Source organism: Bacteroidota bacterium, assembly GCA_016714535.1.
Classification (GTDB): Bacteria; Bacteroidota; Bacteroidia; order AKYH767-A; family OLB10; genus JADKFV01.
On sequence record JADKDR010000010.1, the window covers coordinates 1 to 57,671 of the forward strand.

Annotated in this window: 33 protein-coding genes and 11 pseudogenes (1 of these 44 running past the window's edge); 16 read left to right on the top strand and 28 right to left on the bottom strand. The window is 37.0% G+C overall.

Annotated features, from left to right (window positions below):
• Positions 1-231: 231 nt before the first annotated feature.
• Positions 232-483 carry a hypothetical protein gene (locus IPO27_13530; protein ID MBK8847504.1) on the bottom strand — a complete coding sequence of 84 codons (252 nt, stop codon included), beginning with the start codon at positions 481-483 and terminating at the stop codon, positions 232-234.
• A gap of 335 nt (positions 484-818) precedes the next feature.
• On the opposite strand from IPO27_13530, the pseudogene IPO27_13535 reads away from it, so the two are divergent.
• Positions 819-2,260: pseudogene (locus IPO27_13535) on the top strand (IS1182 family transposase).
• 578 nt (positions 2,261-2,838) lie between these two features.
• On the opposite strand, the gene IPO27_13540 reads toward IPO27_13535, so the two are convergent.
• Entirely contained in the window at positions 2,839-3,066 is a 228-nt protein-coding gene (locus tag IPO27_13540) for a hypothetical protein (protein MBK8847505.1), read from the bottom strand.
• Positions 3,067-3,421: 355 nt separating this feature from the next.
• On the opposite strand from IPO27_13540, the pseudogene IPO27_13545 reads away from it, so the two are divergent.
• Positions 3,422-4,965: pseudogene (locus IPO27_13545) on the top strand (IS1182 family transposase).
• A 148-nt stretch (positions 4,966-5,113) separates the two neighbouring features.
• Here the strand turns inward: IPO27_13545 and IPO27_13550 are convergent.
• Positions 5,114-5,391 (bottom strand): annotated as a pseudogene (locus IPO27_13550) (PhzF family phenazine biosynthesis protein).
• Between the two features lie 149 nt (positions 5,392-5,540).
• Here IPO27_13550 and IPO27_13555 point away from each other — a divergent pair.
• Positions 5,541-6,985: pseudogene (locus IPO27_13555) on the top strand (IS1182 family transposase).
• A 332-nt stretch (positions 6,986-7,317) separates the two neighbouring features.
• On the opposite strand, the gene IPO27_13560 reads toward IPO27_13555, so the two are convergent.
• From IPO27_13560 to IPO27_13570, 3 genes and pseudogenes are all read right to left on the bottom strand, one after another.
• Positions 7,318-8,301, bottom strand: coding sequence for a hypothetical protein (locus tag IPO27_13560; protein MBK8847506.1), 984 nt, complete (start codon positions 8,299-8,301; stop codon positions 7,318-7,320).
• Positions 8,302-8,469: 168 nt separating this feature from the next.
• A pseudogene (locus IPO27_13565) lies at positions 8,470-9,833 on the bottom strand (hypothetical protein).
• Positions 9,833-13,161: pseudogene (locus IPO27_13570) on the bottom strand (AAA family ATPase). Before IPO27_13570 ends, IPO27_13565 begins: the two co-directional pseudogenes overlap by 1 nt.
• 149 nt (positions 13,162-13,310) lie before the next feature.
• Here IPO27_13570 and IPO27_13575 point away from each other — a divergent pair.
• Positions 13,311-14,853: pseudogene (locus tag IPO27_13575) on the top strand (IS1182 family transposase).
• A 315-nt stretch (positions 14,854-15,168) separates the two neighbouring features.
• Here IPO27_13575 and IPO27_13580 read toward each other — a convergent pair.
• The 3 genes from IPO27_13580 to IPO27_13590 form a co-directional block, all read right to left on the bottom strand.
• On the bottom strand, positions 15,169-16,500 hold the full coding sequence (locus tag IPO27_13580; GenBank protein MBK8847507.1) for a hypothetical protein: 1,332 nt from the start codon (positions 16,498-16,500) through the stop codon (positions 15,169-15,171).
• Between the two features lie 137 nt (positions 16,501-16,637).
• A complete protein-coding gene (locus IPO27_13585; protein MBK8847508.1) occupies positions 16,638-16,898 on the bottom strand; it encodes a hypothetical protein in 261 nt (86 codons plus the stop codon).
• Between the two features lie 60 nt (positions 16,899-16,958).
• Positions 16,959-17,531 carry a hypothetical protein gene (locus tag IPO27_13590; protein ID MBK8847509.1) on the bottom strand — a complete coding sequence of 191 codons (573 nt, stop codon included), beginning with the start codon at positions 17,529-17,531 and terminating at the stop codon, positions 16,959-16,961.
• A 177-nt stretch (positions 17,532-17,708) separates the two neighbouring features.
• On the opposite strand from IPO27_13590, the gene IPO27_13595 reads away from it, so the two are divergent.
• On the top strand, positions 17,709-19,250 hold the full coding sequence (locus tag IPO27_13595; GenBank protein ID MBK8847510.1) for an IS1182 family transposase: 1,542 nt from the start codon (positions 17,709-17,711) through the stop codon (positions 19,248-19,250).
• 20 nt (positions 19,251-19,270) lie between these two features.
• Here the strand turns inward: IPO27_13595 and IPO27_13600 are convergent, their stop codons facing one another.
• The 14 genes and pseudogenes from IPO27_13600 to IPO27_13665 all read right to left on the bottom strand — a co-directional run bounded on the left by IPO27_13600 (position 19,271) and on the right by IPO27_13665 (position 34,387).
• Positions 19,271-19,687 carry a hypothetical protein gene (locus IPO27_13600; GenBank protein MBK8847511.1) on the bottom strand — a complete coding sequence of 139 codons (417 nt, stop codon included), beginning with the start codon at positions 19,685-19,687 and terminating at the stop codon, positions 19,271-19,273.
• Positions 19,688-19,698: 11 nt separating this feature from the next.
• Complete coding sequence (locus IPO27_13605) at positions 19,699-20,799, bottom strand: hypothetical protein (protein MBK8847512.1); 1,101 nt, start codon at positions 20,797-20,799, stop codon at positions 19,699-19,701.
• A 124-nt stretch (positions 20,800-20,923) separates the two neighbouring features.
• Positions 20,924-21,571, bottom strand: a complete 648-nt coding sequence (locus IPO27_13610; protein ID MBK8847513.1) for an AAA family ATPase — start codon at positions 21,569-21,571, stop codon at positions 20,924-20,926.
• A 1,100-nt stretch (positions 21,572-22,671) separates the two neighbouring features.
• Positions 22,672-22,845: a hypothetical protein gene (locus IPO27_13615; GenBank protein ID MBK8847514.1), complete on the bottom strand. Its 174-nt coding sequence runs from the start codon at positions 22,843-22,845 to the stop codon at positions 22,672-22,674.
• Positions 22,846-23,495: 650 nt separating this feature from the next.
• Positions 23,496-23,762, bottom strand: a complete 267-nt coding sequence (locus IPO27_13620) for a hypothetical protein (protein MBK8847515.1) — start codon at positions 23,760-23,762, stop codon at positions 23,496-23,498.
• 5 nt (positions 23,763-23,767) lie between these two features.
• Entirely contained in the window at positions 23,768-24,247 is a 480-nt protein-coding gene (locus IPO27_13625) for an N-6 DNA methylase (protein ID MBK8847516.1), read from the bottom strand.
• A gap of 283 nt (positions 24,248-24,530) precedes the next feature.
• Entirely contained in the window at positions 24,531-25,277 is a 747-nt protein-coding gene (locus tag IPO27_13630) for a hypothetical protein (protein MBK8847517.1), read from the bottom strand.
• A 3-nt stretch (positions 25,278-25,280) separates the two neighbouring features.
• Positions 25,281-28,661 carry a DEAD/DEAH box helicase family protein gene (locus tag IPO27_13635; GenBank protein ID MBK8847518.1) on the bottom strand — a complete coding sequence of 1,127 codons (3,381 nt, stop codon included), beginning with the start codon at positions 28,659-28,661 and terminating at the stop codon, positions 25,281-25,283.
• Positions 28,662-29,412: 751 nt separating this feature from the next.
• On the bottom strand, positions 29,413-30,063 hold the full coding sequence (locus tag IPO27_13640) for a hypothetical protein (GenBank protein MBK8847519.1): 651 nt from the start codon (positions 30,061-30,063) through the stop codon (positions 29,413-29,415).
• Between the two features lie 60 nt (positions 30,064-30,123).
• Positions 30,124-30,414 (bottom strand): zinc ribbon domain-containing protein, encoded by a 291-nt coding sequence (locus IPO27_13645; protein ID MBK8847520.1) that lies wholly within the window; start codon positions 30,412-30,414, stop codon positions 30,124-30,126.
• Positions 30,415-30,701: 287 nt separating this feature from the next.
• Positions 30,702-31,269: pseudogene (locus IPO27_13650) on the bottom strand (cation transporter).
• 33 nt (positions 31,270-31,302) lie between these two features.
• A pseudogene (locus tag IPO27_13655) lies at positions 31,303-33,450 on the bottom strand (TonB-dependent receptor).
• 84 nt (positions 33,451-33,534) lie between these two features.
• A complete protein-coding gene (locus IPO27_13660; protein ID MBK8847521.1) occupies positions 33,535-33,843 on the bottom strand; it encodes a hypothetical protein in 309 nt (102 codons plus the stop codon).
• A gap of 301 nt (positions 33,844-34,144) precedes the next feature.
• The gene (locus IPO27_13665; protein ID MBK8847522.1) at positions 34,145-34,387 is read right to left on the bottom strand and encodes a tyrosine-type recombinase/integrase; all 243 of its coding nucleotides are present in this window, start codon (positions 34,385-34,387) and stop codon (positions 34,145-34,147) included.
• Between IPO27_13665 and IPO27_13670 the strand changes: the two genes are divergently transcribed.
• On the top strand, positions 34,376-34,858 hold the full coding sequence (locus tag IPO27_13670) for a CoA pyrophosphatase (GenBank protein ID MBK8847523.1): 483 nt from the start codon (positions 34,376-34,378) through the stop codon (positions 34,856-34,858). The genes IPO27_13665 and IPO27_13670 overlap by 12 nt on opposite strands.
• Positions 34,859-35,377: 519 nt before the next feature.
• Here the strand turns inward: IPO27_13670 and IPO27_13675 are convergent.
• Both IPO27_13675 and recQ read right to left on the bottom strand, forming a co-directional pair.
• Complete coding sequence (locus IPO27_13675; GenBank protein ID MBK8847524.1) at positions 35,378-35,713, bottom strand: tRNA-binding protein; 336 nt, start codon at positions 35,711-35,713, stop codon at positions 35,378-35,380.
• Between the two features lie 32 nt (positions 35,714-35,745).
• A complete protein-coding gene (gene recQ, locus IPO27_13680) occupies positions 35,746-37,929 on the bottom strand; it encodes a DNA helicase RecQ (protein MBK8847525.1) in 2,184 nt (727 codons plus the stop codon).
• Positions 37,930-38,553: 624 nt separating this feature from the next.
• Here recQ and IPO27_13685 point away from each other — a divergent pair.
• The gene (locus IPO27_13685; protein ID MBK8847526.1) at positions 38,554-39,501 is read left to right on the top strand and encodes a KpsF/GutQ family sugar-phosphate isomerase; all 948 of its coding nucleotides are present in this window, start codon (positions 38,554-38,556) and stop codon (positions 39,499-39,501) included.
• Positions 39,502-39,538: 37 nt separating this feature from the next.
• On the opposite strand, the gene IPO27_13690 is transcribed toward IPO27_13685, so the two are convergent.
• The 3 genes from IPO27_13690 to IPO27_13700 form a co-directional block, all read right to left on the bottom strand.
• On the bottom strand, positions 39,539-41,338 hold the full coding sequence (locus IPO27_13690) for a hypothetical protein (protein ID MBK8847527.1): 1,800 nt from the start codon (positions 41,336-41,338) through the stop codon (positions 39,539-39,541).
• 146 nt (positions 41,339-41,484) lie between these two features.
• Positions 41,485-42,297, bottom strand: a complete 813-nt coding sequence (locus IPO27_13695; GenBank protein MBK8847528.1) for a T9SS type A sorting domain-containing protein — start codon at positions 42,295-42,297, stop codon at positions 41,485-41,487.
• 16 nt (positions 42,298-42,313) lie between these two features.
• The gene (locus IPO27_13700; GenBank protein ID MBK8847529.1) at positions 42,314-42,793 is read right to left on the bottom strand and encodes a hypothetical protein; all 480 of its coding nucleotides are present in this window, start codon (positions 42,791-42,793) and stop codon (positions 42,314-42,316) included.
• Positions 42,794-43,200: 407 nt separating this feature from the next.
• Between IPO27_13700 and accB the strand changes: the two genes are divergently transcribed.
• The 9 genes and pseudogenes from accB to IPO27_13745 form a co-directional block, all read left to right on the top strand.
• A complete protein-coding gene (gene accB / locus IPO27_13705) occupies positions 43,201-43,689 on the top strand; it encodes an acetyl-CoA carboxylase biotin carboxyl carrier protein (protein MBK8847530.1) in 489 nt (162 codons plus the stop codon).
• Between the two features lie 66 nt (positions 43,690-43,755).
• A pseudogene (gene accC, locus IPO27_13710) lies at positions 43,756-45,091 on the top strand (acetyl-CoA carboxylase biotin carboxylase subunit).
• Positions 45,092-45,761: 670 nt separating this feature from the next.
• Positions 45,762-45,989 (top strand): hypothetical protein, encoded by a 228-nt coding sequence (locus IPO27_13715; GenBank protein MBK8847531.1) that lies wholly within the window; start codon positions 45,762-45,764, stop codon positions 45,987-45,989.
• Positions 45,941-47,611, top strand: a complete 1,671-nt coding sequence (locus IPO27_13720) for a fibronectin type III domain-containing protein (GenBank protein MBK8847532.1) — start codon at positions 45,941-45,943, stop codon at positions 47,609-47,611. The genes IPO27_13715 and IPO27_13720 overlap by 49 nt, the downstream gene beginning before the upstream one ends.
• Positions 47,612-48,166: 555 nt before the next feature.
• A complete protein-coding gene (locus tag IPO27_13725; protein ID MBK8847533.1) occupies positions 48,167-51,109 on the top strand; it encodes a serine hydrolase in 2,943 nt (980 codons plus the stop codon).
• A gap of 203 nt (positions 51,110-51,312) precedes the next feature.
• A pseudogene (locus tag IPO27_13730) lies at positions 51,313-51,721 on the top strand (nuclear transport factor 2 family protein).
• 135 nt (positions 51,722-51,856) lie between these two features.
• Positions 51,857-52,327, top strand: coding sequence for a DUF1572 family protein (locus tag IPO27_13735; GenBank protein MBK8847534.1), 471 nt, complete (start codon positions 51,857-51,859; stop codon positions 52,325-52,327).
• A gap of 617 nt (positions 52,328-52,944) precedes the next feature.
• Positions 52,945-53,283, top strand: coding sequence for a hypothetical protein (locus tag IPO27_13740; GenBank protein MBK8847535.1), 339 nt, complete (start codon positions 52,945-52,947; stop codon positions 53,281-53,283).
• Between the two features lie 416 nt (positions 53,284-53,699).
• Positions 53,700-57,671: the 5' portion of a DUF11 domain-containing protein gene (locus tag IPO27_13745; protein ID MBK8847536.1), read on the top strand. The gene runs 7,278 nt beyond the window's last position; only the first 3,972 of its 11,250 coding nucleotides appear in the window; the start codon lies at positions 53,700-53,702; its stop codon lies beyond the right edge, outside the window.

Here is a 57,671-nt window from a genome sequence, read left to right on the forward strand (position 1 = left end):
AAATGAGTTTACAGTTTTACATACTCTGCAAATTCTTTTTCCAGATTTAGGAATGGAATACTCATCACCTTTGAATAGCTCAACGATGTCGGTGTAGTTGTCAAGATTAAAATAATAGTTTTTCTTTTTTCGGGTTTCAACTGGTAAAACATTTTCAAACCCTGCACGATTAACTATTTTTCTGCTGACATCTCGTAAGTATTGAATGTAGTTACGGAGTAAGTCCATTTACTAGTCAAGTTTAATAGTTTCTTTTAGTGCGTTTTCAATTTGGGTAAAACCTTCTTTTGAGAGTGTCTTATGTTCCTTTTCAACGACTTCAAGCTTTTCCAACTGCGTTTTAATGTTTATGAAAACCTCTTTGTTTGAAGTCAGTTTTTCGTTTGTAAGTTTCTGTTCCTTTAAAAGGTTAGAAATAAAAAATATAGTAACGCCAAATCCGATTGCGGTTACTGAAATAAAAGCTATGATAAGATTCTCCATTGTCATTTTGTTTTAGGTTTCAAATAACTTGATTTAAGTTGAATTTTTTTGGTGCGTGCGGTGGGGGAGGGGAAAAGTAAATGTGAAACCTGCTTGGCTTGTGGGTGGCGTTGCTTCTCTTATGCTTTTGCGAAGGATAGCCAAATGGCTTTGCCAAAATTGTTATGTCGTTCATTTTAGTACTGTCATTTAATGTTTGCACTGTCGTCATAGGGTTGCTGATAACGGCAGCCTGTGAAAAAACCATTTCCTCAACAGCCACACGTTAATAACATGTGGTAAAAATAAAAAACATAAGCACTGGTGATTACTATTTTTGAAAAAATATTTTTTGCATGCAGCACATAGCGCAAGCCAATAGACATCAGGTAGATTTTAGTTCGCTTGACTGTCGTATTTCGGCAAACAACCCAGTTCGTTTTATCGATGCATTTGTTGATAAGCTCGATTTACCTCAGTTACAGTTTGAGGTAACTAACATCAACACTGAGGGGCGTCCATCGTTCGATAGAAAATTATTTCTCAAAGTATACATATACGGTTACATCAACGGCATACGCTCATCGCGTAAGCTTGAGCGCGAGTGCATGCGTAATGTTGAAATGCAATGGTTGTGCGGCAACCTTGTTCCCAATTACCATAGTATAGCAGACTTCCGTAAAGACAACTCCCAAGCCTTGCGCAACACCTTTAAGTTGTTTGTGCAGTTTCTTTCAGATTGCGATTTGCTTGGTAAAGAATTAATAGCCATTGATGGTACCAAGTCTCGAGCACACAATAGCAAGAAGAATAATTACAATCCCAAAAAATAGAACGCCATTTGACCTATATCGAAAACAAGGTTAATGAGTATATAACTCAATTAGACGCTTGCGATGCCAACGAACAGGAATTGAAAATAGATGATATAGCACATAAAATTGAAAAATTAAAAGCCAGCAAAATTAACTACGAAGCCTTGCAAAAAGAGTTAGCCCAGAGTGGTCAGCCACAAATAAGCACCACCGATGCCGATGCACGTGCCTTGCTCATACAAGGCCAGGTTGTGGAAGTGAGTTACAATACACAAGCAGCAGTAGATGAAAAACATAAATTAGTAGTAGCCACACATACCATAAATCGCAATGATAGAAATGCGCTTACTGATATTGCCAAAGAAGCAAAACAAAACATGGAGGTAGAAACGTATACAGTAATAGTAGATAAAGGGTATCACAACGGTAGGCAGATACAGCAGACCACACAAGCAGGCATAACCACCATTGTAGCACCACCCGAAATAGTAAACAGCAACGAGCATGGCACCACCCCCGATTACGTAGTAACTAAGTTTGTATACGATGAAAGCACCGATACATATACATGTCCACAAGGCGCAACACTAACAACCACAGGCACATGGCATCGCAAATCGCGCGAGCGCGATACTTACCAATTTAAAAAATACCGTACACCAAAATGTAAAACCTGCCCTGCAAAACACCTGTGCACCGGTCGTGCAAAAGGCGGCCGCGAAATAGAACGCAGCGAATTTGCAGCCGAAGTAGAAGCCAACAATGCCCGCTACCACAACAACAAAGAATTGTACCGAAAGCGACAAGAAATAAATGAGCACATATTTGGAACTATCAAAAGAGTATGGGGATATTACTACACAAATCTGAAAGGATTAATAAAAGTGAACGGAGAATGGAGCCTCATCATGACCGTGTACAACCTCAAGCGCACAATCAACATACTAGGTATACAGCCACTGTTACAAAAATTAAAAAATTGGAAACCAGATTACACAAGGATTTCACGGCTAAAATCAAAAACGACCTCATTACATCAAATTCTACGCATTCAATTTTGCGACTATAGTGTAGCGGCCTAAAAAACTGCCTTGGTTAAAATCACCCTAAATCGTATATAGTCATGGTTAAAGCAGAATTTTGGCTCGTATAATTTTTGAAATGGTGTTTTTTCACATCCTGACGGTTTGCAGCCTTACGATGGGCGGGCTTTTTAGCACAAAGTCACTTCGACTGCTCTGCTACCACAAAACTATCAAATGCTCCACAGGTTAGCAGCAAGCGCCAACAAATGCAAACCGCTGAAAAAAACCGCTTTTATCAAACTCCAGCATATTGTAAGGGTGTTGTTAGCAGTAGTTTATTTTTGTTTAATGTGTCCATCTTTGTCTATAAACCATTTTTCTTCTGTTGTCTGATTATCGAAATTATATTTGTCATCTCCGTGACTTCTTAGAATTTCTGCATTAGTATAATTGTCTAAGTCTTAATTTCATTTCATAGTGTCTCTTGTCGTGTGCCAATGCGTTCCTGCTGATCTACATGGTCAGTCAAGATTGCTTCAATTTTTTTTGTCATAAGTTAATGTTACAAGAAATGCGTAATCACTATGAACTTCCAGAACAACAAACTTTGGTGTCTTTGCAATTAAATTCCACTTTGCTATATAGTTATTGTCGGTAAGATTAAATGTTGTATCATTTTCTTCTGCGTCTATTGAACCAATATCAGGTCCCAGGTATTCTGACAGGAAGTTTGAATAATTTGTCCTTTTAAAGTGGATAGTCAAAAACTTTTGAAAACTAATTTATTGTCGAAAAATTCAAGCCAGGATTGAAAATTTATTTTTGGCATGCTTTCAAGATCAATTAATAAAAAACTTGTCTGTCGGTTGAAAAATTCCAATCTTTGTTGTATCACTAAAATTGTCTCCTTAAATATAAATTTTCTGTCTGTCGCATTAGATAAGAAGTTAAAAGTCCCAAATTTTGATTATCAAATTTTTCACTGTCGTCTTTTTAAATTACTGCTAACGGCAGCCTGTGAAAAAACCATTTCCTCAACAGCCACACGTTAATAACATGTGGTAAAAATAAAAAACATAATCACAGGTGTTTAATATTTTTGAAAAAAATATTTTTTGCATGCAGCACATAACACAAGCCAATAGACATCAGGTAGAATTTAGTTCGCTCGACTGTCGTATTTCGGCAAACAATCCAGTTCGTTTTATCGATGCATTTGTTGATAAGCTCAATTTGGCTCAGTTACAGTTTGAGGTAACCAACATCAATACTGAGGGGCGTCCATCGTTCGATAGAAAATTATTTCTCAAAGTATACATATACGGTTACATCAACGGCATCCGCTCATCGCGTAAGCTTGAGCGCGAGTGCATGCGCAACGTTGAAATGCAATGGTTGTGCGGCAACCTTGTTCCCAATTACCATAGTATAGCAGACTTCCGTAAAGACAACTCCCAAGCCTTGCGCAACACCTTTAAGTTGTTTGTGCAGTTTCTTTCAGATTGCGATTTGCTTGGTAAAGAATTAATAGCCATTGATGGTACCAAGTCTCGAGCACACAATAGCAAGAAGAATAATTACAATCCCAAAAAAATAGAACGCCATTTGACCTATATCGAAAACAAGGTTAATGAGTATATAACTCAATTAGACGCTTGCGATGCCAACGAACAGGAATTGAAAATAGATGATATAGCACATAAAATTGAAAAATTAAAAGCCAGCAAAATTAACTACGAAGCCTTGCAGAAAGAGTTAGCCCAGAGTGGTCAGCCACAAATAAGCACCACCGATGCCGATGCACGTGCCTTGCTCATACAAGGCCAGGTTGTGGAAGTGAGTTACAATACACAAGCAGCAGTAGATGAAAAACATAAATTAGTAGTAGCCACACATACCATCAATCGCAATGATAGAAATGCGCTTACTGATATTGCCACCGAAGCAAAGCAAAACATGGAGGTAGAAACGTATACAGTAATAGTAGATAAAGGGATATCACAACGGTAGGCAGATACAGCAGACCACACAATGCAGGCATAACCACCATAGTAGCACCACCCGAAATAGTAAACAGCAACGAGCATGGCACCACCCCCGATTACGTAGTAACTAAGTTTGTATACGATGAAAGCACCGATACATATACATGTCCACAAGGCGCAACACTAACAACCACAGGCACATGGCATCGCAAATCGCGCGAGCGCGATACTTACCAATTTAAAAAATACCGTACACCAAAATGTAAAACCTGCCCTGCAAAACACCTGTGCACAGGGCGCGCCAAAGGAGGCCGCGAAATAGAACGCAGCGAATTTGCAGCCGAAGTAGAAGCCAACAATGCCCGCTACCACAACAACAAAGAATTGTACCGAAAGCGACAAGAAATTAATGAGCATATATTTGGAACTATCAAAAGAGTATGGGGATATTACTACACAAATCTAAAAGGATTAATAAAAGTGAACGGAGAATGGAGCCTCATCATGACAGTTTACAACCTCAAGCGCACAATCAACATACTAGGTATACAGCCACTGTTACAAAAATTAAAAAATTGGAAACCAGATTACAAAAGGATTCCACGGCTTCAATCAAAAACGACTGCATTACATCAATTTCTACGCATCCAATTTTACGAGTATAGTGTAGCGGCCTAAAAAACAACCCCCGTTAAAATCGTCTAAATCGTATATGGTCACCGTTATGGAACGGATTCGGCTGGCAAAATTTTCCAAAATGGGTTTTTTCACAACCTGACGTTTTGCAGCTACCCGAAGGGCGGGCTTTTCACCACAAAAGACTTAAAGTTTCAAACACAATTTTATCTTTCTTATAGTCAAGAATTGTCGCTAAACTATGAGCAGTTGCAAGTGTAGCGTGACCGCACAAATCCATTTCAATTTCAGGCGTAAACCATCGTAAATGGATTTTTTCTCCTTTGTCAACAAAAAAGCAGTTTCAGCAACTGCATTCTCTTTCGCTATTTTCAACAAGATTTCGTCTGACAACCAATTGTCAAGTGGCACAACACAAGCAGGATTTCCTCCAAAAATTGTGTCCGTAAATGCGTCAATTTGATATATATTATGTTTTCACTATGTTCTGTTTAAAATTACCGCTAACGTCAGCCTGTGAAAAAACCATTTCCTCAACAGCCACACGTTAATAACATGTGGTAAAAATAAAAAACATAAGCACTGGTGATTACTATTTTTGAAAAATATATTTTTGCATGCAGCACATAGCGCAAGCCAATAGACATCAGGTAGATTTTAGTTCGCTTGACTGTCGTATTTCGGCAAACAACCCAGTTCGTTTTATCGATGCATTTGTTGATAAGCTCGATTTACCTCAGTTACAGTTTGAGGTAACTAACATCAACACTGAGGGGCGTCCATCGTTCGATAGAAAATTATTTCTCAAAGTATACATATACGGTTACATCAACGGCATACGCTCATCGCGTAAGCTTGAGCGCGAGTGCATGCGTAATGTTGAAATGCAATGGTTGTGCGGCAACCTTGTTCCCAATTACCATAGTATAGCAGACTTCCGTAAAGACAACTCCCAAGCCTTGCGCAACACCTTTAAGTTGTTTGTGCAGTTTCTTTCAGATTGCGATTTGCTTGGTAAAGAATTAATAGCCATTGATGGTACCAAGTCTCGAGCACACAATAGCAAGAAGAATAATTACAATCCCAAAAAAATAGAACGCCATTTGACCTATATCGAAAACAAGGTTAATGAGTATATAACTCAATTAGACGCTTGCGATGCCAACGAACAGGAATTGAAAATAGATGATATAGCACATAAAATTGAAAAATTAAAAGCCAGCAAAATTAACTACGAAGCCTTGCAAAAAGAGTTAGCCCAGAGTGGTCAGCCACAAATAAGCACCACCGATGCCGATGCACGTGCCTTGCTCATACAAGGCCAGGTTGTGGAAGTGAGTTACAATACACAAGCAGCAGTAGATGAAAAACATAAATTAGTAGTAGCCACACATACCATAAATCGCAATGATAGAAATGCGCTTACTGATATTGCCAAAGAAGCAAAACAAAACATGGAGGTAGAAACGTATACAGTAATAGTAGATAAAGGGTATCACAACGGTAGGCAGATACAGCAGACCACACAAGCAGGCATAACCACCATTGTAGCACCACCCGAAATAGTAAACAGCAACGAGCATGGCACCACCCCCGATTACGTAGTAACTAAGTTTGTATACGATGAAAGCACCGATACATATACATGTCCACAAGGCGCAACACTAACAACCACAGGCACATGGCATCGCAAATCGCGCGAGCGCGATACTTACCAATTTAAAAATACCGTACACCAAAATGTAAAACCTGCCCTGCAAAACACCTGTGCACAGGGCGCGCCAAAGGAGGCCGCGAAATAGAACGCAGCGAATTTGCAGCCGAAGTAGAAGCCAACAATGCCCGCTACCACAACAACAAAGAATTGTACCGAAAGCGACAAGAAATAAATGAACACATATTTGGAACTATCAAAAGAGTATGGGGATATTACTACACAAATCTAAAAGGATTAATAAAAGTGAACGGAGAATGGAGCCTCATCATGACAGTTTACAACCTCAAGCGCACAATCAACATACTAGGTATACAGCCACTGTTAGAAAAACTAAAAAACTGGAATCCTGACTACACAAGGATTTCACGGCTAAAATCAAAAACGACCTCATTACATCAAATTCTACGCATTCAATTTTGCGACTATAGTGTAGCGGCCTAAAAAACAACCCCCGTTAAAATCGTCTAAATCGTATATGGTCACCGTTATGGAACGGATTCGGCTGGCAAAATTTTCCAAAATGGGTTTTTTCACAACCTGACGTTTTGCAGCTACCCGAAGGTGGCGATTTCGAAGCACTTCACTGTCAACCAAGCAGAAACTTTGATAGAAGCACAAAACTCGATTTAACCACTGAACCGCCACTTTTGGGTAGGTGCTGTTATGGCAAGTAGTTCTTATTCCGTCTTCCATAATTTTTCTCCAGTTTCTTTGTCCATCGAAAACATTGTCTGCATAAAAACATAATTAACTCCTGATATTTTCTTTATTTCCGAAGCCCTTATCGGTTTAGATAACTTTTTGAATTTTGTCAGTTTAGTTGAGTATTCTTCATTTGCCCATTTTTCTTGCCCTTGATAAGGAAGTTTGTCAATTACTCCTGAACCAATACCCTTTGCAATTATTCCAACACCTGACCTATAAAGAAAGACTCTGTCACCTTTATTGATTTGTTCAATTTTGTATTTCCATGGTTCGAAATATGCTGCGGCTTTTTGGTTAGTTAGCATATCGATTTCATCTTCTTCACCACCTTGAATGTTTGTGTTTAAAATGTAATATCCTTCATCTATATCTTCGTAAGGGTTTGGTGTCTTCCTGTAAGTCTCAAAGTCCAGCAATATTTGGTTGTCAACTTGATACACCTTATAAATCCAACTTGATATACTTACTCCTTGCTCTGCCCAATATTTAATTGTTGCTCTTGTCTTAAAGTCAAGACCGTTAGTTATCAAAATAAATTTCTGTTTCTTATTTATATCTTGGTCTGTCAGTTGAGTATTAAACTTTTCATTTAATGAGCTTAAAAGATTGCTGCTACTTGGGAAAAAGTTTAAATAAAGTTCATTCAAGTCAGCATACGAGCTCTGTCCGAAAATTTGTCCATATCTCAAAACTTGCAATAAGTTACTTTCCAGAGACTCCCAAGCTTTGAGCTCAAAGATGTAAAGGTCTCCGTTTTTGTCAATTGCCATCAAGTCGGGTTCTTCTTGCCACCTTCTTGATTGCATTATTAGTAGCAACTCGTCTTCTGGGAGCAAAACATCAAGATTTTCATACATCATTTTTTGAAAATCTTCTTCTTTCCAGCCGATTGTCGACAAGCGGATTCCTTTCCTTCTTTTTATTTCGTAACTGTCTTTATTTACATCAAATATCATTGTCGTATCGGATTTTTACTATTTGCCATAACGTTTCTCAGCTATACGCAGGCAGGGCATTTTACCACTGAACTTCCTACGAAGAACTGAACTTTAATTTTATCACTTTCCTGTCCTACGAAGCATGAAACCCCTGCTTGCGTATAGGTGATGTTAGCCACCGTATTTCTATTTTCCGTCAAGTATTTTGTCGTCCAATTCATATTCTTTAATTACTGTTTTCCATTTGTCAATCACTTTGTTGTTTATTAAAATACTTTCTTCGTTTGCTATCTTTTGTCCTTCTTTTTTATTGAATGACAAAAAGTTAAAACTGCCTTGTATGTAATAGTCGTCATCTTTAATAACAAGCTTTCTATGAGTTCCTGTCATTTGGTAGTTGTTTTTACTTTGGAAGTGTGTTGGTAAATGAATTAAGTGAAAATTTTTATTGAATATTCTTTCAAGACTTCTAAGCTTTTCAATAGTTCCAAAATGGTGTTCGTCATTACTTTCAATGCCATATAGAATGATGATGGCAATTCCTTTCCTAAAGCATTTTCGATTGATTGAATGTAATTCAAGGTTGCTTTCTTAATCCAAGGGCTTTCAATTAGAATTTTATTTTTGACAGTTTTTAGCGCTTCTTCAAACTTTGCTTGCGTCTCCCATACAGAAAGAGTTTCTGTGGTTGAAATATGGGTTGGAGGTATTTCTTTGGTTTGGAATTCTTCCAAAACTTCAAAGTCATCTTCTTCAATTTCAGCCAAAGCTGTTCTTTCAGAATTAGAGAATTGGTATAGTATTGCAGGGTATTTTTTCGCTAAAACCTTTGTCAATCGTTTCTCAAGTGTAATTTCCTTATCAAAATTCCTTACTTCTATAAATGGCTCAAGTTCATTCTCCTTGCCTTTGCGTGGAATATATTCAATGAGATAATAGTCGTTAAACTCTTTTTTGTCAAAGAGAATTTTATTCTTGTCATAGTCCACAAGATATGCCTTTCCATTATTTTGTCGTTTGTAAATATCTGACAGCTGTTCGTTTTTATCATTTAAAATTTCAGGGCTTTTATGGTCAAAATCAAACTCAGACATTAGTTTATTTTCAATGTCCTTTTGAGAAATTAGTCTGAATTCTTTTGATACTATTTCATTTGAAACTGTATCAAATAAAAACTCAAATTCATCTTCTTCAAGGATTTTAAGTATCGAGTTGTCTTTTATGAAATCTTTGCCTTGGTCTGTAACAATCCAATTTCCTGATGTCAAATCTGCAAAGCCCCTTTCTCTTAAAAAATAGAGTTCACGCAAAATGAAATCTTCTTTATGTAAGCCCAAAAATTTTATCAGGTCATCTTCTTTGGTGTATCCTTCTAATATTGTTCTTAGCAGAACAGAGTAAATCTGCTGTATTGATTTTTCGGGTGATTTGTTAACGGTTGCATTAATCCGAATACGTCTAAATGGATATGCAAATAGAATTATTTCGTTAATTCTATAATCACTAGCACATTGCTTTTCAAGCTTTTGATGTATTTCTTGTATTTCCATTAGAATATCTGCTGAATGTTTTTCACAATCCACTCTTTTTTTATCTCTTTTAAATATTTCTGAAGTGGAGGAATTGAAGGAGTAAAACTATTGGTTGAATTGGACTTTACTTGAACAAGCCAATCATAATTCCCAATGATGATGAGTAGTTTTTTATGCCTTGAAAGTGCCACATTTATTCTGTTTGCATTAGCTAAAAATCCTAGCGTGTTTTGCTGGCTTCTAACTAAATCAAAAATGATAATATCCTTTTCTAAACCTTGGAATTTGTCAACTACCGAAATAGCTACATCCGCAGTTTTAATTCGTTTCAGATTTTTGTTATAAAGTTCTTTCCGAACAATGTTTTTTATCTCTCTTAACTGTGCAGTATAGCCTGTAATGACCCCAACAGAATAGTCTTTAACTTTTTCAAACTTATCTAGTTCCAAAAGTAATTTTGGGATAAAACTTGCACTTAATTTATTTCGAGACGAACCACTACCATCAATTTCGCTTTTATGAGTATTTCCAATATCTAAAAATACAATGGAGCTGTCTACTTTAAGGTCAAGGTTGTGTTCTTTGTCCTTAGTTCTCTTAATAGGCTCAATTCGTTCGTTATATGGCTCATAGAAACACTTAGAGGTAAGTAAACAGCATCTTCGGGCATTCTTCTGCATTCTTCGAGTTGGCTTTTGAAATCTTCATCTATTCGAGTAATGACTTGCTCAAAAATACTTGGGCGATTGAAGTAATCATCCCAACTGTCAAAATCATCTGAATCAGATTTATATTTATTTCTTAGCCATTTTTCAACTTCTCGGTTTGCTGTTAGCATTGGTCTTAATTGTCTATGGTCGCCAACTAAAACCAATTTTTCAGCTAACACAATTGGAATCAATGCTTCTGCGGTTGTTGCCTTTCCGCTCTCATCCATTATCACATAATCAAACTCAAAGTTGTACTTAGCATATTTTTTTGATGCGATATGATTTGTTGTTGCCCCAATAACTCTAATACTATCAATCAGTTTTTGATTTACTGTGCTATTCTCATCTAATGAACTTATAGCTGCAAGCCAATCAATTTGAATTTGCAGTTTACTGAAAAATGATAAAATTCCGCAATTAGTTTGTTTGTCAAGAGCATTAAGTAAGGTGTCTTGATTTTGAAGTGAATTGTTAATGTTTTCAAATCCTTTAATACGTTCAAGTAATTTCTCTATCTGTGCTTTTTTGGTTTTCCAATCTTTTTTATCAATCAGAATGTTTACTATTGATTTGAGTAATACATTTTCTTTTTCAATTTCTTGAAGAAAGTAGGTTTCAAATTTTCTCCATTCGTTCTGCGCTTTTTTCTTAACTTCTTCTTTCCAACCTTCAATTTTGCGTTCTAAGGTGTGCTTTTTTAATGATTGTTTAGGTTTTCTTACTCCACTCAAACGAACAATTGGAATTTCTTTTTCTAAAAGGTTATCCAATACATTGTCAACAGCATCATTTGTCTGTGATGTAATGCGAATTTTTGCATCAGGATTTTTATCTAGAATTTGACATACTATTTCTGTAATTACTGTGGTCTTACCTGTTCCTGGTGGACCTTGTATTACAGTTAATGGCTCTCTTTGAATAGCATTTAAAATTGCTCTTGTTTGGTTTGAACTATAATTTAATTTAGTTCCTTCTTTGTCTGTTTGAAAGACTTTTTCAAGTTCATATTGCTCTAAATATTTTCCTTGCAAGTCCGTTGGATTAAATAAGAAGTGAATTAAATCTCTGTTTTGAACTTCGTTATATTCAACTTTTCTAATTGCTTCTTGTTGCCGCTTTTTTTCTTCTTCTTGTTTACTTATGTTCTCAAAGAGATACCCATTTTTGGGTATTTTCTCAAAGTCTAATCGCTCACAGTCTTTGAATTTGAATACTCTACTTTTTGTATTAAAGTCAAAAGCAACACCCGAAAATTTCAAAGGCTCTTTCATATGCTTTTTATCAGCCGTTTGGCTCAAAATGTATTCAAATTCTTCTGGGTTTGGTGGCGTTGCTTTGTCAATGTGAGAAAATATATGTCCGTTCTTTGAAAACTTTTCGTTCTCTTGAATTTTAAACCAAATTTCAAAGTCTCCTTTCTTTTCAAAAGAATCATATCTCAATCTTAGAGAATTTTCTTCCAAGACTTTCAATTCTTTTTCAAGTAGTTCTTTGAAAAAAACAAGTTCTTTATTGATTTCGATTTTGCCTTTTCTGTATTCTCCTTCGTGCTGCTTATTCTTCTGTATTTTCTTAAAAAATGGCGTTAGGTTTAATTTTTGAGGATAATAAAAACCTGAATTGCCAACGAAGTTTACAGGTAAATTTAGAATGTCTCCCTTTTTTAAAGCTAATTCATATCGTTGTTGTGAACTTTCTTTATAATCGCAAGATAATATTCTCAATTCTTGGTCATAAATCAGCCATAATGCATTGCTATATAAACTTTTAGTAGCAATATTCAAGAGGATGTTTTCGCCTTTGTTGTTGGGGCTAACATCTAAACTTGGCTTAAACTCACTATCATTAAGTTCACTCAATAAGAGTTCATTTGCATTAGAAACTATAACAATGTTTTCGTTGTCGAAAGCAATGGTTGAGGAAATTCTTCCCAAGAATTCAGACAAAGAGTTATAGTTGGTTCTGCTAGATGGTTCTTGTCTGCAAGCACTGTCAATTAATAATTTAATGTCTTGATATTCAGAAATGTCTTTTTGTGCGAAATACCATTCAGTTACTTTGCCTATTGAATAAATGTCAGATTGATATGGAAATCCTTTTGGTATTTTTCTATCCCATTTCTCAGGTGCTGCAAATTCTTTGGCAAAAATTTCGAGGTTTTGTTCTTGACTTAATGTTGAAGATATGTCCGCAATGCCAAAGTCAATTAGGTAAAAATCTAGATTTTCATCTACTAATATGTTTGCAGGAGTTATATCTCCGTGCGATAATCTATGATTTTGTTGAAGTTGTTGAAGACAGTTGATAATCTGCTCTATTCCTTTTAGAAAGAAAGTTGGCTTAATGTCCCAAATTCGTTCTTCGAGTGATTGAGCATTTTTGTATTCAAAAATAATGCAGTAAGCGTCATTACTTTCGTCCCATTCGTATTCAACAATATTTGGTAATGCTGGATGTACAGCTTTCTTTAAATGTCTAAGTTTGTCGAATAGGATTTTGCTAGGTTGAGAGTTTCGTTTTATACCACTTATCCATTTCGCAAAAAAAACTTCTCCATTTTCATTTTCAACTTGCGCTGTCAATGAGTAGCCCCGTTTTTGAATTTGTCCGTATGTCTGGTACTTGTTTAATATCATTTTTAGTCTTGTACTGTCGGTTTTCTAATATGGTGGCTAACGTCAGCCTGTGAAAAAACCATTTCCTCAACAGCCACACGTTAATAACATGTGGTAAAAATAAAAAACATAAGCACTGGTGATTACTATTTTTGAAAAAATATTTTTGCATGCAGCACATAGCGCAAGCCAATAGACATCAGGTAGATTTTAGTTCGCTTGACTGTCGTATTTCGGCAAACAACCCAGTTCGTTTTATCGATGCATTTGTTGATAAGCTCGATTTACCTCAGTTACAGTTTGAGGTAACTAACATCAACACTGAGGGGCGTCCATCGTTCGATAGAAAATTATTTCTCAAAGTATACATATACGGTTACATCAACGGCATACGCTCATCGCGTAAGCTTGAGCGCGAGTGCATGCGTAATGTTGAAATGCAATGGTTGTGCGGCAACCTTGTTCCCAATTACCATAGTATAGCAGACTTCCGTAAAGACAACTCCCAAGCCTTGCGCAACACCTTTAAGTTGTTTGTGCAGTTTCTTTCAGATTGCGATTTGCTTGGTAAAGAATTAATAGCCATTGATGGTACCAAGTCTCGAGCACACAATAGCAAGAAGAATAATTACAATCCCAAAAAAATAGAACGCCATTTGACCTATATCGAAAACAAGGTTAATGAGTATATAACTCAATTAGACGCTTGCGATGCCAACGAACAGGAATTGCAAATAGATGATATAGCACATAAAATTGAAAAATTAAAAGCCAGCAAAATTAACTACGAAGCCTTGCAAAAAGAGTTAGCCCAGAGTGGTCAGCCACAAATAAGCACCACCGATGCCGATGCACGTGCCTTGCTCATACAAGGCCAGGTTGTGGAAGTGAGTTACAATACGCAAGCAGCAGTAGATGAAAAGCATAAATTAGTAGTGGCCACACATACCATCAATCGCAATGATAGAAATGCGCTTACTGATATTGCCACCGAAGCAAAGCAAAATATGGATGTATCAACGTATACAGCTATAGTAGATAAGGGATACCACAACGGCCGGCAAATACAGCAGGCCACCAATGCCGGCATAGTAACCATAGTAGCACCACCCGAAATAGTAAACAGCAACGAGCATGGCACCACCCCCCGATTACGTAGTAACTAAGTTTGTATACGATGAAAGCACCGATACATATACATGTCCACAAGGCGCAACACTAACAACCACAGGCACATGGCATCGCAAATCGCGCGAGCGCGATACTTACCAATTTAAAAAATACCGTACACCAAAATGTAAAACCTGCCCTGCAAAACACCTGTGCACAGGGCGCGCCAAAGGAGGCCGCGAAATAGAACGCAGTGAGTTTGCAGCCGAAGTAGAAGCCAACAATGCCCGCTACCACAACAACAAAGAATTGTACCGAAAGCGACAAGAAATTAATGAGCATATATTTGGAACTATCAAAAGAGTATGGGGATATTACTACACAAATCTAAAAGGATTAATAAAAGTGAACGGAGAATGGAGCCTCATCATGACAGTTTACAACCTCAAGCGCACAATAAACATACTAGGTATACAGCCACTGTTACAAAAATTAAAAAATTGGAATCCTGATTACCAAAGGATTTCGCGGTCTCAATCAAAAACGACCGCATTACATCAATTTCTACGCATCCAATTTTACGAGTATAGTGTAGCGGCCTAAAAAACTGCCTTGGTTAAAATCACCCTAAATCGTATATAGTCATGGTTAAAGCAGAATTTTGGCTCGTATAATTTTTGAAATGGTGTTTTTTCACATCCTGACGTTTTCGGGCTTGGCGAAGGTGGCGATTTTCACCACAAATGTTGATGCGGAGAACCAAACTTTGATTAACCACAAATGTGTCTGCGGAGCACTGAACCGCCACTTTTGCCAAACCCGTGTTACCTGCTGCCCGAATCTTCCCACGTAGCAAGGTCGTATCATGTTTGCAGTCGCTTTGTTGAAGTCGATTTATATTCATTTCGTTGTCGTCTATTATTTGTTTGCGTAACCAAGTTTAGAATACATTTCATTTGCAATCCTATTTAGCTTGTCTTGCTTTTTATCTTTTGTAAACTTCAATAAATTGACAACATCTCTTTCCGTTATTTCTGGCAAAATATTTTCGATTAATTCTTTTCCAAAAAGATTCATCCATCTGGATGATGGATTATTCATAGTCAGTTTATAAAGTAATCTCTCGTTTGTTTGAACACACTCATTAAAGAAATAAACCCATCTGTCATGTGTAATTGTTTTTAGCATTGCCATTGCACTGTCCTGTGCAGCATTGGAAACTCCCCATGTGTTACCAAGTTTTACCGAAAGAATTGCTGTCATGCAAATAGGAAATGCAGGAATAGGAATTACACTACCCATTCTATAAAGTGTGCTTGTTGGTGCTGGCTCGTTATAGAAATTATTCATTCCTTCATGTGCAGAAAGAACTTCATTTGCCACTTTAATAAATGAAGATGAACGCAAATCTTCTGGAACAAAATCAAATCCTTTTACTTTTAGAAGAACTTGTTTTAAGCCACTTGCAGCTTTGGTTTTCCCGTCTGCAAATAATTCAGAGTAACTTCTACCAACTTGATATTTTTCTGGGTGTTTTAGGTTGCTCCAAATTTTAGGGATTATTAAGTTGGAATTTGCAAGGGAGTTTTCAAGTTGTGCACCCGAAGACGATTTAACTAATGAAAGCAAAATTCTAATTGTTGTCCGATGGAAAAAATATGGGCTTTGAACTAACTTTAAGAGATATGGGCTTTCGTCTGTAAGCGTTACAGCTTCTAACTCAGTTCTGAAATTTTTGAAGTCAATAGCTGCTTCAATCTTGTTGTAACCTAAAACACCTTGAATACATGAACGGATAATTGCTTTTGTTTCTTCTTCTGATAAATCATTTTCGGGGTCATCTTCAAGTTCAGGTTGATTAAAATGAGTAACAGTTTCCATTGCTTGTTTCAACCTGAATGCGGCTGTGCCGCTTATTACACCTAACTCTTCTGCTAACCTGATAGCTTCAAATTCTGATATTGCTTGTTGAAGATTTGTATGTTCATTAATATCGGGCCTGTCCAACATTTCTGCAATGAAAGACATACCCATTTTACCAAGTTGATTTTTTAATGAGTTAATTGCTTTTGTCCAAATGTAGGTGGACACCATTTCGTATGAACCTTCTTCAAAGGTTCGTATGATTTGGTTTTGGTCTTTTGTAGAAAGTTGCATACCGCAATTAACTAACTCCGCAATATGAATTACTTTTTTAGGCAATACTGGTAAGTCAGTATTTTTCCAAAGTATGACTGAATTATTTTCCATTGTTGAATTCTATTTTACCGTCTTGAGATTGTATGTAAGCAGATTCAATTCCGTTCCCAATCATATCACACAAAGTTAGGAATGTTCTACTTCTTGCTCCTCCAGTTGTTTTTGTTTTGTAAGTTTTTCAGGATGCTTTACAAAAGCATTGTAAAAGCAACTTCACCGTTGTCTGTGAAAATTGTTATGCCATCGCTTTGCATCATTCCAGTTATCAAAGAAAATTGTCCTTCAAGTTGTGAGTTTGCTTGCAAATCGTTTTTGTCCAATAACTCTGCAATAACTTTAGGAATATTGATTCGCTGTTCAAGTGCTATTCCGTCTTGAAGTTTTTTTGGTAGTTCTTTTTTCTTGTGGCTAATTACACAAGCCAATGTTCCGTGTCCTTTTTGAAGCACTTCAAGAAAAACTTTTTTGAAGAAATTAATAGTTGGGTCTTTGAGTTCTTGCCTTACTTGTCACACAATGGTATCAATGAATTTAGGTTGATTTGCTGTCGGTGAATTTGCTGAATGCTCTTGACTTCCATAACTGATAAGTATTGAGTTCGCTTTTATTCCTTTGACTTCAATTAACTTTTCTGCGATTTGATGAATTAAAATTGCTTTTATGTCGTCAGTTCCGTCATCAATTAATGCTTCCGAAATTGAAACTGAAAGAATTGAAGTCCCTGCTCTAAAAACACCAAAGTCAAACGCATTTTCTTTTCGAAGGATATAAATTGCCCAACCGTTTTCTGTCAGTGGTGCACATTTCTTTAATGCTTTAAGCATCGTTGCTTTGGTCTTGTCGCCAGTGCCAATAAAACAAACTTGTGAATTTGGTAATACCTTTTTCACTAAATCTATGTCGTCAAAAATGTAAATCTCGGGATAGAGTGATTTGCCTTCTTCCTTATAATACAAAAGTTGACTAATCAATTCAGGAAGTCCTTCTTGTGTCGTCAAGCAAGCCATTTCCTCTTGACTAAGAAAGTCAACCGATGCACTCATTAAAAGCGGTCGTAGAGAAATTGGTTTTATATTTTTCATTAGTTCAAAATGTTCTTTTTATGTCTATCAGTTCAAAGTTCGCACTGTCCCAACGGGTTGCAGGTAACGTCAGCCTGTGAAAAAACCATTTCCTCAACAGCCACACGTTAATAACATGTGGTAAAAATAAAAAACATAAGCACTGGTGATTACTATTTTTGAAAAAATATTTTTTGCATGCAGCACATAGCGCAAGCCAATAGACATCAGGTAGATTTTAGTTCGCTTGACTGTCGTATTTCGGCAAACAACCCAGTTCGTTTTATCGATGCATTTGTTGATAAGCTCGATTTACCTCAGTTACAGTTTGAGGTAACTAACATCAACACTGAGGGGCGTCCATCGTTCGATAGAAAGTTGTTTCTCAAAGTATACATATACGGTTACATCAACGGCATACGCTCATCGCGTAAGCTTGAGCGCGAGTGCATGCGTAATGTTGAAATGCAATGGTTGTGCGGCAACCTTGTTCCCAATTACCATAGTATAGCAGACTTCCGTAAAGACAACTCCCAAGCCTTGCGCAACACCTTTAAGTTGTTTGTGCAGTTTCTTTCAGATTGCGATTTGCTTGGTAAAGAATTAATAGCCATTGATGGTACCAAGTCTCGAGCACACAATAGCAAGAAGAATAATTACAATCCCAAAAAAATAGAACGCCATTTGACCTATATCGAAAACAAGGTTAATGAGTATATAACTCAATTAGACGCTTGCGATGCCAACGAACAGGAATTGAAAATAGATGATATAGCACATAAAATTGAAAAATTAAAAGCCAGCAAAATTAACTACGAAGCCTTGCAGAAAGAGTTAGCCCAGAGTGGTCAGCCACAAATAAGCACCACCGATGCCGATGCACGTGCCTTGCTCATACAAGGCCAGGTTGTGGAAGTGAGTTACAATACACAAGCAGCAGTAGATGAAAAACATAAATTAGTAGTAGCCACACATACCATAAATCGCAATGATAGAAATGCGCTTACTGATATTGCCAAAGAAGCAAAACAAAACATGGAGGTAGAAACGTATACAGTAATAGTAGATAAAGGGTATCACAACGGTAGGCAGATACAGCAGACCACACAAGCAGGCATAACCACCATTGTAGCACCACCCGAAATAGTAAACAGCAACGAGCATGGCACCACCCCCGATTACGTAGTAACTAAGTTTGTATACGATGAAAGCACCGATACATATACATGTCCACAAGGCGCAACACTAACAACCACAGGCACATGGCATCGCAAATCGCGCGAGCGCGATACTTACCAATTTAAAAAATACCGTACACCAAAATGTAAAACCTGCCCTGCAAAACACCTGTGCACAGGGCGCGCCAAAGGAGGCCGCGAAATAGAACGCAGCGAATTTGCAGCCGAAGTAGAAGCCAACAATGCCCGCTACCACAACAACAAAGAATTGTACCGAAAGCGACAAGAAATAAATGAACACATATTTGGAACCATCAAAAGAGTATGGGGATATTACTACACAAATCTGAAAGGATTAATAAAAGTGAACGGAGAATGGAGCCTCATCATGACCGTGTACAACCTCAAGCGCACAATTAACATACTAGGTATACAGCCACTGTTACAAAAATTAAAAAATTGGAAACCAGATTACAAAAGGATTCCACGGCTTCAATCAAAAACGACTGCATTACATCAATTTCTACGCATCCAATTTTACGAGTATAGTGTAGCGGCCTAAAAAAACTGCCTTGGTTAAAATCACCCTAAATCGTATATAGTCATGGTTAAAGCAGAATTTTGGCTCGTATAATTTTCCAAAATGGGTTTTTTCACAACCTGACGTTTTCGGGCTTGGCGAAGGTGGCGATTTTCACCACAAATGTTGATGCGGAGAACCAAACTTTGATTAACCACAAATGTGTCTGCGGAGTACTGAACCGCCACTTTTGCCAAACCCGTGTTATAGCCAGTGGTTCTTGTCCACCGTCCTTGCAAACCATTGTCAGTATTGAGTTTTTGTGTCATTGAGTGTCGGCTGTGCGTTGCGTTTTTTATTTTTTTTAGAAGCGTTGGAAATTTTTTAAAAACAATTTTGTCTTGCGTTGGCTTTGCAAGCTCTTTGACAAAGCTTTGGTCTGTGCGTTGGCTTGTGCGGCTTTGGCAATGTGCTTGCAAATAGCGTGGGTTTACCATACAATTATATTTGAAAGAGGTTGCCAATTTGTTCCATCGTGATATTGTATTGTTGTCAAATAGTCTGCTGCTTTAGGAAATGCCCCAATTGGAGTTCCGATTATATAATTGTGAATTCTGTCATAGGCGTTACTCAGTGATTCGTAATTAAAATCAGGACTTTTCTTATCAGGGTTGAATGTCGGATATGCAACTGCTCCGTTGTTTCCGTAACACCTGTCTGCAACACAATGAACTTTTGAAATGATTGGCATTGCTGTCCCGTTTAGTTTCATTGTCAAAGGTTCTTTTAAAATCAATTCGTAATAGCTGAAATGATTTGCACCTGCATCTATTGTAAAAGTCATTTTAAGTCTTTTGCTGCCTTCTAAACAGCACTTAAAGTTATTTGAGATGTCTAAGTCAATTAGTTGTTGCTTTAACTTCAAAAAGTTGCTTTCAATTATTACCAATTCCCCTCTATAAACTGGAGAAGTAATTTCGTGATGTGAAAGAGGATGTAGTAATGAAGAAAGTAGAGAGTTGATTTTGTCAATGTATTCGGTAGTGTTACCTGAATTAGCTAAAAACCTTTTTGTCCTTATGATTAGTTGGGTTAATTGATAATCGGGTAACTGTGTGTTTTCGGCATCTACTGTTTCCCACTCAGGAATATAATCTTGAATTAATTCCTCCAACGCTTTTCTTAAATAATTTGCAGAAGCAGGATAATCTGGTTTAACTCTGTCGTGAAGATATTGAGTTGCTTTCTCAAAATGGCTTTCGCCTACAACCAAAATAGGCCTGTCAACTGGTTCATTATTGATTGTATCTTTTCCTACAAAAAGTTCAACTGATTTCCATCTGTCAGGGGTTTCAGTTTCAAATTTTCGTTTTGCTAATTCATAAAGATGTCTGTCGTAAGTGCTGATGAATACTTGATAATCTGAAAATTCATTCTTTATGATGTCCAGAATTGGTAAGCGGTTGGTAAGGTCTAGGCCAATAAAAACATCATCTAAAAACAAAACTTTGTAGTCAATAGGTTGTGGATTGCGTTTCAAAATTGCCAAGTAAAGGCATATTGCCAAAGCAGACAATCTTGCTTCGTTCAAATAGTCTGATTGATGAACAACTAACTTTCCATTTAATTTGATTTCAAGTTTTAGTTCAGTTGGTATGTATCCCCAATTATTTACAGGAGCTACAAGTGGTGTTAATGAATACCAAACACGAAGATTAAGTTTGGAAATACTTTATCAGAAATGCATTGAGTTGCAAAAAAACACCTTTCAAAACCGTTCTCAATGATGTTTCGTAAGTAAGCATTGCAGGAATTGCATTTCTGTATTGCCAAGTTACCCTTGTATAAGCAGTTTCAATTTGGTGTTTTAAATGAACAAACCTTTTGCCCATTGGATGAGTGCCACCTACAGGAATAAATTCTTTGAGCAGAATTTCAACAATTAATGGGAATAAGTTCGGCTGTGCTTCGCTGTGATTGTAAACGGCAAGCAAACCTCTGTAATCCAAAAAGCCTTTGGTGAGTTCTGCGGTTTTCAAAAACTGCTCTGTATCGGTCGTAACCGAAAGCGTTCCAAAATTAAATACTTCATCCGCTGATGTGATTGTATTTGTTAAAGGATCGTAATCATTGAAAGTAAAAGAAACGTTTCCTTCTTCTGTGTCTTTGTTGTGATGCCTGATGTATGGATATGCGGTATCCTGGCTACTGCTTAAAAAGTTGCTCAACGATTTGTAAAACGAACTTTTACCACTTCCATTCTCGCCATAAATAAGCAAGTTCTCTCCTTTGTTTAGTTCAACGGTGTAACTATCAAAGAAGGCACGAAAATTTGATATTTCTAATTTCGTTATCCGTTTCACTTTCTTCCTTCTATGATGTTTACTTCTTCAATGGTCAATAATTTAAGCAATGCAGCACTAATAGGGTGCTTCGGGTCTGACAATTCTTTGCAAACCTTTTCTATGGTTTTCAAATTCTTTTCGTCTTGCTCTTCTTTGAGTTCTGGTAAATTGCCAAGGTGCTTTAAAACTCCGCACCACCTGCTTTTATTTCTTCAGGTAAATACAATTCATAAGCCATTGCATCAATTAGGCGTTCAAAAAAAGTGGAATCTACATCCAAACTCTTTTGAAGCAAAATAAAGTCAATAGCGTTTAAAATGTTTTTGAAATTCGCTTAAGTTTGTTATGGGTAGGTTCCGAATCCGTCATTAAAAGATGAAACCTTTTTGTTGTAATAAAGAGCTCCTTGTTGTAGTAATGCAGAATCCTTGAATTTAGAAAGCCCAAGATGACTTTAGTGGTTTTATATTGGCATTAAAACTCAACAGAATAAAGAGTGCTTTCTTTTAGTGCTTTTTCATTTAGATATGAGCAGAAAAAAGTATCACCAGTTTCTTCATAATCAAAATTCTCTGAATTTGGTTGTGCTTTTCAATTTTTCTTTGTTCCTCAATAATTTCTAAATCATTGTAATTGTATAGTATTTAGAATTGATTTTCCACTTGGATATATTCTTGCAAGTGAAAATACTTTTCTTCCCCTTTGAACTTTCAGATAAAACAGAATCTCTGTCTTGCTCCTCCATTCCTTTAAATACTGTTGAAACTTCCTTTAAGGGTTTAGTTTCAAATCAATTTAGCCGTTAAACTGGAATCCCTTATGAATTCATTAGGTGGCATTGCATCAATATGAAGTTTTTCAAATTTTTTGTTCTTAGAAAATGAAAAATTAAATTTCCTGCAATTAATTTGAAAACGTAGTTGAAATTCTTCCAACATAATTTGCATTCTTATTAACTCATCTACACAAATTGAATAACTTTTGTTTTAATAGCCCTTCTGAATCAAATGAAAGAGTTGAATTTTTTAGATTGTAAGCCAAAAGCCTTTTCAAAAAAATAAAAGAAAGAGTTTTTAGAATATGAGCCTTGAATGGATTTTATCTTTTAATAAAATAGGCTAGTTCCTTTTGGTCATATTGTTTTTAGTTAGAATTTTATATGGAGGATTACCAATTACAATATCAAACCCAGTTGTTAATCCAAACATCCATTCAGGGTCAAACCAAGGTGCAGAAGTGTTTTGGTCGTAAGGGTCAAAAGAGGCTATTTGCTCAGCTACTTTCAATAGCATATTTATTGGTGCCGACCTTTTATTTGCAAGTCTTTTTCAAAATGGCTAATTCTATCTTTTTGAGCTTTTATTTTTTTCGCTTTTTTATCAATTTTAGTTTGGGTTATTTCCCCGAAAATATCTGTTGTCCTAATGATTTCAACATCTTCTTTACTCTTTTCTAATTGTTTTCAAATTCCGTTTTCATCCTCTAGTTAATTGCATCAATTCTGCTATCTCTGAATCACCCTTTTTTATGAGTTGGTCTTTTATTAGTTCAGAAATTTGTTTCCTTAACTTTTTGTCTTCCTTTTGAAGTCGTTTTTTTTCTTCTCTATTAGAGGCCGAAAAATATTCGTGACGAACATTTTTTAAATCATTTTCTATTTTCTTATTGGATTGGTTTCCGCAAACAGATGATTTGTAGGTTTGTCTAAACCAATCAAAGTATTTGCTGCTACAAATTTTGTTTCCAAATTGGGCAAACTCCTAATGCCAAAGTTTTCTTTGGGCTTGTTTGTTTTGGTCAATAATTAAAGAAATGAAGAAACGCAATTTTGAAATCTGCACTGCTATGGGTTGTATGTCTATTCCGTAAATGCAGTTTTCAATCAAATACAATTTACGACCGTAATCGCTGGCGTTGTTTTCAAATACATCGTTTATTTCATTTAGCCTTTTCCCTCTTTCTTCTTTGTCACCAATTTTAAAAGCGGTCCTTCTGTTTCTTCCATTGCCTTTTGTCGTTGCAAGGCTTTCCAAAGTTTATTTTCGGGGTCAAGCTTTTGCAGCAAATGCACCATCTTGTGCAAAATGCCCATTGGGTAAGCACCCGAACCGCAGGCAGGGTCCAATATTTTACAATTGTTTATGGCTTCTATTAATGCTTTGGTTTCTTTTTCGTCAAAAGGGTTTGGTGTTTCGGAATAAGAAATCAACTCACTTAATCGGGTTTCAAAATCATCATCTTCGTTTTTACATTTTGCTTGATGTATTCCAACAATGATTCGTCCACCATATAGTTTACAATCTCTCTTGGCGTATAAAAGCTACCTGTTTGTTTTCTTGCGGTTGTTTGTGTTTCGGGGTTGTAGCTTGCCAATAAGTTTTCAAATACTTTACCTAATAATTCGGGATCAAGGGCAATTTCTTCTTCAAGCGGTGTGTTTTCTGCAACGGTAAATTTGTAACTCTCCAACAGATTTATTAAGCCTCTTGATTTGTAGGTTTTGTTTCGTGTGCCGTAAATTTCATTCAGGTCAACTATTTCTTCACCAAAGAAAACATAATCGGGTATTATAGCTTGTTTCTTTGGGTTGCGGCTAAAACCATCTACATAAACAATTTTGCCTTCTTCGTTTGGCTTGTCCAAACAGTCAAACAAACCACCGTTTAAGAAAGGAACATCTTTAAACAATTGCATTGCTTCCTTTTCGGATATATTGAAAAGGTCAGCATAACGGAACAGGTTTTTAACTCCGTATTCTTCTATTTGTTTTATATTTCACCTTCTTTGCAAATTTTCGTTCATCCATTTTTTGGTTCAGTGTTCCAAAAACAGGTTCTGTAAAATGGCATTGTAGTAGTTTTGCGATTTTTTGTTCTTGTTGAAGTCTTTTAGGATTTTATCTAAATGCGATTTATTGAACAAAGCATTTGGAACAAGTGATTTTTCTTTGATGAACCAAATAAAAACACTCGAGTAATTAAGCGAATGAGGTTGGTTGCATTGCGAACATCTTTTTTTTTTCCAAATCATCAGGAAACGAAACAATATCCATTGCCCAGAAATACCAGTTTGCCAAATCCTGAAAGAATTTTTTGTTGAGGATGTTTACATCCAACACTTGCAACCAATGTTGGTGCAGTTGGTCGTAATTGGTAACGCCAACTGGTTTTACCAAATCTAGTAAAATTCTCTCGTGTCCTGCGTGAGTGGTTACTGTTTGTATGTCACGAAGGATAATTACTTTTCCAGCCTTTTCACCTTGTCGCCAGTTTTGTTTGTATTTAAAGCGTTCGCTAATGGCTATTGAAAAACAAGCTTCATTGCCAGTTTTGTATTTCAAAACCAAAGCAACAGGCATTTTCTGACTGATGCGGTTGAAGGTTCTTGTAAGGTCTGATATTTCGGTTCGAGTGGGTTGTTTGCTTAACTCTAAAGCAAATAGCATTAAGCCATCATAGTTTTTGTCGCCTTGTTGTAATGCTTCTTTGTAAGAATAATTTACATCAAACATTCCAGTGGCTTGAAAAACGGTGTTGTCGATTATTCCAATGAAATAGGTTTTCCCAATGGTTCTAAACGTATCGTTGTCTTTGTAATGCTGTTTTAGCAAATCCTTTACAGGCAATGGCTCGGCTGTATTGGAGTTGAGTTTTATACCCAACTGTTGAAACAGATTGGTGGCTGCTTCAAAAAGATTGGCTGTATTGAATATGTTTAGTTTCATTGTTTACTTATTAGAAATTACAAACCAATTGATTAAATCGAAATTCTCACTCTTGAATTTATCTTCAAGTTTCTTTTGTTCGGGTGATATTTTCTTGGGTGTTACATCGCCAGTAAACAAATCCTGTATTTGGTTTACCGCAACTGGTGTTGTTTGTGATTTTACCCAAGTGCCAACAGCATCAGCCAGTTTATCTAAAACGGCTTGTTCGCCTTTGTCAATATTATTGGGAACATAACGGGCTTCCAATTTGTGATTGCGAAGCAAGGTTAAAATTTCCTGATTGTTATTTAATACCAACTTTCCGCTTTTACCATCTTCAATACTTTGATGTAATAAATGAATTTCATCGTAAACGTGGTCTATTTTTTCATCAGGTCTTTTCGGATAACCCAAAACCGCCACAATGCTGTCAGGCATTGTTTTCCATTTTGTGTTAGGTCTGAATTTAAAACCTGTGAAAACTCCGTTTGGTATTTTCTTGAAAAACTCTTCGTTCTTTTTGAAGAACTCAAATAATTCTTGTCTGAACTGCTCCAATGAAAGGTCATTCAATCCAAGTGTTTCGTCACTTACTTCCACATCATCCCAAGTAACTTGTAACTGTTCCAGCATTTTTTGGGCTTGCTTTGGCAACAATGGATTTTCTTCTACCATTCGCTGAAATTCGGGGGTCATTTTGTCGTCCAGTTCTGTTCCAACTACACTCATCAATGCCATTCTGTTTTCAACTCTCGATTTTAGTCGCAAGTAATCTTCATAGTTTTTGCCTGGCCAAAAATTGATTCCTTTAATGGTTTTGTTTGGTGAACCAATGCGGTCAATACGTCCCATTCGCTGAATAAGTCGAACAGGATTCCAGTGAATATCATAGTTTACAACCGTGTCGCAATCTTGTAAGTTTTGTCCTTCACTTAAACAGTCGGTGGCAATCAATACATCAATCGGGTTTTCAATTTTCTTTAGTGTTACCTTATCGTGTTTGGTAATTAGTTCAAGCCACTTTTCATAAGGCACTTTCCATTTATCTGCTTCTTTGTAATCTTCTGAAAGGTTTTCCTTTTTATAAAGTTCAGTCCAGTCCTTTTCATTGTATAGTTTGGTGAAAGGGGCGAAGCGTTCCAAAATAAGTTCAAACCTATCGCCTGAATAGCCATCAAAGGTTTCGCTGATAGAACCTGAAACAAAAGCAGCGTTTTTAAATTCTTTCTTTTTCAATTCATCATAAAGGAATTTTGCTGTGTCTTTGAATACAGTAAACACCAATATTTTTTTGTTTTCCGATTTCTGTTGTTTGGTGTTTATGTGTTCAATCAGTTTATTGAGTTTATCATCATCGGCTTTCCCAGCATTAAACTCTGCTTCAAACTTAACAAGACTTTTTTTGAGATTGGTTAATTTTGTTACATCGGCTTCCAAATGCTTTTTGAAAAGGTCAATGTTTGTGATAGATGAAAGTGGAATTGGATTTTTCTTTCCAATTGTAATTGGTTGGTCGTTTTCTGCTTCTATCTCTGCTGCTGTTTCGTCAATTTCTTCTTGTTCTTCGTCCGTAAAATCATCTTCTAGTGAACTATCTGTTTGATTTTTGATAAACAGATTTACTTTGTCTAATGCGTTAATGTGATGATTCAAAATATTTTCAACAGTGCTTTTGAATGAAAACCAACTTGATTCCAGTCTCTTCATCAAAAGTATATACATCATTTTTACCAAGAATTTTTCCCGCTGTTTTGGGTTTTCCAAAACGCTTTCCACTTTCAAGTCTTTGATGTATTCCGATGGTCGGTAAGCCGTAAGGTTTACACGTAATGCATTTAAAATATCATCAAATGATTTTAGGTCGCCTAAATTTTCGGGTGTGATGTATTCATTTATCGGGTCGTCCTTTTTCGGGAAATTCATTTCTCCGAATTCACCTTCAATCAGTTTTCTTGTTCTTGCTACAATTAAAGCATCAGTTAGTTTTTCAAATTTTTGTGGAAGTTTAGCAATGAAGTCTGCAATTTTTCTGTCCTCAAGAACAGACCATGCGCTAAAGTCTTTTTGTGCTGTTCTGAAAATGTTTTCAAGGCTGTCAATTTCCAAATCGGTTTCTTTAAAACCATTGTCTTGCCCTTTGGTCATCAATTTAAACTGATTACGAATGTCCATCAGTTTGTTGTTGATTGGAGTTGCTGAAAGGTGCAAAACCTTTACATCTCGATTTGTTTTTTCAGGCAGCAAAACATTGTCAACAAAGAATTTGTAGCGTGAAGATTTGTCGTTGCGTAGGTTGTGACTTTCATCAATTACCAAAAGCAGTTTTTGTTTTCGTTGCAATTTGGAAAGTGGAAAGTCGGGATAGTTATTGGTGAGTCTTTCGTCTTGGAAGTCAGTGTGGTTTCTTACATAGTATTCAATTTCGTCTTTCTCAAATCTTGAACCTCTGTGTGATTGATATTGCTCCCAGTTGTTGCGAAGTTTTTTAGGACAAAACAAAACAACTGTGTAACCTTTGATTTCAAAATATTTCATTACTGCCAAAGCAGTCCAAGTTTTACCCAAACCAACGGCATCTGCTAAAATTGCTCCATTGAATTTTTGGAGCATTTTAATTAGGCTGATTGCTCCTTTTTGTTGGTAGGAGAAAAGTGTTTTGTAAATGATGGTTTCTTCTAAGTGAGCAATTTCGCGTTTGAATTCTGCATCGCCCGAAAGTTCAAGTAAGTCGTCTTTGAAAAGTTCATAAAGAACTTTGTAATAAAGGTCGTGTGGTGTGTATTCTTTGAAAAGGTTTTTAATCAATTCAATAATGTGTTGCTTTACTTCAATTTTGGTTTTGTCAGGCAATTCAATTTTTTCAAGAGCAACATTTTCCCACTGATGCTTAAACCACTTTTTCAATTCTTTGTAGTCATTGTCATTTCCTGTTGCTGCTGTGTTTAATTCAATGTTGCTGCTTTCTTTAATTCCAAGTCCAGCGTCTGTAAGGTTGGAACTTCCAATAATGTGAAAGTTCTTTCTTGAATCTTTGTCGTTGTAGATATAAGTTTTTGCGTGGCAAAAATTCCGTTGAATAGATTTTACTAAAACCTTGTCTTGTTGCAAAAACTCAACTGCTTTTTGAGCTGCTGCACTCAAAGAAAGTGTCCCGCTTATACTTGTGTTGCCGTTAAGCAGGTCAATTACTTTATTTAATTGTGCTTCGTCCTGCATTAAATTACCCAAAATCAGTCTGAATTTTTCTGCTTGGTTAATGTCGTCTTTCATTAAAGCCAAAGCATTAACAGAAAAGAAACCTGTCACAAGGTCAAGTCCACCGCTTTCAGTGTAGTTTTTAATGAAGTCAAACACTTTATAGTGGTCGCTGTCTTCTGTCTTGGTTTTATTATCTAATAGCATTAATTGTCTGTTAAAATGATGTCGTGAATATCGTAATTTATTCCTATAGGTGCGTTGGCAAAAAATGGCTCTTTTGGTTTTGCGAAGGGTTGGCTTGTGTGTCGGGCAAAACCAAATGTGCCATTTGTGCGGCTGGCTAAAATTGAATTAAAAAAAATGTGCGGTGGGGAAAATAAAAAATACAGAAGGGTCGGCATTGAGTGTCGGCTTACTCGTTGTCCTTTTGAAATATGGTCTGTATGTTGGTCACCTGTCAAAATGGTTTGTCTTTGTTTTAATGTTTAAAGTTTTGGTCTGTTGGTCGTCTTTGTAACGGTCGTCCTACCATTGGCTATAACGTTTTGCAGCTAAAATTGGATTTACACGCAATAAATGATTATTAAAAAAGATATAAATTATTTTCCTACCACAAAACTATTACAATGGAAAAAAAGGCTTAAATCCTTGCATTTAGGTGCTGTTGGCTGCAGTTAATAGTTAATACTATGTCAAGCCTTTACATTTAAAAAGCTTACCTGGTTTGTTTTCCCGAACAACCAGTTTTTTCCATTTTGAAGTGTACTTGTCCTGAATGAGGAGCAGACACATTCCAAGCACCTTCATTATTACATTTCATTTTTAGAATATTCAATGCAGCTTCCATTCTGTTATCCCATTCAATTCCAGCATATTGAAAAAAGTCCATTGCCCGAAGGATATCATACTTCCATCTACAGGGATAAGTTAGCTTTAAAAAATTTTTATTAATAATTTACCGTTCTGTCTCAGACAAGAATAACTGATGCCGCAATATAAATTCTATTACACTTTCTATGGAACTGTGTAATTCATCTTTTCTATAGGTGTATCCTGCTTTTTGAAATTCTGTTATGCCTTCAACTACAGAAAGAGAAGTATGCAAAGAACTATGTCTAGCTCCACTTCTTGTTGTACGACAGTTAAATCCTCCATCTGGCATAACCTCATTTAAAATACTGTCAATAAGGGGATGTAAATTCTTTTCAGGTGTTTCGAAATAGGAAGCATAATTTAAAAACATGCCGTTAACACAAACATCACTATGTTGAGATGTGGATGGACCCAATCGAATCCCTCCATCATCTGATATATTGTTTTTTAAAACCAGTTCAATGGTCTCTTGTACAATCGTATTATTTGATGGAAGATTTAAATTGCGAAGGTCAAGCAAAGTGTAATGAGTAGAAATCCATTTGGGCTGATAGAATCTCTCCCCCCAATGACCATCAGGATTGCGTTTTGACAAGAATTTGAAACCCCATCCTTCATTCGCTATTCTTTCCTGAAGTTTCTTTTTTTTAACTCCTAACAAATCACGCCATACCTGGTATTGAATTGAAACATCTCCCTCCATTAACCAGTCGATGACTTGTTGTTTGTTCATTGACTTTGAAGCTAAATAATAAATGTTTTTAAATGAAATAGGCATCACGATTTCCAGCGTTCAAGTTTTGGAATAGTTCTGGGGAGCTATCCATGCAAGAAAACCGTTGATACCGGATTTCTTCATTTCTTGTATGCAGAACTTCTGCATCTTTTGTGGTGTATCAATTTCAGGTGGGGTTAAAAATTCCCCATTCTCATAACACATGGAACAAAACTTGTTGCTTATTGTTCCATCTTTCTCCGTTCCTCCACCTTTTTTGTCTCTGTTCAAAGGGAAACTACAACTCTGGGTATAATTGTATTCTTTCATCTTTACGAAATTTCTCTTATTTTCAATAATTACAGCCAACGTTTTGGGGTTTGCGATGGCGGGGTGTTTTAGCACTAAATTTTATTCCGAGAACTGAACTTCCACCTTGCACTAAAGTGTCAACGAAGCACAGCACCCCCGCTATCGCAAACCCCTTGTTATCGGTTCGTTCTTCTTTTCGTCCGAGTGTCTGTCGTGTCAAGTTAGCACGATTGTAAGCACTGTCGGGGTGCGTTGGCTTGCAAGCTCTTTTTATTTTTTCGTGCGGTTGCATAGTGCGAAGGTAAAAATAAAATGTGCTTGCAAATGCGTTGGCGTTAGTCGTGTTACAGTTTCAAAATGCGGATTGCTCCTCTTGCAACAATTGCAAATACAAGTGTTCCAATTATTAAGTCAGGCAGTTTTGAGTTGGTTAAATACACAAGTCCACCTGCTGCAATTACTCCAATGTTTACGATTACATCGTTGCTTGTAAAAATCATACTTGCCTGCATGTGTGCTTCTTGGTTTTTACTTTTCTTTAAGAGATACAAACAGATTGCATTGCCGATGAGTGCAAGAATTGAAATGATAATCATTGTTTGAAAGTCAGGAATATCACCAATACCTAAAAAACCGTCTGGTTACTTCAATAAAACCTAAAACTGCAAGTGTCAACTGAAAGTATCCGCTTGCTTTTGCAATTTTCTGTTTTCGTAAAACCGTTCCGCCTATTGCAAACAATGCAAGTGCATAAACGATTGCGTCTGCAAGCATGTCCAAACTGTCTGCCACTAAACCCAAAGAGTTTGAAAGAAACCCTGTGAGGATTTCAAGTGCGAAAAAGAAAAAGTTGATGGCTAATACCCACCATAAAAGTTTTCGTTGCTGTGTGTTGCTATTTGTTAAGTCCATGATGTCAAAGTTTAAGTTTAATTCCTCCGTTAATTAAAAACCGTCAAGTGGTGCGTAGATGTCACGGAAAACAGGATTGGTTACTGAACCTGTGTAGATGCTCTCAAATCTTGTTTGCCTTGTGTCAGTGAAGTTTTCAAAGTTTAAATAAATTGGAAAATTTCTCCCAAAGTTTCTCAATCATAAAACCGCAAACAACATATTGTTTTCCTGTTGTCCGTCACTTAATTTTTTGAGGACTGAAATAATATGCTTCCACACCAACTTTCAATTTGTCTTCAATCTCATACATCAAAATAGTATTCAGGCGGTGCTTTGGTGTCAATGGATTTTCAATTGAAACTCCGTTTTGTTTCAATCCTGTGTCGGTAAATGTGTAACCCAAAAGAGTTTGAAATCTACGTAACCGATTTTGATATTGGTTTCAGTTCCTTTGGTGTTTGTGTTACCGTTTGCGCTGATGAACTGATACAAGCCGCTTATTTGTTGTTGCAGTAATAGCGGTTTATCAATGTAGGTGAAGAAGAAAAGTTGATTGATGCTGAATGTAACCTTATCATCAGCAAACGAAGTTCGGTAATTGAAATCAGCATTTGCTCCATAACTTTTTTCCATTTTGTTGGTGCTGCTGTTTATCGCTAACACATTTCTGTATTGGATGCGTTCGCTTTCTTCTGTAAAAATTGTAGGTGCTTTGTAGCCAAACCCTCCTCCAATTCGTGATGTGATTTTCGGGGTGATTTTGAACAATGCTGAAAGTCGTGGAAGAAATGCAAAACCATAGTCAATTACATAATCGGTTCTGAAACCTGTTTCAAGGTTTAACCATTTTGTTGCTTTCCATGTTTTTGTGCAAATGCTCCAACTGTGATTAAGTCATAGTTCCTTAATGGTAAAGTGTCCAACGGGTTTTCCTGGAAGGTGGCTCTCCAAAGATTGATACCTGCAACCCAGTCGGTTTTCTCTTTGTTGTTTGAATATGTGGCTTCGCTGAATGATGCTACTTGTGTTCCGTCAAAATTATAATTCGGGATTTCAATTTTACGATTGAAATAACTCACACTGTTTTTGAAACTGAAACTTTGTGTTTCTTTAAAACGGTGTTCAAAAGAAAGTTGTGTTGAATAGCGTTGTGTTTTGTTTTCTTCAAAGTAACTGTGCACGCTGTCGGCTTGCCCTTCAATATATTTTATGTCGCCACCCAAACGATTTTCAATTGTTGTGTTCACTCCGAAATTCAGTTTTGATTTTTCATTGAAGTAAACAAATAGTTTGGGATTGAAAACATATCGTTCAAATTTCGGAATGGCTGTCAAACCGATTTTAGCAGGGTCGTAAGCCCAATTGCGATTATGTGCTGCAAAAATTGTTGTGCCTACCTTTTTAAAACGCTGTCCGTAAAATCCGTTTCAGGTCAAAACCTTTTCCCGAACTTCCATTGAAATGAAATTTTAATTCCCGTTCTTCTTCGGGTGTTTTTGAAATTAAATTTACTAAACCTGCTATTGCCCGCCTCCGTAAAGCGTGGATGCGGAACCTTTTGATAAGTTCTACTTGCTTTAAGTCAAGCGGTGGTGTTTGCAGCAAACCTAAACCACTTGCTGCACCTGAATATAAAGGAAAACCGTCTTTGAGAATTTGTGTGTATCGTCCGTCAAGACCTTGTATTCGTATGCTTGCGTTAGCACTTGTAGCAGATGTTTGTTGCGTTTGTATTCCTGTGCTTTCATTCAACAACATTCTGATGTCTCCCGATTTCATGTTGCCTTTTTCTTCTAATTCTTCTCCTGCAATAAATTCTACTCTTGTCGGAATGTCCTTTATTGTTCGTGTGCTTCGTGTTGATGAAACTACTACTTCGTTTAGCTCGTCTGCCTCTGATGTGAGAAAAATTTCAATCGGCTCAGTGTTTGACAAAGGAAATTCAAATTCCTGTTCGTGTTCTTCGTAACCGATGAAACGAAATTGTATTTCCTGTTTTCCGTATGGAATATTGCTGATGATAATAAGTCCGCTGGTGTCGGCTGTTGATCCGTTGGTTGTTCCTTCTACAATTGCTGTTGCACCAATAAGCGGTTCTTTCGTTTCGTTGTCTTTGATGACCGCTTTAAATGTATTCTGTCCGAATACTGTTGTTAAGTTGAATGCTACAAGAAGTAGCAGAATGATTTTTTTTGTCATTACTGAATTGATTAATGTTAATGAAATGATTGCTTGTGGTGCGTTAGCACCACAGAAAATAATCTGTGCCGAAGGCACTAAACATTAACCAAGTTTTGGCGGTTGCCAAATGGAAGGTGCAAACTGTGAATGGAAAGTTTGCTTGTAATTAGAAAATACCTTTTCAGTAGAAAGAAATGTAGCTTGAAGCGAAAAGGCAGTAAAGTGGAAAGTGAAACCGCAACAAGTTCCGCAACTTACAAACGGTGAACAACAGTCGCTGCAACCTTGCTCGTCATTGTTCCGGTTTGTTCGGTTTGAGGTGTCTTGGTTCAAACATTTGTCCTCCACATAGCAAGGCACAGTTGACAGTGTCAACACATACAAGGCTAATATGAAGGTTATAAATTTCATGGGTCAAAGATAGAAATTGCAGTCGTTGTTGGAGCGTTGGGGCAAAATAAAATGTGAGGCAAATTGGGTTGGCTTGCGTGTGGCTTTGCCTCTCTTTTTATTTTGCGAAGGATAGCCAAACGGCTTTGCCGAAATTTGTCAAACGGTTGAATGTCCGCCCAAAAAGTTAGATAGTTGCACTGTCGCCATAGAATGACGGATAACTTGCATACCCGCTACATCATAGCGCATATACAACACTATTCTGCGGATATGCGCTACTTTTGTGTTTTATTCATATGGCAATAGTAATGTTTTTCTATCATAATTTATCGAAGGGTGAAATAGTATTTTGTATCGATTTGGTACTTACATGTGTATATATTTCTGTGGTTCGGCTGCTGCTATGGCCTAGTAGTTCTTGTATATAACGTAGGTCGGTGCCACCTTCGAGCAAGTGTGTAGCAAAACTATGGCGCAGCCAATGCAATGTAACGGGTTTGTATATATTTGCTTTCACTAAGGATTGTTTTAAAACTTGTTGCAAGGTGCAGTGCTCATCCATATTTTTGAAAGCAATGCTAGTCCACATATCGTGTTTATTAAACGTAGTGATTACGATGGGGTGCACAGTGGTCAGATTTCTTTTCCGGGAGGGAGGTTTGAAAATGGAGATTCAAATTTTGAATATACCGCTATACGAGAAGCCAATGAGGAGGTAGGCATTGCACAAAGCGAGATAGAAATTGAGGGCATGTTGTCGAGGGTCCATATTCCCGTAAGCAAATTTACGGTACATCCATTTATGTCGTTTGGAAATAAAATACCTGAACTAAAAAAAGATGATAACGAGGTAAAGGAAATTTTACTCTTGCCATTTCTTGAATTTCTGAATCATAGTAATAAAATAGAAACTACTGTTACCGTAAAAGACGGAATGATTAGGCAAGTGCCTGGCTATCATATCAACAACCACATCATATGGGGTGCTAACGCTATGATGATGGCCGAATTGGTATGGATGTTTGCTGAATAATAAGTTGAATTAAGAAATAATTATTAGGATGGACGCAACTGCATATTTTTGTTATGAGAAAATTTACATTCACTTTACGAACCTTAGTGGCATATTATTTATACTATCAAATATGCTTTACACAAAGTTACACAAAGAAAACACGAAGGTGCACAAAGCATATTAAAAGAGAATATTGCTTAAGAAATTTCTTGTATGCCTTCCCTTTGCGAACCTTTGCATATTCCTTTGAGAACCTTTGTGTTACAAACATTTTTCTTTATAAACACTTGTGCAAGTAGTTCATAAATCATGCGTAAATGGTTGCAGCTGCAACATATATAGTTACCGTAACGAAACTATTAATGAAGGAGTAAATTATTTTTTGGAAAAATTAGTAATTTGAAATGTTGTTTGAGTTTAAGTTTTTCGAAACATTGAAAATGTTTCGATATCTGTGCTTCGACATGCCCTGCGGAACATGTCGAAGAGCGGTTTTTAAACGATTAAAAAATTAATGAAATAAATTCCCTTTACATATCAACCTAATCGCAATCCATTATCTACACAACGTTCTGTGGTAATTAATATTACACTTCCATCGTGTTGATATAAGCCTAGTACAAGACACTCGCTCATAAAATCGGCAATTTGTTTTACAGGAAAATTTACCACTGCTAAAATTTGCTTTCCTATTAATTCGCTAGCAGTATAATGTGTAGTAATTTGTGCTGACGATTGTTTTATTCCAAAAGCCCCAAAATCAATTTTGAGTTTATAAGCTGGTTTTTTTGCTTTAGCAAAAACTTCAGCATGAATAATAGTGCCCGTGCGAACTTCTATTTTTCCAAAATCAGAAAATGATATTTGCTCCATTAATATTTTTACAATGGGTGAAGCAATAGAAATTAGTTTCCTAACTCGCTCATAAACTTTATTCGCATTAAGCGAATTTCTTCTTCGGTAAACTCATCTTCGCCCAAAGTTACAAGAGCATCGTGAGCCGAATCTGATTCAGCATTACGGAAATAATCAAACACATCTTCCTGTTTATCAGGATCAATAACTTCATTGAGGTAATAATTGATATCGATCTTAGTGCCCGAGCCAACAATGCTTTCAAGTTCTCCTATCAAATCACTCAAGGTAATGCCTTTAGACTCGGCCATATCGTCTAAAGCAATTTTACGATCAATATTTTGAATAATATAAACCTTCAACCCCGATTTGTTTACCACGCTTTTTACAACCATGTCTACAGCGCGCTCTATCTCATTCTCTTCAACATATTTGTCAATAAGTTCAATAAATGGTTTTCCATATTTTAATGCCTTGCCTGCACCAACACCAGTAATGTTTTTTAATTCATCCATGGTAATTGGATACTGTATCGACATTTCTTCTAACGATGGGTCCTGAAAAACAACAAATGGAGGAACATTTTTTTGCTTAGCAATTTTTTTGCGCAGGTCTTTTAGCATAGCAAACAGTTCAGGATCGGCACCGCCACCTGCAGCACCACCACCACCTGCTATATCATCATCATCATCTTCATCTGTATTGTTATATTCATGGTCTTTGGTTATCATGAATGAATGTGGCTTTTCTATAAACTTATGTCCTCGTTCATTCAGTTTAAGTAAACCATAATTTTCAACCTCTTTGTAAATAAAGCCGGCAACTAACGCCTGACGCACCACAGCCATCCAGAACTTGGCATCAAAATCGGCACCATCGCCATAGTTGTCAAGTTTATCATGTCCATAATCTTTAATGGCTTTATCCGATTTGCCCATCAATACATTGATAACATGCTCTGCCACATGTTTTTCTTTTACGGCAAGTACAGTTTCTAATAAAGAAACTACTTCGTCCTGCGCTTCAATCTTTGTTTTTGGATGCAGGCAGTTATCACAGTTACCGCAATTTTCCTGTAAATATTCTTCGCCAAAATAATGCAAGAGCATTCTTCTGCGGCATACAGACGATTCAGCATAAGATACTGTTTCAATAAGAAGTTGCTTGCCTATTTCTTGTTCAGCAACCGGCTTACCTTTCATAAACTTCTCAAGCTTTTCTATATCCTTATAAGAGTAAAAGGTAATGCAATTGCCCTCTCTACCATCACGTCCGGCCCTTCCGGTTTCCTGGTAATAACCTTCGAGCGATTTTGGAATATCATGATGAATTACAAAACGAACATCTGGCTTGTCAATTCCCATTCCAAAAGCGATGGTTGCTACAATAACATCGGTACGTTCCATCAAAAACTGATCTTGATGATCGGCACGCATCGTTGCTTCCAATCCCGCATGGTAAGGTATAGCCTTAATTCCATTTACGGTTAATGTTTGTGCTACTTCTTCAACCTTTTTGCGGCTAAGGCAATAAATTATTCCTGATTTACCCGGGTGATGTTTTACATATTTAATTATCTCCTTTATAACATCCTGCTTAGGGCGTACTTCATAATATAAATTGGCGCGGTTAAATGAGGCTTTATATACGTCTGAATTTGGTATAGTAAGATTTTTGAGAATATCCTGTTGTACTTTAACGGTGGCTGTTGCAGTAAGTGCTATGATAGGAACTTTTTTTCCGATAGCATCAATTATTGGGCGCAACCTTCTGTATTCAGGACGAAAATCATGTCCCCATTCTGAAATACAATGTGCTTCGTCTATGGCATAAAAAGAAATATTTATTTCTTTTAAGAAGGCTACGTTTTCTTCTTTGGTTAATGATTCGGGTGCAACATATAACAGTTTGGTGGTGCCTTTCTTAATATCTTTTTTTACCTGAGCAATTTCTGATTTATTAAGAGAGGAGTTTAAGAAGTGAGCTACGGCATCATCGGTATTGAATCCACGAATGGCATCTACCTGATTTTTCATCAAGGCAATTAATGGTGAAACAATAATGGCTGTTCCTTTGCTTAACAAGGCGGGTAATTGGTAACACATACTCTTACCGCCACCAGTAGGCATTATTACAAAGGTGTCTCTGCCCTCCATTAGCGAACGTATAACAGGCTCTTGTAATCCTTTGAATTGGTCAAATCCAAAGAACTTAATTAATGAGTCTGTCAACATTTTGTGTGAATAATTTCCACTATCAACAGTAGCCGTTTTTTTTGTAGCCTCCTTAATAGTAACTTCCGATTTTATTGATTTTCCGTTTGAGTTTGCTGCTTTACCATTTGCTGGTTTTGCGGCAGCTGCAGCAGTTTTAGCCTTTGGCTGCGGTGTTGCTGTTTTTTTAATAGGAGCCTTTTTTTTCGCTTCTGTCTTTGGTGCTGATTTTGCCACGATATTTTTTTATTTTACTGTCTTTAGTTCTTTTTGTAATGCAAACGCATTGCATAAAGATTTTATATTAGTTAATTTAAAATTCCCCCCGATTTTTTTGAAATTATAAAATCCCAAAAAAGTAAAACCTTGTTTTGCTGTAGTAAAAGCACCAACTTACGTTTTACTTTTTTCTAAAGGATAGGTAGTTTCTGTAACTCAAATGTAGATTTAATTTTCAATAACAAAAATTTTTTTACTTTTTTTCAAAAATATTTTAATACATGAAAGGTAAAAATACTCCCTATTTTTGCGGAACGCGAAAGTAAAACATATTTGCAAAGTGCAAATAAATTTTTAAAAAAAAATAAATGTTCATTTTCGCAGTTAAATTACTTTTAATAGCAATGGTGTGAATACGGATAAAAGATAGAGGCTAACGCCAAAACAACGTTAAAACTAGAGGCAACAGCTTTACTGGTAAGCGCCCAACGCATCGATCATAATTTTTCGAATACCGTTAAGGCAATATTACTGTGCAAGGGTAGGGTAGTAATAACGGGTATAGGCAAGAGTGCTATTGTGGCACAAAAGATTGTGGCTACCTTAAACAGTACAGGCACACCTGCAGCATTTATGCATGCTGCCGATGCGGTGCATGGCGACCTGGGTACACTGCAAAACAATGATATAGTCATTTGCATTTCGCACAGTGGCAACACGCCTGAGATTAAACTGTTGGCGCCTTTACTCACCTCCAATAAGAATTTGCTGATTGCCATTACCGGAAATAAGTCATCCTATCTTGCCACAGCAGCCAATTATGTGATTGATGCCTCGGTAAGCAAAGAAGCCTGCCCCAATAACCTGGCACCTACCACTTCGACCACCGTGCAAATGGCTTTGGGCGATGCTTTGGCGGTAGCATTAATCAACTGTCGCGGTTTTTCGGCTTCAGATTTTGCCAGATTTCACCCCGGTGGCGCTTTAGGAAAGCGCTTGTATCTGAAAATTGCTGACCTTGTAAGCACCAATCAAAAACCGGTAGTAACCCCTGACGATTCAATACATAAGGTAATAGTTGAAATAAGCAGCAAACGATTGGGAGCAACGGCCGTAATAAAAAATAATAAGTTGTTGGGAATAATTACCGATGGTGATTTGCGAAGAATGCTTGAAAAGAAAACAGATTTTGCCAAAATAAAAGCACGACAGATAATGAATGCCAAACCCAAAACAGCTTCGCCCCAAATGCTTGCCAGCGAAGCCTTTCAGTTAATGAAGGAAAATAATATTACCCAACTTATTGTGATGGATAATAAGCAATTTGTTGGCTTTGTTCATTTGCATGATTTATTGCGCGAGGGAATTTTATAAAAGGTGTTATGAGTTTTTATTTTTAGAAATAAGGAAATCAATGTAAGTATAGCTCATTACCATTTGTAGGAAAAAAATTCTGATAAGCACTTAACTCAACATCAGTTTGGCAATTGTAAAAAGTTGCTCCTTTGCTACACTCAATAATACCCCCACTTGTTTTAACCCCCAAAGGATTATTATTTTTTGCTCCGCACACCGCATATTCAATTCTCGAATTATTGGTTACAACCAATTTGCCTTGTGCCCAAGGTGTAAGTTGCGATAGTGTGCTATTGCCATGTACTCTTACTCCTTGCCAAGTGAAATAAGGATCTACACAACTTGCGCCAAGCATAGTACCTGTTAAAATAGTACCATTATTTAATGTTAGCGTGCTGCCCGGTTCAATTACAACACGTGCTTCGGGGCTAAATTTAAATGTCATGTTATCAATAGTAAGATGCGAGTTGCCGCTTATCCTTAACTCATGGTATATATGCACCGGTACAGATGTTGCCCAAGGGTTATCTGCAGTAGTACTGCCGTATGTCCAGGTTATTTGTTGCGCATTTACAATTTCATCGTAGCTGGCAGGGCCTTGTGCTATGCTGCTTACAGCTATATTATCATAATTTTCATCATCTATCTGATCATGTAATGTGTAAAAAAAAGTGTTAGCTGCAGGACCACCAAACCCTGGTGCCTTTATCGGGTTGCCACCATTATCTACAAAGTCAAACTTTTGCTGCCCTCCAAGAATACTTGGAGCAAGAATTGATGGATAAAAACAATCTATGACTCCCGGATTATTATCAGCACAAGCATACATGAGTCCATTAAAGGCAAGTTCCATTTGCGAATTACCAAAGGGATTAGAATTTGTCACTTTAGTAAAGGTTGCTAAGTTATTTACATCGGCAAAATGAATACCATCGCTACCAGCACCTAAAAATAGCCTTAGCGCACCACCATTAACCTGAAAAAATTCTACACCTCTAAAACCAGTAGTATTACCCGGCACTCCGGGTAAATCAAAATTGTTATATGATATGAATCCACCATTCGCATTAATGTTTATAAGATGGTATCTTGCGATGGTAACATTTTGTCCTTTAATTTGATACGATGCCCATGCCAGCCACTGCCCGTCAGGCGATAAGTCAACTTCGGCTGTCAGGCAAGCATATTGCGCTTCAACGGTAGGTTGATGGTATGGTATAGTAGAACTTGGTGTATAACTGCCATTAGGGTGTATAGTTGCCTGATACACTGCGCCATTTAATGGTTGGTTGCCATTGCCTGCTACGGCATATATAAATCTATCACCATTCAATGAAGCATTGCTAACGGCAAGGCCACCTTCTTCAGCAGTAAACCCGAATTGTATAACAGGAGTAGTGTTAGTTTTTACCGAAAAACTAAACATATCCACTTCGGCTTGCAATACTGATACACCGGATATTCCAGGCATATATCCCATATAATAAATCCCAAATTTGCGTTGGCATCCATCATTGTTGCTATAGGGTACTATTGCCAATTCACCATTTGTTGGAGCGGGGCTAAGCGCTCCTATTTTTACATTGTGAGCATCATACACGATGCCATCCGATATATAAAAAACCAATTGCTGGGCGTCATCATATATGCTATTGGCATGTAGTTCTGTTTCATTGGGTGGTGGCGAATTTACTAATCCAAAGGTTGACAACGGTGTAACAACCGGATTCGCATTTAGGTTCACATTAATGGGCGAAATGGCCCAATGTCTTAATTGCGATTGCCCGTGCAATTGCTCCATCCTTATGTTAAGTAAGGCAAGCATTATCAATACTAATCTGATTTTTCTTTTCATTTTGATAAATTTATTAACGGTTTAACATCTTTACTTAGATAGAATAACTTTTTGTGTAGCATTCATTTTACTGTTGCTTATTTTTATTTGATATATGCCTGCTACCTGGTCTGATAGGTCTAACTCATAGGTTGTTCAATTATTGGTCAATATATCAGAAAAACTTTTTGCCCGGCTATGTTATAAACTTCAATATTAGCCTGTTTATTAAGAATATGTAATTTTAATTGAAATATACCATTACCGGGATTTGGAAATATGCTGAAATCAATCATATTGCTTAATTCGTTTATAGTTTGACTTGTTGCCACATTACCCATGCTATCAGTTTTAATGATGTAAAGACGGGCAGGAGTAAAATAAGCCGTTTTACCACAAATAAAAAAACCAGAATCAGTAGTGCAGTATAATCCATTCTCAGCTTTTGAAGAGCCTATTCCTTTAAACATTCTTGTCCAAATGGTATCTCCATTTTCATCACATTTTAAAAACCAAATTATTGATTTGGTTAAGTCTAATGGATCTTGCCTTGCGGCTATTAATGCAATCTTCTGATCCTTAGTTTGAACTAATTTGGATACTACTACGTCTTTTGTATCAATAATCAATTTTGTCCAAAGTGTATCACCTAAATGATTGGCTCTTACAAGCAACGTTTCGTATCGCAACATGGGTTGATTATATTGAACCCCGCCCACTACAAGGTTGGTATCTAAATAGGGCATTATGGTAAATCCTGCACTTATTCCATTATTTATTGGAGAGGAAAAAAGCTTAGTAAAAATGGAATCCCCTTGATTATTTATCTTTACAATATTGGCACTTCCAACACTCCAGTTTATTCCAAAATTACCAGTGTAGTAATAGCCTGTAGTGTCAAGTTTAGTGATACTATAACAGGATTGGAAAAATGGAATAGCATGGTTTTTAATAAAATTCTTATTCCCTAACGAATCCAAGATATTACAATAAGCATCAAAAGTTGTAGTTTGCAAATTCGGCATCACCACCATTAATATAATCCATGTTATTCCCTATGCACATAGCCCAATAGCTTGCATTATAATAATTATATTCGTGTGTAGTCCATAGTGTATCGCCATATTTATCTAATTTTATTATCCAGTTTTGCCCATTTAGGCCTGAATCCCATACTCCACAACCAATATAGGTAGAGTCGGGTAGTTGTATAATGCCTAATATACCATCTTGACCATTGCCGCCATATTGTTTTATCCACTCAATAGCACCATATTTATCTAGTTTAAATATCAATGCATCATTATTATTATTGGATGTGATTCCGGCTATAATGTAGCCCCCATCAAGGGTTTGTTGCACACACTCGGCACTTGAGCAATGCATAGTATCAATTATTCTTTCAAATGTTATCTGCTGTGCAGGTAACGTATAGGTAGTAACAATAGCTAAAAATAAAAGAAGAAATTTTTTCATTGAAACTAATTTGGTTGTTGTAAAAATAAGCAAGGAAATGAGAAAAGCAAAATTAGGGGTATGGTATAATTGGAGCTAAAATTAAATTCACGATGGAAATTCTGTGTTTAAGAAAAGCAATGTTTTGATTGATAATTGAACAATTTAATGCAATTAAGGCAGTTTTTTGTGTGTATATCGGAGTAAATCAATCGAAAAACCAAAAGGCCACACAGGAAGCGATGTCAGCCTGGTACGCTCAATTGGAGCCGCCAAACACTCATAAGAGATATACCTTAAATTAGAATTAGGCCCTAATTATTGGTGGTAAAAATATTTATAGGTATTTCGTGTTTTTATCTATTATTGCACATCAATTTTCCCTAAATTGATTCTTCTAAAGAAAAAACCTTAAATATTTAACTTATATGAATAAAAAAGAAATCGAAGAACTTATCAAGTTTGTATCGAAAGCAGGGGTGAGCGAAGTAAGCATTGAACAAAAAGATTTTAAAATAACCATTAAGAATGAGGTTAGACGTGAGCAAGTAATTATGCATAGTGCCCCAGCACCAATTGCACATGCCGCTCCCGCCCCTGTAGCCGCTCCGGCCCCCTTAGCCGCCCCGACACCGCCAGCAAAAGAGACGCCCGTACCAGTAGATAGCGAAGCCAATTACATTACAATTAAGTCACCTATGATTGGTACATTTTACCGCTCTTCGTCACCCGACAAGCCTAATTTTGTAAACGTAGGTGACGAATTAAAGCCGGGTAAGGTAATTGCCATTATAGAGGCTATGAAATTGTTTAACGAAATTGAAAGTGACGTTTCAGGAAAAATTGTAAAAGTTTTAGTAGAAAATGCACATCCTGTAGAATATGATCAGCCCTTGTATCTGGTTGATCCTAGCTAATCACTTTATTGTTGCTTTGTTTTTCCAAACAGACGTATTAATTATTAATATTAATCGAAGGTATTTATGTTTAAAAAAATTTTAATAGCCAATCGTGGTGAAATAGCCTTACGTATTATTCGAACTTGTAAGGAAATGGGAATTAGTACAGTGGCAGTATACAGTACTGCCGATAAAAACAGCTTGCATGTAAGATTTGCAGATGAGGCTGTATGTATAGGGCCACCGCCAAGTAAAGACTCTTATCTGAACATGGCTAATATAATTTCGGCTGCCGAAATTACCAATGCAGATGCTATTCATCCCGGATATGGATTTCTTTCCGAAAACTCGAAATTTTCGCAAATATGTGCTGACAATGGTGTAAAATTTATTGGCGCCACTCCGGAGCAAATTGATGGCATGGGCGATAAAAGCAATGCCAAGGATACCATGAAAAAAGCTGGTGTACCAACCATTCCGGGTAGTGAAGGCCTTATAAGTGATGTTGCCGAGGGTCTTTCTATAGCCGAGGATATTGGCTACCCGGTCATCATAAAAGCCACCGCAGGTGGGGGAGGCCGTGGTATGCGTATTATATGGAAGCCCGAAGAATTTGAACCAGCATGGGACAGTGCACGACAAGAAGCAGGTGCTGCATTTGGTAATGATGGCATCTATCTCGAAAAATATATTGAAGAACCTCGCCATATCGAAATACAAATTGCCGGTGACCAATATGGAAAGGCGTGCCACCTTAGTGAGCGCGATTGTAGCATACAACGCAGGCACCAAAAATTGCTAGAAGAAACGCCTTCGCCATTTATGACCAAAGAGTTGCGCGAGCGCATGGGCGAAGCAGCTATCAAAGCTGCATTGGCAGTGAGTTACGAAGGTGTGGGTACGGTAGAATTTCTGGTTGATAAGCATCGCAATTTCTATTTTATGGAAATGAACACGCGCATACAGGTTGAGCATCCCGTAACCGAAGAAGTTATTAATTATGACTTGATAAAAGAACAAATCAAAATTGCTGCAGGTGTTCCTATTTCGGGAAAAAATCATTTTCCAACCATGCATGCCATTGAATGTCGCATAAATGCCGAAGACCCAGAAAATGGATTTCGTCCATCGCCCGGTAAAATTACCAACTTACATGTACCCGGGAGGGCACGGTGTGCGTGTAGATTCGCATGTATATGCCGGTTATGTTATTCCTTCCAATTACGATAGTATGATTGCCAAACTTATAACGGTAGCACAAACGCGCGAAGAAGCAATTGATACCATGTCGAGAGCACTTAGCGAGTATGTAATAGAGGGAGGAAAAACAACAATCCCTTTCCACCAAAAGTTGATGCAACACGAAGATTTTCGAAAAGGAAATTACACCACCAAATTTTTAGAGAACTTTAAATTTTAAATTTTACACGAGTAAGGTAATTTAGGAAGGGTTTTTTTTTGGTTGGTGTATTAAAACCGTGACTGCGCCCAACATGCTAAACTCCTGTGTAAAAAAGTAGCATGTTGCAAGAGCAACAAAGCGGCAATTGCTATCTCTGCTTTAAAAAGGAGTGAAGGAGCGCAACCGCTCAAATACGAATTGCAAAATAGCTATCATTTTATTTTTAGCCGTCTGTACTAATAATAAAACATGAAAGTGGAATTCCATGCAGCCAAAGTATTAGAGGAGAACACGAATAAGAATAACCTTAAGTGAATCTAAAAAGAACAATACCCAACAGTAAGGCACAAAGTGAGCAATTAAGAGTTGAGTAAAGTTGAGGCCAGATAGATTTTATTATCTATTTTAGTCGGACAATAATTATTAACATTGAAACTTTATTATATAAAATGAAAAATACTTATTCTTTCTACTCGTCATTCTTCTTGCCTTCAAAGCCTATAGCCAACCAACATTAACATGGCAAAAAAATTATGGAGGGTCAAATTCTGAGCAACCCTTTGGAAGTGAAACAACACACAGTGGTGGAATTATTTGTGGTGGGCATTCATTAAGTAACGATGGCCTTATCACATCCAATAATGGCGATTACGATTGGTGGATAATAAAACTTGATGCGCTTGGTAATTTGGTATGGTCTAAATCTTATGGCGGTCGTTTATATGACAAATGTCGTTATGCAACTGAAAATTCAGATTTCACTATACTGGCTTTTGGAAGTGTAAAGTCAAATGATGGCGATGTGTCTGGCAATAAAGGCAATAACGACTATTGGCTATTAAAGTTAGACACAGCAGGCAATATCATTTGGAAAAATGCTATGGCGGCACACTTGAAGAAGGAGGCCGGAGCGTGATACAAACCAGCGATGGCCATTATTTGATGGCCGGCTATTCGCGTTCCAATGATGGCGATGTAAGCGGCAATCATGGTTCGTATGATGTTTGGCTTGTAAAGGTGAACGCTAATGACGGGAGTATTATTTGGCAAAAATGTTTCGGAGGAAGCAAAGAAGAACGTGTAAGATCCATAATCGAAATGGACAATGGTGATTTTGTTTTTACAGGAAATGCACAATGTACAGATGGCGATTTAGCAGGCACTTCTACCAAAGGAGACGAAGATGTATGGACTGCTCGTATCAGTTCAAATGGAACACTATTATGGAGTGTACAATATGGTAGCTCGTTGCAAGACAGAGCATACCATTGTACTGTTGATAGAGATGGTCATATTCTGGTGGCAGGCAAAAATTCTGCTAACGATGGCGATGTAACAAATAATCATGGACTTACTGACTGCTGGATTTTAAAATTAAATAGCAACAATGGTGCACTCATTTGGCAGAAATCATTTGGGGGCAGCAAGGGTGATGAAGGTTTTAGGATAGATCCCAATCCTGATGGTGGATACACCATTGGAGCAACTAGCGAATCAAACGATCTTGATGTTTCGGCCAATAAAGGATATTCAGATTACTGGCTTTTTAAAATTGACTCATCATTGAATGTGGTTTGGCAAAAGAATTTTGGAGGTGGTAGCTGGGACCACCTCAATGATATTGTAAAAATGAAAGATGGTGGCTATGCAGGCATCGGTTTTTCGTCTTCCAAACCCAATGCCATTGCTGGTAAGAGCGACATTACCTTCAACTACGGCAGCTTTGATATGTGGATTGTAAAAATAAATTATTGCGATACCCAACCAAACATTATTGTTAAAGGATCATTGGCCCTCGACAGCAATCAAACCGTAACATTAACAACTACCAATTACGAAAGTGCATCCTTTCTTTGGAGCAATGGCGCTACTACAGATACTATCGTGGTTAGCAATCCTGGCAGCTATTATGCTACCATTTCGCACAATACGTTGGGATGTGTAACACAAACGGATACAGTCATAGTTACACAAAATAATATTTGTATGCCGCCCAATAATGTTAAAGTAAATTCAATAAGTGCATCATCGGCAATTATTACTTGGGATACCATTACTGGAGCAAAAGGGTACAACCTTTTTTACCGCAAAGTGGGCACTACCGTTTGGGCAAGATTATCCTTCGGACCCACTATTAGCAGTGCACATTTACAAAATTTATTAGCAGCAACTAAATATCAATTTAAACTCAGAACGAAATGTAAGAAAAACCCCAACGTATTTTCACCATGGAGTGTGCTTAAGGCTTTTACAACAAATCCACTTCGTACTTTGCAATCAAGATCAAATAGTAATTGCCTCATATTTCCGAATCCTGCAAAGGATGAAATTACAATAGAAAATAGTGCTCTTGTAGATGCGGCAACAATTAGCATTTCAGATGTTTCGGGTAGAATATGCTTAAAAACAGTATTAGATTATAGCCAAAAGCATTCGCAAGTAATTGATATAAGCATGCTCGAGAATGGCTATTATTTCGTTTTTGTTGATTCAAAAACGATTCAATTTATTTCGGCATTTTCAAAAACAAGTAATTAATTCTGTAAGTTTTAAGTTAAGGTTAGGTAGAGCAAATTACCCTGTTTGGCGTAGTCTCTGACTACGCCAAAAATGTAAATAAATCTCGGATTTATATTTGTGCTAAAAAAAATGAGTCAAGGCTATAAAAGAATAAAGCTAGACTGAGAGATTAATTTGTATAACACAATCGGAGATTGTATTAGAAAAAGACGTAGTCGGAGACTCCTCCAAACGCGTGAAAGATTAAATTATTTATCGGCACGAGCAACAAGCTCGCACCAACGAAGGTATTTAGCAATACACAAGTATTTGTCTAAAAATTTACAGTAAAGAGATGATTGTATACAATGGCAACATATACCGCTTCTAGTTCTACTGCCTTTGTCCATTCGTTTATAAGCCGCACAATTCTATGCTATGCCCAGGTTTATTAAAATTGAGTGAACGGATTTTTCGGACACGGGAGCGCACTCTTGCCCTTTACCTTATGTAGATAACTTTAACCACTTTCTACAATTATTGTAGTAGGCTTTTAGCATGGGGCATTATATTTGTGCCCCGCAAATATCTGCTATGAAAAATTTTTTCTTTTGGTTGCTGTTAACTATAGGTGTATACGTAAGCCTGAGTATGCTGCCTGCCAAGGATATCGATCCACCTTTTTATTCCAACAAAGCAAAGCAATGGGCTGATTCAGTTTTTAAAACCCTGACTACGGATGAAAAAATAGGGCAGCTGTTTATGGCTGCAGCATGGAGTGGGGGCGAGCATTACAACAAATCCGAGATAGATAGCCTTATTAGTATTCAAAAAATTGGAGGTATCTGTTTCTTTCAAGGAGGACCTTACCGGCAGGCGGTATTAACAAACCAATTTCAAAAGGATTCGAAAGTGCCATTAATGATTGGCATTGATGGCGAATGGGGATTGAATATGCGTTTAGACAGCACCATTAGGTTTCCCCGACAAATGACCTTAGGGGCACTGCAAGATGAAAGCCTTATTTATGAAATGGGTGCAGAGATTGCAAGGCAATGCAAAGCAATGGGAATACATGTAAACTTTGCTCCATGCATCGATATAAATAATAATCCGCTTAACCCAATAATTAATAGTCGTTCGTTTGGCGAAAACAAAATAGATGTTGCCCGCAAGGGCCTTTATTATATGCGTGCCTTGCAAGATCATAACGTGTTGGCTTGCGGCAAACATTTTCCGGGGCATGGTAATACCGAAAGCGATTCGCATTTTACCCTACCAGTAATCAATCAACCTGCACATGAAATAGACACCGTAGAGTTATATCCTTTTAAGCACTTGATGCGCGAAGGATTGGGTAGCGTTATGGTGGCACATTTAAATATTCCCGCATTGGATAGTGGAAACAATATTCCATCTACGCTTAGCAGTAAAATTATCAATGGCTTGCTTAAAGATAAGCTTAAGTTTAAAGGTCTTGTTTTTACCGATGCTTTAAATATGAAAGGTGTAACTGCCAATTTTCCGTCAGGCGAAATTGAAGTGCGCGCGCTGGAGGCAGGAAATGATATTTTATTATTGAGTGGCGATATACCACTTGCTGTAATTAAGATTAAAGATGCCTTTGCAACCGGCAGGCTCGACTCAAACCAAGTTTATAAAAGCGTAAAAAAAATATTAATGGCCAAACACTGGTGCGGCCTCGATAAAGTAAAGCCCATTGATCAAACAAAAATCTTCTCAACGCTTAACGATAATATAAATGTCAATGAGTTGACCAACTCATTATATTATAAGTCCATCACCTTGCTTCGCAATGATGAGAGCAAAATACCCTTGCATATTGATAATACCCGCAGGGCATCGTTAGTAGTGAACGATACTATTAATAATTATTTTCAGCAAAGTTTGTCCTATTATAGTTCGTGCGATAATTTTGCCTTGAAGCAGGAATTGAGCAACCCCGATTTTGATTCATTGATAAATAAATTAGCTACTTATCAGGAAGTAATATTGAGTTTCCATAACACATCTATCCGAAGCAATCTCAATTTTAATATTACTCCTCAAATGACACAGGTGATTACTGCACTTAGTAATCGCACAGATCTTATAGTTGTGGTTTTTGGTAACCTCTATACCCTCAATGTGTTAAGCGGAATTAATAATTGCAAAACGATATTATTGTCATACGAAGACACTTACCTTCCGGCTGTATATACTGCGCAAGCACTTTTTGGTGCACTCAATACGATGGGTAAATTGCCGGCCAGGCCCAATCCCGATTTTAATTTATATACAGGTTTGCAAACTACCATGGCCAGTAATATTTTAACACTAAGCCCTCCCTGTGAATTAAAATTAAATAATGCCACCTTAGCCAACATTGATAGCCTTGCACTTGAGTGTATAAATAATAAGGTGTTTCCTGGTTGCGCGGTGGTTGTGGCTTACAAGGGAAATGTCATTTATAATAAATCATTTGGGCATTACACATACGAGGCAGGAAGTTTACCGGTTACTTCGCAATCGCTATTTGATATTGCTTCAGTTACCAAAATGACATCAACCGCTTTAGCAGTAATGAAGCTGTATGATGAAGGAAAAATAGACTTAAAACAACGGATGTCTTTTTATGTGCCTGAGTTAAGAAAATCGAATAAGATAGATTTGTTGGTAGAAGATATACTTACTCATCAGGCAGGTCTCAAAAGCTGGATTCCATTTTATCAGCAAACAATAGATGCAAAAGGAAGGTATATAAATGGCATTTATTCAAAAACAAAAAGCGCAGCTTTTTCAATTCCCGTGGCCGACTCTATTTATATGAACCCGAAGTACCTCAATACCATAACCAAAGAAATATTGATGTCACCTTTAGGTAAGCGAGGGCAGTACGTTTATTCAGACCTAAGTCTTATTTTAACCCAACGTATGGTTGAAAATATTACAGGTATGCCTCTTAATAAATATGTAGAAGACAACTTCTATAAACCAATGGGACTAACGCGCATCACCTATAACCCCTTGGATAAATTTGGCAAAGGGCAAATTGTGCCAACCGAAAATGATACTGGATGGCGAAAGCAATTGGTACAAGGACATGTGCACGATATGGCTGCGGCTATGCTAGGTGGTGTATCTGGACATGCAGGTGTGTTTGCCAACGGTTACTCATTAGCTGTAATTATGCAAATGCTGATGCAAGGAGGAAAATATGGTAACTATACCTATATGCGTTCAGAAACGGTAGACTTTTTTACGGCAAAATATTTTAAAGATAGCAACAACCGAAGAGGACTAATATTTGACAAACCAGACAAGGGTACTAATAGCCCAACATGCGATGCAGCTTCATCAAAAACTTTTGGCCATACCGGTTTCACCGGAACTTGTGCCTGGGCCGATCCTGAAAAACAGCTCGTTTTTATTTTTCTTTCGAACCGCGTGCATCCTAATGCAGCAAACAACAAATTAGTGACTCAAAACATACGTACACGAATGATGAAATTTGCGTACGATGCCATTACACTTTAAGTACTCCAAAATTCTATGACCAATAAATGGGATGTGCTTTTAATAGGTTGAATTAACTCTAGCAACTTTTAGCATTCTATGGGAAATAGCAGATTTGCTATTTGCTTATTCCTTAAAAGCAATATTTTTGCTTGCACGAATTCCAAAGCAATTAACTAATGAAAAAAATATTCCTGATAGCATTGCCTGCTATGATGATCATAATGGCTTGCCAAAATGCTACTCAGAAAAATGAATTGAACGATAAAAGCAGTATTGACGTTAAGCATATTATTAAATCATACCATGAATTATTTAATAATCATGACTGGGAAAAAATGGCTGCCATGTATTCTGAAACTCCAGAAATGAAAGATCCTGCTTTCGGAGTAAAAAGTATTAAGATCTCACAATCCGATATTATTAAAAAATACAAGGAGCTAAATATGATGATTCCGGATGTACACGATTCTGTAATTTCCATGTACCCTTCGGGAGATAATGATTGTTGAGTTTGTTTCTTCTGGCACTGCGCCTGACCGCGCACGTTTCGAGTTGCCCATTTGTACCATTTTCGAAATTCGAGATGTTAAAATTTTAAAGGACTTAACCTATTATGATAATTTTCAATAAAATAAAGTTCAGCCAGTTTACCAGGTAGCCAAAGAGGTAACTTGGTCATGGTATACATATATATATGAATACATATATATATATGCAATTAGCAAACATAGTTGGAAGTAGATATTAAAATAAACAATTAGAAAAATGAATAGCACCGGTCAATTATCAAAACACTTATACGAAGTTTATTTTGGCGGAAACTGGACATGGGTTAACCTGCGCGATACTTTAAGTGAAGTAACCGTAGAGGAGGCAACTACTAAACAGGAGCACTTCAATACCATAGTAGCCCTTGTTTATCATATTCATTATTTTGTAATGGCAATTACCAAAGTACTTAATAATGAAGAGTTAGATTCAAATGATAAGTTTAGTTTCAATCATCCTACGATAAATACGAGGGAGGAGTGGGAGCATTTTCTTCAATCTGTATATGCCGGGGCAAGGCAACTTTGTAAAAAAATTGAAGCGATAGAAGAAGCCCGGTTGGGCGAAATTTTTGTCAAAGAAAAGTATGGAACCTACTACCGAAATATTTTAGGATTAATTGAACATATACATTACCACCTTGGTCAAATTGTAATAATTAAGAAATTATTGAAGACGAAAAACTAGTTTTTCATAAATCGGGAGCGCAATTTTCAACATTTATTTTCATAGTTGGATATAACAAAAGGACGGCAAGCTGTAGTGTCAGTTTTTGTAAAAAATTGATGTGCCCATTCGCTAAAAAGGGTTCATGCTTTTTCGATTTTTTGCACGAAAATTTTTAATCATCGTTTTTGTTCCACCCAGCATTTTACAAAACTTTCAAAAAATTTGTTAATAAGTATTTTGGTAAAATATTTTTATTTCATATTTATAATTTTGGTATAGTTAATCTGTATTGGTGTTAATATATAAAATATATTGGCAAAATATATTGTAAAATATTATTCAGGGTCCAGATGGGTGTTTTGGCTAGTCTAAATTTTAAACATTCGCCAAATTATTGGTGTCAAATACCAATTTGTTTTATTTTGGTGTTTAAATTTTAGTTTCATTTGCCTAGATTTTCAATTTTTAGGCAGTTGTACTGCTTTCGCTCTTTCAGATTTTGGCCAGCACGTGGAATTTTTGATGAACTTTTAAGCTAAATATATTCAATTCCAAATACGCGCTAAGGTGCCGTAGTAGTGGCTTCTACGGATTTTTTGACTTTTAAAATTTATTTTTTTAAAACTTTTATAATTATGAGAAATCTTTTTTCGAAACACGTTATGTTAATGGCAATTGCCGCATTTTGCATTTTTTGTGCTGCCGGTGCAAACGCACAAGTGCAGCAAAATCAACAATCACAACAGATTTGGCCTGACCTTACATGTACAACCTACCTTAGTGAGGATTGTTATGTATTTATTGGCGACAAAATTTATTTGTGTCAAAAAAACGTCCTGACCAAAGCGTTGAATGAAGTGATAGTTGGTAAAACTATTTTTATAAAGCGCGATGGAACGTACATCAACAATGGCGTTTCGCAAAAGTTGAAGCCTGGTGCTCGTATTAAGCCTGATGGCCAACTGTTTAATTAACAGCAACGTCAACTTTCAATAACTCACTTTTTAAAGAGATTATGAACTACTCCAATTTGCTTAACTATTATCCTAATGGCAAGGTCTCATTGTTACAATGGCACCTAGTATGCGTTATGCTGGTGTTATGCAATTGTTTTATAAATGGTACCCTTTATTTAAAATCAAAATCAAAATTTAAATCTTATCTTTTATTCTTCTGCCTTGATAGTGCTGAATTTTTATTCAAATTCAGGATGAGACTTCTCATCAATTGCTATCCGCGCGGAAGTGACTTACATAATAAATCTGGTGGACTACTACTTTTCAATTCCACTCTTGCCAGCGAAAATTTTCAATATTCAATGGCACTTTGACACTCAGGATTACCCAATCCTTTTTTAAAAAACCAATAATTAAAACAAACAAATAAAAATATGATACGAAATTTTATCAAATCAATTAAAAAGCTTAAGGAAACTGCGTATACCAGCAAAGTTACTTTAGCCATTTTAGGAGTTGCTGCACTATCGTTTGCAACACCTAATGTAAATGCACAGGTTGATATTACATCTACTGTGCCTATTAGCACCGATCCATTGGATGTATGTGCTGAAGCAAAAAACTTTACCGTTACTTTTGAATGCATTGACTCTACAACAAGTAACTCAGTTACATTAAATCTACCTACTGATGTAGTCTACGTACCTGGCAGTGCCAGTGGTACCGCATTTGTTTCTGAAGGAAATATAAGCAACCCAAGCGCTCCGGTTATTAACCTGGTTGATATGAATCCGGGTGATATAGTTACATTGAGTTTTCAGGCAAGAGCTTACTGCGGTAGAATCAATAGCGCCATACAAGAGAACAACTATGAATTTAGTGGTTCGGGTGGCAGTACCGGCAATCTATCAGACCAATACAATGTTCGCTATGCAGCTTTAACAATTGTTTCAATTAGTAATCAGTCTTATTCAGGACTACCAGGCTCAACGTTTACCAGAACCGTTACTGTTCGTAATGGTGGTTTTGGTAAAGTGCCCGAAATAAGAATTGACGAAGTCAATGATAATGGGTTACAAGTAGTTGCGGTTTCGGGAGTGCAAGGTAGTACTGCGTTACCTTTTGTAAATGGAACATTTATTATCAATGATTTTACAAGTATTGGTAATGGTAATAATTATCTTGATGGAAATGAACAAATATCTTTTACCGAAACGGTAAAACTTCCCGGAACATTTCAGTTTTGTGGTGGTGGTAGCAGCGGCTCAAATCAAACTGACTACAATGCCTATTATGGATGTAATGGCAATAATCAATGTCCTGTTACTAACTCAACCGATATTAGCGATCAGGATATAGCGGGAGCATCATGGGCTAACACAACTCCTTCTTTTAATATTGGTTTCACATACACGTTTACAAAGCCTGCAATTCCTGCATGCGCATCACAGCCATTTCAACATTCTATTACGTATACTAACTCAGGTACCGATACAGCGTTCAATACCCAAGTTACCATTTACGCTCCATCATGGAATGCCGGAGGCGGGGGGTTATCGTATGTAAATAATTTTACGGTTGATGGCAGTTCTGTTACTCATACAGTTATTGCAGCTCCAAGCTTTTTCTATGGCACTGTTGCTTCTGGCGGTGCAACCAGGGCATTGGTTGATATAGGTACACTTGCTCCGGGGCAATCCAAGACTATTGCATTTGACTTAATAAGAGCTTGTCAGCCCAACATGTGTGTAGTAAACAATGACTATTATTATGACTATTATGCTGAAATTGTAGGATTTAACACCTGTGGTGGATCATCTAGCTATAATGGTACCGGTTGGATTGGATATGATGCCACTGCTCCTACTTATGACTACTCAACATATTACTTTAACTCCGATCCAAGCTTTAACCTGTTTGCCAGGCCAGGTCAGAAGGATACTTTTTGTTTAAATGACTTGGTCATTTTTCCTCCACAAATGGATAATACCGGATATGCTGAATTTGTATTTACTATACCAGATAATTTAAATTATATACCTGGCGATTACATAAGCTATAAACTAGGCAATGGCTTTGATTATCCAATGGCTGCCGGCTTCCCTCTTCTTAGTGGTAACACGCTTACACTTCGCTATAATGTTGCTGATGGGGCTGGTAATTTTCCGGTAAATGCATTTGATAATTATGCTGATATATGCATTACCCTTACCGGTTCTACTGATCCTACAAAATGCGGAACCGGTGGAAATGTTCAAATGAAAACGGTGGTAACGCCTTCGGCAGCCTGCTCTTGCTCATTTGCTTACGGCTGTTATGGGGGCGATCCAAATGGTCCTGCATATTGGTACATTGAACTCGAGTGTCCTTATGGCGTTTTAGCTAATAATCCTTGCGAAGGGTTAAACGGCCTCGATGTTGATATATACCGTATAACAATTGGATATCAGGATGCTAACAATGATCAAATTGCTGATAATACTTCACTTGCCGATCCCTCTTTAATAAATAAAAAGATGGGTTTAAGTTGCGATGTATTCCAACTAAAATATACTGGAGTGGTATATAACCCCAATGCGGCAACCAATTGGAACCAGGGATTTTTGCAAATTAACGGAATAGGCTCAGCTAATACCTTTGGGCCTGAATGGCAAACCATAACTGCTTCAATCTATGATGCTAGTACTGGTTCCTATATCAATTGCAACCTTACGGCTAATTTGCATCAGTTTACTTCAACCATAGACTTAAGCGCTTGTGGTCATAATTTTGACCAGGGTGATTCAATTACCATATTGGCAAACTTTAAGCTTGCATCACAAAACGTAAGTTGGAGCGATAATAGAGTTTATGTGCAAGGCAAAGTGGGTCCCGATCCTTATAGTGCTACAGAACCATCTCCTTCCAATAATTTTGGATGCATGATTTTGTATGATTATTTCAGAACGAGGGCTATTACATGGCAAACAACAGTAAATGTGTCGCAAACTCCATCTGGTTGCGGCAGCGGTATTGTTGATTTTACTTTATATGGTGGACATCATGGAAATTTTGCTACCTTCCCAAATGAGGTTAGAAATATAATTTCTCCTACGGTTTGGACTATAGGTTTGCCAAATGGGGCTCAACTTGATAGCGCTGAGCTTTATGTGTACTCTCCATATTATGGATGGAAAAATTATGGCTCTATAAATCCCGCTTCTTATTCTTCGGGGCTTGTTACGTACGATTGGACAAGTAAGCTCGGCATAAATGGAGGCCCCATTCCGCTCGAAGAGCAATCAAATAATTATTATTGGTATACGGTAAAGATATATTACAGAAATGGTTGCGATCCGGTCAATCAATATAACTTACCCTGGACAGCCGAATTTGATAATGAGCCTACATTTGATTGTAAGTTAGCTTCTGAAACCAGACCCGGCTTATGGAATGCCGAGAATTTTCAGACCGGTTCAGCTTTAGCTATAACAACAGCCACACCAACAGTTAATGCCAATGGCAAAAACGTTTATTGGTTGGTTAACCTTTACAATCAATCCAGTTCTACTATAGTGGCCCCATGGCTTGCTGAAAAACCAGGAGTAAATGGAATTACCATAAACAAAGTTTGGGAATATCCTTGTAATGGCGATACTGCAATTCACTTTGCAGATTACACTCCTGTTAATGGCATGTTCCAATTATCTAGCATCCCTGCAAATACAACAAAATGCGTAGTGGTATGCGCTACCATAACCGGTTGTAAACGCGATAGCATAACAGTAATGTCGGGCTATGATTGCAGTGGCTTGTACCCCACAAATATTAGTGACTTAAGTAATCTGTGTAACCTAAATTTCCAGGAATTGAAAGAGGTTCCTACTAAAGCACAATTACAATTGATTATTACTGATAAGCCTGATCCTGCCGATACACTTGATTTGTGTGAAGAGTTTGGTTATGAAATAGCCATACGCAGTGCGCAAGTCGGAACCATTTATCAGCCTTATGCCCAGTTTATTATGAGTCCACTGATTGGGGTAGTTATTGTATCGGGTACTTCTCAGTTAGAATATCCTTCGGGCAGTGGCAATTGGGTCACAATTGCTGATCCAACCAAAATTGGAAATAGTTTTTATTGGTATGTATATAATGAGCCTTCGGTAGCAAGCACCATTGGTGCTAATGGATTGCCCGGTATATTATCTTTTCCAATGAATGAATTCAAAGTAAGATTTAGAGCAAAAACTACTCCTTGTGATATTAAGAATCGTTCTAAGTTCCTATTTGATGCCAATGGAAAAAAAGCTTGTGGAAGTAAAGCAAGTGCTACCAATCAGATAACATCACCTATTTATATCAAAGGAGCTCCATCTGGAGTTAATAACTACATTGTAAATATTTCGGTTGATAGTGCCAATTCA

What these genes read in the sequence shown, in the direction of transcription:
- IPO27_13725 (MBK8847533.1), top strand. Translation starts at nt 48,167, where the DNA reads ATGAAAAATTTTTTCTTTTGGTTGCTGTTAACTATAGGTGTATACGTA.
- IPO27_13635 (MBK8847518.1), bottom strand. Translation starts at nt 28,661, where the DNA reads ATGCTATTAGATAATAAAACCAAGACAGAAGACAGCGACCACTATAAA.
- IPO27_13630 (MBK8847517.1), bottom strand. Translation starts at nt 25,277, where the DNA reads ATGAAACTAAACATATTCAATACAGCCAATCTTTTTGAAGCAGCCACC.
- IPO27_13560 (MBK8847506.1), bottom strand. Translation starts at nt 8,301, where the DNA reads ATGATATTTGATGTAAATAAAGACAGTTACGAAATAAAAAGAAGGAAA.
- recQ (MBK8847525.1), bottom strand. Translation starts at nt 37,929, where the DNA reads ATGTTGACAGACTCATTAATTAAGTTCTTTGGATTTGACCAATTCAAA.
- IPO27_13595 (MBK8847510.1), top strand. Translation starts at nt 17,709, where the DNA reads ATGCAGCACATAGCGCAAGCCAATAGACATCAGGTAGATTTTAGTTCG.
- IPO27_13660 (MBK8847521.1), bottom strand. Translation starts at nt 33,843, where the DNA reads ATGAAATTTATAACCTTCATATTAGCCTTGTATGTGTTGACACTGTCA.
- IPO27_13700 (MBK8847529.1), bottom strand. Translation starts at nt 42,793, where the DNA reads ATGAAAAAATTTCTTCTTTTATTTTTAGCTATTGTTACTACCTATACG.
- IPO27_13740 (MBK8847535.1), top strand. Translation starts at nt 52,945, where the DNA reads ATGAGAAATCTTTTTTCGAAACACGTTATGTTAATGGCAATTGCCGCA.
- IPO27_13675 (MBK8847524.1), bottom strand. Translation starts at nt 35,713, where the DNA reads ATGGAGCAAATATCATTTTCTGATTTTGGAAAAATAGAAGTTCGCACG.
- IPO27_13580 (MBK8847507.1), bottom strand. Translation starts at nt 16,500, where the DNA reads ATGGAAAATAATTCAGTCATACTTTGGAAAAATACTGACTTACCAGTA.
- IPO27_13640 (MBK8847519.1), bottom strand. Translation starts at nt 30,063, where the DNA reads ATGAACAAACAACAAGTCATCGACTGGTTAATGGAGGGAGATGTTTCA.
- IPO27_13615 (MBK8847514.1), bottom strand. Translation starts at nt 22,845, where the DNA reads ATGCTATTGAAAGTAGCTGAGCAAATAGCCTCTTTTGACCCTTACGAC.
- IPO27_13530 (MBK8847504.1), bottom strand. Translation starts at nt 483, where the DNA reads ATGGAGAATCTTATCATAGCTTTTATTTCAGTAACCGCAATCGGATTT.
- IPO27_13625 (MBK8847516.1), bottom strand. Translation starts at nt 24,247, where the DNA reads ATGCAATTGTTTAAAGATGTTCCTTTCTTAAACGGTGGTTTGTTTGAC.
- accB (MBK8847530.1), top strand. Translation starts at nt 43,201, where the DNA reads ATGAATAAAAAAGAAATCGAAGAACTTATCAAGTTTGTATCGAAAGCA.
- IPO27_13590 (MBK8847509.1), bottom strand. Translation starts at nt 17,531, where the DNA reads ATGAAAAATATAAAACCAATTTCTCTACGACCGCTTTTAATGAGTGCA.
- IPO27_13665 (MBK8847522.1), bottom strand. Translation starts at nt 34,387, where the DNA reads ATGGATGAGCACTGCACCTTGCAACAAGTTTTAAAACAATCCTTAGTG.
- IPO27_13735 (MBK8847534.1), top strand. Translation starts at nt 51,857, where the DNA reads ATGAATAGCACCGGTCAATTATCAAAACACTTATACGAAGTTTATTTT.
- IPO27_13690 (MBK8847527.1), bottom strand. Translation starts at nt 41,338, where the DNA reads ATGAAAAGAAAAATCAGATTAGTATTGATAATGCTTGCCTTACTTAAC.